Genomic DNA, 55,811 nt, shown 5'->3' with positions numbered 1-55,811 from the left:
GTGCGTGCCCACCGCCACCAGTTTGCCCTGATCCATCACCGCTATTCGATCGGCATTCTTGACGGTCGCCAGACGGTGAGCGATCACCAGCGTGGTTCTTCCTTGCATCAATTGCGGCAGCGCTTGCTGGATCAGGTGCTCACTCTGCGCGTCGAGGGCGCTGGTGGCTTCGTCCAGCAGCAGGATCGGCGCGTCGACCAACAAGGCGCGGGCGATGGCCAGGCGTTGGCGCTGGCCGCCAGAGAGGCCCATGCCACCGTCGCCGAGGTGGGTCTGGTAGCCGTCGGGCATCTGCAGGATGAAATCGTGGGCGTGGGCGATGCGCGCAGCGGCTTCGACCTGGGACATGGTGGCGGACGGGTTGCCGTAGCGAATGTTGTCCTCGACGCTGCCGAAAAACAGCGCCGGGCTCTGGGACACCAGTGCAAAGTGGCGACGCAGGTCCAGGGGGTCCAGCTCGGTCAGCGGGCGGCCTTCGAGCAGGATGCGCCCTTGCTGGGGATCGTAGAAGCGCAGCAGCAGGTCGAAGATTGTCGATTTACCCGCGCCTGATGGGCCTACCAGCGCCAGGGTTTCGCCGGGATTGATGGTCAGGTTCAAGCCATCAATGGCGTAACTGTCCGGCCGTGAGGGGTAGCAAAAGCGCAGATCTTGCAGCTCCATGCGGCCACTGACCCGCTGCGGCAAGCGTTCGCTGCCATCGGCCGGCGCCTGGATGTCGTTGCTCGACTGCAACAGCTCACCGATACGCTCGGCCGCACCGGCAGCGCGCTGCAACTCGCCGAGCACTTCGCTCAGAGTGCCAACCGCACTGCCGACTATCAGGCTATAGAACACAAACGCCGCCAGCTCACCGCCGGAAATGCGCCCGCTGATCACGTCCATGCCACCTACCCATAGCATCACGCCCACGGCGCCGAGCACCAGCATGATCACCAGGGTTATCAGCCAGGAGCGTTGCAGGATGCGTTTACGTGCGGTGGTGAACGCGTCCTCCACGGTAACAGCGAAACGCTGTTCGTCCTGCACCTGGTGGTTGTAGGCCTGCACCGTTTTGATCTGGCCCAAGGTCTCGGCGACATAGCTGCCGACGTCGGCAATACGATCCTGGCTCAGACGCGACAGGCTGCGCACCCGGCGCCCGAAGATCAGGATCGGCGCCAGTACCAGCGGCAGCGCCACCACCACGATGCTGGTGAGCTTGGGGTTGGTGATGAACAGCAACACGATGCCGCCGATGACCATCAGGGCGTTGCGCAGGAACAGCGACAGCGATGAGCCGATCACCGATTGCAGCAACGTGGTATCGGTGGTCAGCCGCGACTGGATCTCCGAGCTGCGGTTGTTCTCATAGAAGCCTGGGTGCAGGTAGATCAAGTGATTGAACACTTGCCGGCGAATATCGGCCACCACGCGCTCGCCAATCCACGACACCAGGTAAAACCGCGTGAACGTACCCACAGCCAGGCCCAGTACCAGCACCATGAACAAGCCGATGGACTGGTTGAGCAAGTGCGGTGACTGGGTCATGAAACCCTGGTCGACCAGAAGGCGAATGCCCTGCCCCATGGACAAGGTGATGCCGGCGGTGACGATCAGCGCCAGCAAGGCGCCCAGGGCCTGCCAGCGGTAGGGCGCAATAAAGCGGCTGGCCAGGCGGATCGCACGGCGTTGACGGGTTGAGAGCATGGAAGGCACCACCAATGAGGAATCTGTACTTCAACATTGGGGGAACTTGCGCAAATAACAATGAGTCAGGTTAATTATGCCCGCCGATACAGGCCGCTAGAGGCTATCGGTCTAAGACTCATCTGGAAATATGTACCGGTTTCTGGTGGACTGGGTGTTCGAACCGATGAGCGTGCAAGGAGTTGTAACAGCGCGTTCATGCGGGGGATTTAAGATAGGTACACAACCTGATGAGGAGACAGGCCATGACCTTGCAAGATAGCAGCAACGCCAAGATTGAAGTGATCCGCCAGCAGCAGGTGTTGCCTTGCTCGTATATCGATGCCAAGGGCCACGAAGTGCAGATTACCGAAGAGATGATCCAGCAAGCCTGCAGCGAGCTGGAACAGCGACTGGTCAAACCTGCCCAGCAAGGCTGAAGTGCCCACGCTCTTTCAAACCCGGCCCAGGTGGCCGGGTTTTTTATGGGTGTTTACAGCGTTTCAGCGCCCAGAGCCGAAACGATAGCCGACAGCGCCGTCGACTCGCCCTTGATGCGCACTTTCAGGCCATCTATCTCACGGCGCTGCGGGTAGTGCTTGCGCAGCAAATCGAAGGACTGGCGCTGCTCCTGCACGGTCCCCACCAGGCTGCGACGAAAATCTGCATCATCACGGCGCGGGTCGTACACGCTGCGGCACAGGGCCGCCAGTGCCCAGGCCGGATCGGTTGAAGCGTTCAGGTGGACTTCGGCCAGCCACGGTGCCGGCAATAAATCACTGAGCTGAACAGTCGGCTCCTGGCCCAGGTGCGCGCAGAACGCCTGGTAGATCTGCGCGGTGCCGCGCTGCTTGCCATCGAGGCTGTAGCCGGCGATATGCGGCGTGGCCAGCACGCACAGGTCAGCCAGGTCGACGTCCACTTGCGGCTCGCCTTCCCACACATCCAGCACCGCTTGCAGGTCTTCACGGGCCAGCAGCACCTCGCGCAGCGCGGCGTTGTCCACCACCGCGCCACGGCTGGCGTTGATCAGCCAGGTGCCGGGCTTGAGTTGCTCCAGGCGCTGGCGGTCGAATAAATGCCAGGTGGCGCCATTGCCGGACTTGATCAGCGGCGTGTGCAAGCTGATTACATCGCACTGCTCGATGATCTGTTGCAGGCTGACGTAGTCGCCTTCCTCGGCGATCTGGCGCGGCGGGTCGCACACCAGCACGTTCCAACCCAGGCCCTTGAGGACCTTGACCAGTCGCCCGCCCACCTCACCGGCACCAACGACACCGTAGGTGCGCGAGCCCAACTCGACGCCTTCGATTTCGGCCAGGGTGTGCAAGCTGCCGAGTACGTAATCCACAACCCCCCGCGCATTGCAGCCAGGCGCGCTGGCCCACTGGATCCCTGCCCGCTTGAAAAAGTCCAGGTCCAGATGGTCGGTGCCGATGGTGCAGGTGCCGACAAAGCGTACGTTGCTGCCTTCGAGCAGGGCACGGTTGACGTTGGTCACCGAGCGCACCAGCAGCACGTCGGCCTGCTCGACGGTCGCGCGGTCGATGGACCGCCCAGGCACGCGGCGAATCTCGCCAAACCCCTGGAAAAAGTCATCAAGCAGCGGAATATTCTCGTCGGCAACAATCAGCATGGCAGGCTCCTTTGGCGGATCAGCAGTGTACAGGCATGGGATTCAACTAACACAACAGATCCCTGTGGGACTGCATTACAAATCAGCAACACAGGTTTTTTCCTGACCACTGCGTCAAAGCGTAGAATCCGCCGTCCTTGCGACTGCTTTTTTATTGGACACCTGTACGTGAACACTGCCACCGCTACCCTTTCCCGCCCCGCCCGCATCAGCCGGGAAGTGCGCGGCCTGCTGACGCTGGCCTTGCCGATCATGATCGGCCAATTGGCAACTACTGCGATGAGTTTTGTCGATGCGGTGATGGCCGGGCGTGTCAGCCCCCAGGACCTTGCGGCGGTCGGCCTGGGTAACTCGATCTGGATCCCGGTGTACCTGCTGATGACCGGCACCTTGCTGGCCACCACGCCGAAAGTGGCCGAGCGCTATGGCGCGGGCAAACTCACCGAGATCGGGCCGTTGGTGCGCCAATCGTTGTGGTTGGCCGTGGTGGTCGGCCTCTGCGGTGCAGTGCTGTTGCTGTGTGCCGAGCCCATCCTGCATGCGATGAAGGTCGAGCCAGACCTGATCGAGCCGTCCATGGGTTACCTGCATGGCATCGCCGCGGGGATGCCGGCAATTGCGCTGTATTACGTGCTGCGCTGCTTCAGTGATGGCCTGGGCCGTACGCGGCCGAGCATGGTCATGGGCCTGTGCGGCCTGGCGTTGAATATTCCGCTGAACTACATCTTCATCTACGGCCACTTCGGCGTACCGGCCATGGGCGGCGTGGGTTGCGGCTGGGCCACGGCCATTGCGATGTGGGTGATGATGCTCGGCCTGGCGGGCTGGACGCGCTGGGGCCCGGTGTACCAGAGCAGCGAACTGTTCAAGCGCTTTGACTGGCCGAAATGGGCGGTGATCAAGCGCATCCTGGGCATCGGCCTGCCGATTGGCGTAGCGATCTTCGCCGAGTCGAGCATATTCGCGGTGATTGCCCTGTTGCTTGGCAGCCTGGGCGCCACCGTGGTTTCCGGCCATCAGATCGCGTTGAATGTCAGTTCTTTGGTATTCATGATCCCCTACTCCCTGAGCATGGCCGTGACCGTGCGCGTCGGCCAGGCCCTGGGGCGTGGCCAACCGCGTGAAGCGCGCTTCGCCGCCGGGGTCGGCATGGGCACTGCACTGGCCTATGCGTGCCTGTCGTGCAGCCTGATGCTGGTGTTTCGTGAGCAGATCGCGGCGATCTACACGCCCGACCCGGTGGTCATCCACCTGGCGTCGATGCTGATTGTGTTCTCGGCGCTGTTCCAGTTCTCCGACTCGATTCAGGTCACTGCCGCCGGTGCTTTGCGCGGCTACCAGGACACCCGGGTGACCATGGTGCTGACCTTGTTCGCCTATTGGGGCGTGGGGCTGCCGGTGGGTTATGCCCTAGGGCTGACCGACTGGCTCGGCGAACCCAGCGGCCCAAGCGGTTTATGGCAAGGGCTGATCGTGGGTTTGAGCTGTGCGGCGGGGATGTTGCTGGTGCGCCTGGCGCGCAGTGCACGCCGGCGCATTCGTGCCGAAAAGGCGCTGGCTTAATCGGCTTTCTTGCGGATCCAGTACAGGTAGGTGCCAGCATCTTCCTGTTGATCCACCAGTTCGTGGTCAAGAAACACGCAGAATTTGGGAATATCACGACGGGTCGACGGGTCGGTGGCGATCACCTTGAGCAAGCCGCCCGCCGGCAGGTCACGGATGTGCTGGTGCAGCATCATCACCGGCTCCGGGCAGTTGAGGCCGGTGGCGTCGAGGGTGCCGTCGACAGGTTGTTCAAGACTCATACTTCACTCCTAAAACTGGCACCGCTCAACAATGTGGGAGCGGGCTTGCCCGCGATGACGGGGGCACATTCAACATACATTTCGACTGTTATACCGCTTTCGCAGGCAAGCCAGCTCCCACAATTATTATCAGCGGCTTTTGGATTTCTTTATGTCTATCAGACGACGCAAGTGGCACGTCACTTCCTCTCGGTCGTGATACAGCTGCTTGCAACCGATTTCCACCCGTATGCCACGCGCCTTGAAGCCCTCTTCGATGCGTTCGAGCAGGCGCTTCACTTCGGCGTATCGCTGCTTCATCGGCAACTTCAGGTTGACCACCGCCTCACGGCAATGCCCCTCGCCGATCCAGGTTTCCAGCAGCGCCGCGTTGCGCGCAGGCTTCTCGACGATATCGCAGACCATCCAGTCCACCGGCTGCTTGGGCACAAAGGTGAAGCCGTCAGCCATCAAGTGTTGCACCAGGCCGGTGTCCATCAGGCTTTCGGCCATGGGGCCGTTGTCGATGGCGGTGACCAGCATGCCACGGTTGACCAGTTGCCAGGTCCAACCGCCCGGCGCTGCGCCGAGGTCGACGCCGGTCATATCACCGTGCAGGCGCTCGTCCCACTGGTCACGGGGGATAAAGTGATGCCAGGCCTCTTCCAGCTTCAAGGTCGAGCGGCTGGGCGCGTCACGCGGGAACTTGAGGCGCGGGATGCCCATCGGCCACATTGCCGAGTTGTTCGACTCGGCCAGCCCCATGAACACTTCGCGGCCGCTCTTGAAGGTCAGCAACAGGCGCGGCTTGCTCGGGTCGTCCACCAGTCGGCCAGCGCCCAGCAGGGCTTTGCGCAGGTGCACTTCGAATTTTTTGCAAAAGTTGGAGAGTTCCTTGCCGTCATTGGTGTCGACCATTTCCAACCACAGGCTGCCGCACACCGGAAAGTCGCGCAGGTGGGTAAGGATCACACTGATGCGGTCGGTTTCCGGCAGGTCGATAAACACCCCGCGCGCCCACTGCCTTGGGAAGATCAGCTCGGCGAAGCGCTGGCCGTGCATCAAGCGCTGGGCGCCGTCTTCTTCCGTGCAGACAAATTCGGCGCAGGCGCTGCCGGTCTTGGCCTTGGCGTAGCCGGACACGTTCAGGCGCGCGGCGTGTTCCGCGATCTCGGAACAGACTTCGCCTTCAAAACCCGGGCGGCAGTGTATAAAAAGGGTGTTCATCTACTCTCCTGGTGAATCAACTGACCTTGCGCTATCGCAATGCCTGTCATGAAAACGCGCGCATGATAGCCGAGTTCGGAACCTTGGGCTCGGCGATAGAGTCCAGTTATTAGCCTGCTAATGAAAACAGCGCTAACGTGTTAGCTCTGTTCGTCCCGCCAGGTCCGTGGCCGTGCGGACCATAAGGAGTCATGTAATGTCATCCCTTGATAGCCTGAGAACCCTTAAGACACTGCAAATAGACAGCAAGACCTACCACTACTTCAGCCTGCCCGAAGCCGCCAAGAGCCTGGGTGATCTGGACAAGCTGCCGATGTCGCTCAAGGTACTGCTGGAAAACCTGCTGCGCTGGGAAGATGCCAAGACCGTTACCGGCACCGACCTCAAAGCCATCGCCGCCTGGCTCAAAGAGCGCCAGTCGGACCGCGAGATCCAGTATCGCCCCGCCCGCGTGCTGATGCAGGACTTTACCGGGGTGCCCGCGGTGGTCGACCTGGCCGCCATGCGCGCCGCCGTGGCCAAGGCCGGCGGTGACCCGCAGCGCATCAACCCGCTGTCGCCGGTGGACCTGGTGATCGACCACTCGGTGATGGTCGACAAGTTTGGTACCACCAGCGCCTTTGAGCAGAACGTCGATATCGAAATGCAGCGCAACGGCGAACGCTACGCCTTCCTGCGCTGGGGCCAGAGCGCCTTCGACAACTTCAGCGTCGTGCCACCGGGCACCGGCATCTGTCACCAGGTGAACCTGGAATACCTGGGCCGCACCGTGTGGACCAAGGACGAAGACGGCCGCACGTACGCCTTCCCCGACACCCTGGTCGGCACCGACTCCCATACCACCATGATCAACGGCCTCGGCGTACTCGGCTGGGGCGTGGGTGGGATCGAAGCCGAAGCGGCCATGCTCGGCCAGCCGGTGTCGATGCTGATTCCGGAGGTCATCGGCTTCAAGCTCACCGGCAAGCTCAAGGAAGGCATCACCGCCACCGACCTGGTGCTCACCGTTACACAAATGCTGCGCAAGAAAGGCGTAGTGGGCAAGTTCGTCGAGTTCTACGGCGACGGCCTGGCCGACCTGCCCCTGGCCGACCGCGCCACCATCGCCAACATGGCGCCGGAGTACGGCGCTACCTGCGGCTTTTTCCCAGTGGATGAGGTGACGCTGGACTACCTGCGCCTGTCCGGCCGCCCGGCTGAGACGGTCAAACTGGTGGAGGCCTACACCAAGGCCCAGGGCCTGTGGCGCAACGCCGGCCAGGAACCGGTGTTCACCGACACCCTGGCCCTGGACATGGGCAGCGTCGAAGCCAGCCTCGCCGGGCCCAAGCGCCCCCAAGACCGGGTATCCCTGCCGAATGTCGGCCAAGCGTTCAGCGACTTCCTCGACCTGCAATTCAAACCCACCAGCAAGGAAGAAGGCCGCCTGGAAAGTGAAGGCGGTGGCGGCGTGGCCGTGGGCAACGCCGATCTGGTCGGCGAGGCTGATTATGAATACGAAGGCAACACCTATCGCCTGAAAAACGGCGCGGTGGTGATCGCCGCCATCACCTCCTGCACCAACACCTCCAACCCCAGCGTAATGATGGCGGCCGGGTTGGTGGCGAAAAAGGCCGTGGAAAAGGGCCTGACCCGCAAACCTTGGGTCAAGACCTCGCTGGCCCCAGGCTCCAAGGTGGTCACCGATTATTACAAAGCCGCGGGCCTCACCCAGTACCTCGACAAGCTCGGTTTTGACCTGGTGGGCTACGGCTGCACCACCTGTATCGGTAACTCCGGGCCGTTGCCCGAGCCTATCGAAAAAGCCATCCAGAAGGCCGACCTCGCCGTGGCCTCGGTGTTGTCGGGTAACCGCAACTTCGAAGGCCGCGTGCACCCGCTGGTGAAAACCAACTGGCTGGCTTCGCCGCCCCTGGTAGTCGCCTATGCGTTGGCCGGCACCGTGCGCATCGACATCAGCAGCGAACCGCTGGGTAACGATCAGAGCGGAAACCCGGTGTACCTGAAAGATATCTGGCCCAGCAGCCAGGAAATCGCCGACGCAGTGGCCCAGGTCAGCACCAGCATGTTCCACAAGGAATACGCCGAGGTGTTCGCCGGTGACGAGCAATGGCAGGCGATTGAAGTGCCGCAGGCAGCGACCTACGTGTGGCAAAAGGACTCCACCTACATCCAGCACCCACCGTTCTTCGATGACATTGCCGGCCCGCTGCCGGTGATCAAGGACGTCAAGGGCGCCAACATCCTGGCCCTGCTCGGTGATTCGGTGACCACCGACCACATCTCCCCTGCCGGCAATATCAAGACCGACAGCCCGGCCGGACGCTACCTGCGCGAGCAAGGGGTGGAACCGCGTGACTTCAACTCCTACGGCTCGCGCCGGGGCAACCATGAAGTGATGATGCGCGGCACCTTTGCCAACATCCGTATCCGCAATGAAATGCTGGGCGGCGAGGAAGGCGGCAATACGCTGTATATCCCCACCGGCGAGAAGATGGCGATCTACGATGCGTCGATGAAGTACCAGGCCTCAGGCACGCCGCTGGTGGTGATTGCCGGCCAGGAATACGGCACCGGCTCCAGCCGTGACTGGGCGGCCAAGGGTACCAACCTGCTGGGGGTCAAGGCGGTGATCGCCGAGAGTTTCGAGCGTATCCACCGCTCCAACCTGGTGGGCATGGGCGTGTTGCCGTTACAGTTCAAGCTGGACCAGAACCGCAAGACGCTCAAGCTCACCGGCAAGGAGAAGATCGACATCCTCGGGCTGACCCATGCCGAGGTCGAACCGCGCATGAACCTGACGTTGGTGATCACTCGGGAAGATGGCAGCAGCGAGAAGGTTGAGGTGCTGTGCCGGATTGATACCTTGAATGAAGTGGAGTACTTCAAAGCGGGTGGGATCTTGCACTACGTGCTGCGCCAGTTGATCGCCAGCTAAAGATCACTGGAGATCAAATGTGGGAGGGGGCTTGCTCCCGATGGCGGTGTATCAGCTAGGCATTTGCTGACTGATCCACAGCTATCGGGAGCAAGCCCCCTCCCACATTTGGCTGCATTTCAAGTTAAGAAATCACAATCAGCCGAACAACCACTTCCACAACAGCACCAACACCACCACCGCCAGCACCGGCCGCGCAATGCGGTACGCCTTGGGATGCTTGCGCTTCCACTGCTTGACCTGGCCACTGAACTTGTCGCTGAAGGTCTTGCTCCAGGCATAGGCCTGGTTGATGCCGCCCACGCGTTCGTCGTCGAGGTTCTGCGGCGCAGTAGCACGGCCCAGCTGCTTGCTGACCCAGCGGTTGACGCGGGTCATCACACGGTTGCTCAACGGCCGTTCGATGTCGCAGAACAGGATGACGCGGGTCTGCTCGGTTTCGTTCTTCACCCAGTGCACGTAGGTTTCGTCGAACATCACGTCTTCACCGTCGCGCCAGGCGTAGACCTGGCCGTCGACGAAGATGCGGCAGTCGTCAGAGTTCGGCGTGGACAGCCCCAGGTGATAACGCAACGAACCGGCGAAGGGGTCGCGGTGCGGGTTCAGGTGGCTGCCGCCCGGCAACAGCGCGAACATCGCGCCCTTGACGTTGGGGATGCTGCTGACCAGGGCCACGGTTTTGGGGCACAGGGCCTCGGCCGATGGCAGGGGTTTGTCGTACCACTTGAGGTAGAAGCGCTTCCAGCCTTTCTTGAAGAACGAACCGAAACCGGCGTCGTTGTTCTTTTCAGCGGCGCGGATGTAGCCCTCGTCGAACAGGTGCATGGCCTCTTCGCGAATCACTTCCCAGTTGTCCTTGAGCACGTCCAGTTCCGGGAACTTGCTGCGGTCCAGGTACGGCTTGGACGGCACCGCGGAAAACAGGTACATCAAGGCGTTATACGGGGCGAACAGCGCCGAATGGTTGACGAACTGGCGCAGCATCGGCAAACGGGCCTTGCCACGCAGGTGCACATACAGCGTGCTGCCGATAAACAGCAGCAACACCGACAGTTTGGCGGCCAAAGAAAAGGTCATGCAGCAACTCCTGGAAATAAGCGCCTGGCCGGCAAACTTGCGTCAACGGGAAACCAGACGTAACAGCCGGCCATGATAAACACTTGAGCCATTATGCAGAAGGCCCACGCCGACCGGATGACTTACATCAACCTTGTGGGACCGCTTTGAAGATCAGGCCTGGTTTTCCTGGTCGGTAAACACATCGCTGAACAACATGCTCGACAGGTAGCGCTCGCCGGAGTCCGGCAAAATCACCACGATGGTCTTGCCTTGCATTTCCGGCTTCTCGGCCAGGCGTACTGCCACAGCCATGGCGGCACCGCAGGAGATACCGCACAAGATACCCTCTTCCTGCATCAGGCGCAGGGCCATGGCCTTGGACTCTTCGTCGGTCGCCAACTCCACGCGGTCGACCATCGACAGATCGAGGTTTTTTGGCACAAACCCGGCGCCGATACCCTGGATCTTGTGGGGGCTGGGCTTGATTTCTTCCCCCGCCAAGGCCTGGGTGATCACCGGTGAAACCATGGGTTCCACGGCCACCGACAGGATCGGCTTGCCCGCAGTGTTCTTGATATAGCGTGACACCCCGGTGATGGTGCCGCCGGTCCCCACGCCCGCCACCAGCACATCCACGGCGCCGTCGGTGTCGTTCCAGATTTCCGGGCCGGTGGTTTTCTCGTGGATCGCAGGGTTGGCCGGGTTTTCGAACTGGGCCGGCATAAAGTAGGTGGTCGGGTCGCCGGCGAGGATTTCACCGGCCTTTTCGATGGCGCCCTTCATGCCCTTGGCCGGCTCGGTCAGCACCAGCTCGGCGCCCAGGGCCTTGAGCACTTTGCGGCGCTCAAGGCTCATGGACGCCGGCATGGTCAGCAGCAATTTATAGCCACGGGCCGCCGCGACAAACGCCAGGCCGATACCGGTATTGCCGGAAGTCGGCTCGACAATGGTCATGCCTGGCTTGAGCTTGCCGCTGCTTTCGGCATCCCAGATCATGCTTGCGCCAATGCGGCACTTCACTGAATAACTCGGGTTACGCCCTTCGATCTTGGCCAGAATCGTCACGCCACGCGGTGCGATGCGGTTGATCTGAACCAGGGGCGTGTTACCGATGGAATGCGCGTTGTCTGCAAAGATACGGCTCATGAGGGATCCTGTTGGCGACTTTGAAGAAGGTCCCAAGGGTATGCCTCGTTCTCCAGGGCGTCCAGACGGGGGAACGTTGCGTTCATCAGAACAGTCAATCTCCTACAAGCAAGGAGAACTGCCCCATGAAACGTCGTTACAGTTGGCCGTTAGGGACAATCGCCGCTCTGGTGCTGGTCCTGATTGCCTTGAATATCGCGCTGCCCTACCTGGTGCGCAATTACCTGAACGAGAAACTCGCCAACATGGGCGATTACCGCGGCGAAATCGCCGATGTGGACCTGGCCCTGTGGCGCGGCGCCTACCGGATCAACGGCTTGCAAATCGTCAAGGTGGACGGCAAGGTCCCGGTGCCGTTCGTGAAGGCGCCGCTGATCGAGTTCGCCGTGAGCTGGCATTCACTCTGGTACGACCACGCCGTCGTGGCCGAGGGGCATTTTGTGCGTCCGCAGATCAACTTCGTCGATGGCGGTGCCAACAAGCAGGCGTCCCAGACGGGTAAAGGCACCGACTGGCAGGAACAACTGCGCAAGTTGCTGCCGATCACCCTCAATGAAGTGCGCATCGAAGACGGCGAGATTGCCTTCCATAACTTCAGCTCCAAGCCCCGGGTCAATATCAACGCCACTGGGGTCAACGCCAGCTTCTACAACCTGACCAATGTGGTGGATGTCAAAGGCAAGCGCGACGCCCGCTTCGAAGGCAAGGCACTGCTGCAAGGCCAGGCGCCGCTGGAGGCCAATGCCACCTTTGATCCGCTGAGCGATTTCGAAGAATTCGAGTTCCGCTTCCGCGCCCGCGACCTGCAACTCAAGCGCATGAACGACTTTGCATCGGCCTATGGCAAGTTCGACTTCAAGGCCGGCACGGGCGACGTGGTGATCGAAGCCCAGGCTGAAAATGGCCGACTCACCGGCTACATCAAGCCGCTGCTGCGTGACGTAGAGGTGTTTGACTGGCAACAAGATGTTGAAAACAAGGACAAGAATATCTTCCGCTCAATCTGGGAGGCCGTGGTCGGAGCCAGCGAAACGGTGCTGAAAAACCAGCGTAAAAACCAGTTCGCCACCCGCGTGGAACTCAGCGGCAGCGTGCACCAGCAGAATGTCAGTGCGTTTTCTGCGGTGATCGCAATTCTGCGCAATGGGTTTATCCAGGCGTTCAATGCCCGGTATGAACAACCCAAGCCCAGCGCTGATTAACCCTGTGGGAGGGGGCTTGCTCCCGATAGCGGTGTGTCAGGTTTATATCTGTACCTGATCCACCGCTATCGGGAGCAAGCCCCCTCCCACATGTCCCTCATTGCTCAGGATATTGATGTGACCCGCCATTCAGAGACTGGACAAGGGATATTGCTGAAAGCCTTGTAAACCGGGGCTCTCAGCGGTGAACCGCTCCAATGACACATACGTGTGGCCGGACCGTGTGCCCCATTCCATGTCGGATTTGTGCCCGCACATTGCTGCCACACCACCTACCTGATGCTAAATTGCCATAGAAAATTTCAAGCGGCATACTCCCGTCCAGGGAATGCTGACCTATAACAGTGAAAATCAAACCCTGCGCATTTAATCTATAGCTTTAAACGCAACTAGGATTCCGTATGGACATTGGAAGAATTGAAATAAAGCTAGATAAACGATGGGAACTACAAGACCTATCGGTAGTTACAAAAGAATACGTACAACTATACAGTTTTTTCTATGTTTTAAAATGCGTTAATGAAGGGCTATATGTAGGTCTGAATTTCTCTACTTACCCATGGGGTGGTGGCTTCAGCGTTGTAAACTTCTTCAAGAGCTCCTATTCCCTGACGCCCGAAGCGTATCGCCTCCAAGTAAGCAGAATACAGTACGCCTCACCCGAATTTATTGAACTGACTGGTGTTATAGCAGTAGCTACAGATGTTAGCATTTTAGTCACCTCACTCTGCGCGTCAGCCTTGGCGATCAATAAGACATTTGACACTATAGTCAGCAGCTATCACAAGCGGCGGCTAGGTCAAATCAAAGTTCATGAAGCGGAATCAAAACTAAGGCAAGAGGACATTATATTCATTCAACAGTCAATTAAGCGACTATCCTCTGAATTCAACCTACGTCAAGACCAAGTACAAGCCATACAAAAGATCACAAATGGTAATGAGCTTGTGCAATTAAAAATGCTTCTTGCGCTCTATCGAAGGGCCGAGCCAATTCAAGAGCAGCAGTCTTCAGGAAAGGCGCAGCTATAATTACCTCACAATGAACTCAAATTTCGCGCACTCGCCCACCGAAATGCGAGCAGCCTAAAATTTGCCATATCTATGCGCGAGGGTCTCTCTGATCCCATCACGTCCCTTTCCCCCGTGGCCCTCTGTAGCACGCCAGTGGCTCCAAGAGCCGGGGGTTCCCTGCGTCTCCAGCGATATCGACTACCTTGAGAGGTGTCGCAATGTGGCGATGAGCTAACAAGGAGTAGTTATGCCTACGAGATATCGTGATGCGGTAACTGGGGAATACATTACTGAGGGTGAAGCGAAGCGCAATCCTAGGGAGTCCGTGAAAGAAACTGATAAGCCCAAGCCTAAGTCTCCTCCACCTAAGAAGAAGAGGAAGTAAGGCGCGTGGCGCGGCTAGATGGCTAGCCGCGTTCGTCACCATGTAGCGAATTAGGTATACCTCAAGCACTACCGTTTGTCGGGTCGAATGATCCGTAGCGTTATTGTAGCTTGACCACTTCAATCGCTACACTCATCATCGCTACACCTAAACCGCTACAGAGACTTCGCCATGATGATCCGTGCCTACCTCCGCGCTTCCACCAACGAGCAAGATGCCAGCCGTGCCCGAGCGGACATCAAGGCATTCGCTGACAAACACGGCCAACGCATCGCTGGCTATTACACGGAGAATGAGAGCGGTGCCACCCTGAAACGGCCTGAGCTTATGCGCCTGCTGGCTGACTGCGAGCCGGGTGACGTGCTTCTGACTGAACAGGTTGACCGGCTATCGCGACTAACCGAGGCGGACTGGCAAGCCTTACGCGCCGAGTTGACCGCTAAGGGCGTACTCGTGGTTGCCCTGGACCTACCAACAAGTCACGGCGCTATGGCTGCCGATGCAAGTACCGACGCCTTCACAGCCCGGATGCTGGGCGCGGTGAATGCAATGCTGCTGGACATGCTCGCCGCTGTCGCTCGCAAGGACTACGAGGACCGCCGCCGCCGTCAAGCACAGGGCATCGAGAAGGCCAAGGCCGATGGCGCCTACAAGGGGCGCGCAACTGACGAGGCGCTGCACTCGCGCATCGCTGCGCTTTTGGAGGCAGGTATGTCGATTCGCAAAGTCGCGGACCTGCTGAAGTGCAGCACGAACACTGTGCAGCGGGTTCGCCAGATGCAAGCAGTGGTGCCCGCAGAAGCATAAGCAGCGCACTTGCGTGGGAGGTGCAATGCCTCCTGACGCGAAACACGATAGCTGCACGTTAGCAGCACGTTCGACGATGTATTTATTGTCACATACTTCAGGGGTAGGAGACCCAGGAACTAGCATACCGTTCGACGAAGTTCTATTTCGTCAGGGCACCCAGCATTGATCCAGGCTCCAAGTATTGAAGCGTAGCGCAGACTCAAGCGCACCCGGACGCAAATCCTCACTCCTGATACACGCTCCAGCAACCACGCTGTGAGCCCGTGAGACGCTGCCTGAGCCGCCTTAATCCTCTCGACAAGCAACCTCAATGATCCGTAGAACCCGCAGCCCACAGGGCTATGCGGGGTTTCTGTGCATCTTGAGATTAGCTATCTCATCCTGGAGATTTACCAATGACCAGACCGACCTTCGGAACTGATCCAACCTGGCATCGCCAGGAGAAATACAAGCGCTATCACGGCGACAACGGTGCCAAGCCACGGGCCAAGATGGCTGTCGTGCAGGCGTTAAGGACACTTAACAGCACGCACGGATTCGTCCCGGTTGGGATGATCCTCAAGCAAGACCCCGCGCTGACCCGGCCATCCGTCCATCGTGTGCTATTGGAGCTGGAGCGCGAAGCCTGCCTTGTCACCCGGGGTCAGCCATTCCAGCAACACATTCGCCAGTACTGCCTCGGGACTATTGCCCATAACCAGCGCCTCGTAGTGCTGCCACCCGATGACCTGCGATCAGCTACCGAAGCGGAACGCCGACTGCATTACCTGCACCTGGAACTCCAGGGCTGAGGTCGCTGCACTCGCAACTTAAACGCACCCGTTTTACATGGATGAACATCAATGACCAGCAAGTTAGAACAATTGCGGGCTATGCCTGCGCAGGATATGACAACAGAACCGAAGGTCTACGCATGGGAACAACAAGACGGCATGACCGTTAGTGTTGTGTGCCGCGCTCTCGGAATAGCTGTAAGCACACCTGTACTTGATAAGGCCGAAGCATTTAAAAAGAAACACGGCACCCTGGAAGGCTGGAGCCCAGCACAGGCAACTAATGTCGGAGTGCTCATCAAGAAGGCGGTAACAGCCGCAATGAAAGAGGCGGGTGTAGAGCCGCACAAGTTACCACAGCGCGTAGTTGAACTCATCTACAGCGACAGCCTGGACCGTATCGGACAAGGCGCCCGCCCTTCGGTAAGCCAACAGATCAATGCGCACAGTGCATTTATGCCGCGCTCCGCACAGTGGGCATCCGCTATCCGTGGTCGCAAGACTGACTCCCGGAACAAAGCTGCCTTGTCCAAACTAGAGGATCATCCAGTTATGCAAACCATCACCCGCGCAGGGACCGACGTTGCTGGCATCCACAACGGCACCATGTCCCACAGCATCAAGAAGATTGGCGAAGCCTTCACCCTGGCGCAGCGTGTGGCCCAGCTTGAGGACGCTCTTGCAGCCGTTGTACAGCATCAGCAGCAGCAAGACGCTCGACTGGCAAGGCTGGAGGCAGGCGACACCTGGAAGGCTGTAGCGGAGCGCATGCGCAGTGAGGGCGCTGGCTATGGCGCTATCGCCAAACTGACGGGCCGTAGCAAGTCCACGATCAGCTCCTACCTGACTAGAAAGAAAGATTGATAGGTATTTATACCTCTAGCAAAAGGGTACGCAGATGGGTACGCGTACCCCACGGCTTGGTCAATAACAAACAATGAGAAGCCCTATGCAACTGACACTAAACGAGCTGCTGATTGCCTGCGAGCTGCCACCATCCGAGCAACACAACACCGACGACCACGAAGCACGCCGCGCCCTGGATGCTGAGCCTGGGGCCATGTACAAAGCAGCGGTTGCCCTGGCCAATGGAGGCGATGGTGGGGCGGCAGGCCAGCGGCTCGCCCTGCGCGCTAACGCCCGTTACCGTGACGCAACCGCCCTAGGCCAGCGGCGTGGATTGAACGTGGCTGAGAGAGCCTCACAAGACCTCACAGGGCGCAAGGCCCGTGGCCGTTTGCGGGACTGATTAACGCTGCACTCCCGGCCTGATCCTGGGCCACACGTTTAAACGCACTCTACAACTTCCGGCATCGCTGGAGGATTAACCCTGCCTTTAGGAAATATGACCCCAATGTCTGACCAAACTACCGCACCAACTAGCCGTCGCCGTAAACGTAAACCTCTGGATGTCCACGCCGAGGGGCTGGCGCTGCTGGCTGAGACACTGGCCGCGTCCCGCAAGAAGCTGGAGTGGTGCGCTGAGAACGACGTGCCTGTCGATGCTGCCCAGGTATCCGCCAACGTTTCATTGCTGAAACTGCTGGAGACGATGCGCCACGTCGATGACGACGACAAGGACAAAGAGACCGCCGCTCTGGTAGCTGGCTTTCATGCGAAGACCGCCGAGCGTGCGGCCCGCCCCACCGCTGCCCCGACCAAGAAAGACCTGCTATCGGAGTACGGCCTTGCTTGATGATCGCAGTACCCCACAACTCAACGTCGAGCGCATCTACGCCGACATGCAGGCGAAAGCCGCGAAGGCCACGGACGACGCCCGGCTGGGTCGGCTGGCCGCGCTAGCCACCAGCGCCTCAATGCAGTCCCTGGACAGCCCACCTGCTTCAGGCTTCCTCAACTTCCGCACTGACACGGACGTGGTCCCCACTTCTAGCGGCATCAAAGTCCCTTAGCCAACCGACCCAAACAATCCCTTTTTATATAGAGAGAAACCCCATGACTCGTAAATTCGCTGCTGCCCGCAAATCCGCTAACGCCGTCGCATTGTTCGATGCGCTCAAGGCTGCCGTCCCCTTGAATCTGGTCGAAGTCCCAACCACTAAATACCCGACCGCCCCGGCCAACCTGCAAGAGCTGCGCAAAGGCATCACCACGATGACGGACCTGTTCACATCTGATGAACGTGCTGACTCCAAGAAGACCAGCCGCGATGATGTCGAGCATGAGTTCATGTCTGTGCTGACCACCATGAGCAACCGTGGCTTCGCCTTCAGTGACCTCCCCCAGCTGTTCGCCTTTGAGCAAGATCGTAACCAGCACCTCGACACCGTGACTCGATACACCCGAGCGACCAACGCGAACACCGAGGCACTGTCGGCCAAGGTGGCCGAATGGTTCTCTGACATCACCGCCGTCCTGTCGGTATCGAAGGTCGTAGGCGCTGAAGTAATGGCCGAGGCTGCTGCTGCTCCGAACAAGACCATGGCGGCGCTGGGTATCGACCTGCACGTCCGCGAGAAGCTGAACGCATCGGCTCAAGCGGGAGTGCCTGTTATGGCAGCAGGCCGTGGTCTGATGGTTCTCAAAGCTGCCAAGATCGACGCCTTGTCTCTGGACCTGGGCGACGTTGAGCTGGCTGCCGCCATGGCTTTATACAGCTACTTCCCGGACGCTATCGAAGGCGCGTCCATGCAGGAAGCTGGGCTGCGCTTCGGCTCCGTCGTCCTGGGTGCCAATGCTGATGGCGTCGTGGTCTACCGCGAGGCGGTCCAATCGAATGCATCGGGCCTGCTGCCGCACACTGCCCTTGTGGCTGCTGATGGCAAAGCCTTGGCCGCACTGCAATCGAAGATCGACGTTCGCCTGGGTGCCGTAGACCACGCCTTCACCGGCACCGTGGAGAACGGCGGTATGACTGTTGCGGAGCGCCGTCTACGTGACTTCGGCAAGTCCGCTGTGACCACGTACTAAACCCTACCCCGCTTGCCTAATTGGCTTGTGGGGTATTTTGCTTGTCGAGCCGCTCCCGGACTCCGGCCAGCAGTTCCCGCTGTCGTGTGAGTGGAGCCGTTCCACCATAAACACCAGTGTGTTTGTTCCCGGCCTGGGTGTGCCCAAGGATACCGCCCACCTCTGCCTCACTCGCACCTGCTGCCCTGAGCAAATCCGCTGCCGTATGCCTTGCGCTGTACAGACTGAGCTGTCCCTTGAGGTTTGGTATCTTGAGCAAGGCCGCACTAACCGCACGACTCAACCGCGTAACGCGCCGTCTTCCTCTCTCCGCTGTGCTGCCATCACCGAAGCCTGACAGCACCAGTTTGAACAGCGGAACGTCCTCCGCAGCCACAGGCAAATCCCTACGACTGGCTGCGTTCTTGGCACCAGATAGGCCAGCCTGGAATACCTGTTCCCTGTTGCCCACGATGTCCTCCCGCATGGTCAATGCCGCTGGGCCTTCGCTCAACAGCTCCAGGGGTCGCACACCGTACCGGACAAGCAGACGCATTGCTGCCGCGTCTACAGCATCCCCACGGGCGTCCAGGGCGGCCTGCACCTGGGCCACCACGGCTAACGGCATTGGGTCGCGGGCGTTCTTCTGGAGTGCACCACCTGCACGGATGGCCCTAGCTACTGCGCCCTGCTTCGGTAGGCTGATCCCTTCCCATCCTGGCACCTCCCGTAGAATCGTTATCATCCCCGCTGCCTGAGTGTGGACTGACGACGCCTTGCCACCGCCAGCTAGCTTGCCCTCGGCGTAGACCATGATCCGTTGCACCTGCTGCGCCGGGGTGCTGGGCCAGCGTAGAACGTCATTGCAGAGCTTGCGCATGATCCCCACTCGGCCTGCGCTGACACGCTCGCAATAGCCGTCCAGAGCCACGGCGAACTGTTGGGCGGTACGCCTATCGCCATGCTGGCTGACCTGCTCCACAGGCGTATCCACCGGGCCAGGAATGCCAGTGCCAAGGGTTGGCGGCTCACCGCGCTCCAGAGCTTCCAGCGCCCGCACAGCGGCCATTGATTCGAGTGGGTGAACGGCTTCCATCCCAGGCGGCGGCATCCCCTGCGCGGCCATTGTGTACGCCCGCTTCTGCCAATCCAGTTCGGTCTGCCAGTTCCGCGTTACCAGCTTCGCCCCTGGCGCCATGTCTGTAACAGCACGGAGTGTTACCCGCTCGACCACGGCCTGTAGGCTTGCCAGGACGGCACGGGGATCAACCGGGACCGACGCACTGCGCTCGGCTGGATCGTTAGCCACAGGCGCCAGGGCTTCGCTACAGATGCGGTCAAACTCTACTGACACCTGCCGGGCAAGGCGCAGGGCTTCTGCGCGGTCGGCGGTGCCTAGGGCTTTGCGGTATTCAGAGCGGCCCAGCAGTTCAGCAACTGGTAGCGGGAAGCGGCGGCGATAGTGATAACGCCCCTCACGGCGGGACAAATAGGACATTCAGAATTCTCCGGGGCACGTGGTACGGTCATGTGGTGGTGTCGCGGGGCACATACAAGCGCTGAATACACCGCCATGTGTCACACGACCGAACCGCTGCAAGCCTTATTCTACCTGGCCTGCCGACGACTCGACAGTTTGAAAGTGTACCAACGAGTCAGAGACTGAATGCCCCGTCTGCGTTCACAGTCGCCGGGGCTGCGGGGTATAGTCGGGGCATTGATGAATCCGAGGAATGACCGATGAAGTTCGAAGGCACCCAGGCCTATGTGGCTACCGATGACCTGAAACTGGCCGTCAACGCCGCCATCACCCTGGAGCGGCCATTGCTGGTCAAGGGCGAACCGGGCACTGGCAAGACCATGCTTGCCGAGCAACTGGCCGAATCCTTCGGTGCCAAGTTGATCACCTGGCACATCAAGTCCACCACCAAGGCGCATCAGGGCCTCTACGAGTACGACGCAGTGAGCCGCCTGCGCGACTCGCAGTTGGGCGTGGACAAGGTTCACGACGTGCGCAATTACCTAAAAAAGGGCAAGCTCTGGGAAGCCTTCGAGTCCGAGGAGCGGGTGATCCTGCTGATCGACGAAATCGACAAGGCCGACATCGAGTTCCCCAACGACCTGTTGCAGGAACTCGACAAAATGGAGTTCTACGTCTACGAAATCGACGAGACCATCAAGGCCAAGAAGCGCCCGATCATCATCATTACCTCCAACAACGAAAAAGAGCTGCCGGATGCATTCCTGCGCCGCTGCTTCTTCCACTACATCGCCTTCCCCGACCGCACCACCCTGCAAAAAATCGTGGATGTGCACTACCCGGACATCAAGAAAGACCTGGTCAGCGAAGCGCTGGACGTGTTCTTCGATGTGCGCAAGGTTCCGGGCCTGAAGAAGAAACCTTCCACGTCCGAACTGGTCGACTGGCTCAAGCTGCTGATGGCCGACAATATTGGCGAAGCGGTGCTGCGCGAGCGCGACCCGACCAAGGCCATCCCGCCGCTGGCCGGCGCTTTGGTGAAAAACGAGCAGGATGTGCAATTGCTGGAACGGCTGGCGTTCATGAGCCGCCGCGGTAATCGCTGATGCTGCTCAACCTGTTCAATGAAATGCGTGCGGCCAAGGTGCCGGTGTCGGTACGCGAGCTGCTGGACCTGATCAACGCGCTGAAACAGCGCGTGACCTTCGCTGACATGGACGAGTTCTACTACTTGGCCCGGGCGATACTGGTCAAGGACGAGCGGCATTTCGACAAGTTCGACCGTGCCTTCGGTGCCTATTTCAATGGCCTGGAAAAACTCGATGACCATTTGCAGGCGCTGATCCCCGAAGAGTGGCTGCGCAAGGAATTCGAACGTTCGCTGAGCGATGAAGAACGCGCGCAGATCCAGTCCCTCGGCGGCCTCGACAAGCTGATCGAGGAATTCAAGAAACGCCTGGAAGAACAGAAAGAACGCCATGCCGGCGGCAACAAATGGATCGGCACTGGCGGCACCAGCCCGTTCGGTTCAGGTGGCTACAACCCCGAAGGCATTCGCGTCGGTGACGCCGGCAAGCGCCAGGGCAAGGCGGTGAAAGTCTGGGATCAGCGCGAGTACAAGAACCTCGACGATCAGGTGGAACTGGGCACGCGCAACATCAAGATCGCCCTGCGCCGCCTGCGCAAGTTTGCACGTCAGGGTGCGGCCGAAGAGCTGGATATCGACGGCACCATCGACCACACCGCACGCGATGCCGGGCTGCTGAATATCCAGATGCGCCCCGAGCGGCGCAACACCATCAAGCTGTTGTTGCTGTTCGACATTGGTGGTTCGATGGATGCCCACGTGAAAATCTGCGAAGAGCTGTTCTCGGCGTGCAAGACCGAGTTCAAGCACCTGGAGTACTTCTACTTCCATAACTTTGTGTACGAGTCAGTGTGGAAGAACAACCAGCGTCGCACTTCGGAGCGCACGTCCACCCAGGACCTGCTGCACAAGTACGGCGCCGACTACAAAGTGATCTTCATCGGCGATGCGGCCATGGCGCCCTATGAAATCACCCAGGCCGGCGGCAGCGTCGAGCATTGGAACGAGGAGCCGGGGTATGTGTGGATGCAGCGCTTCATGGCCAAGTACAAGAAGCTGATATGGATTAACCCCTACCCGAAAGATACCTGGGGCTATACGGCCTCGACGGGGATTGTGCGGGAGCTGGTGGAGGATCAGATGTACCCGCTGACGTTGCGCGGGTTGGAAGAAGGTATGCGTTTTCTCTCGAAATAGGCGGTGTTTTGACCGGCCTCATCGCAGGCAAGCCAGCTCCCACATGTTGACTGCATTTCAAGGTTGGAATGCATTCCTCTGTGGGAGCTGGCTTGCCTGCGATGCTTTTAGCGATCGGCAAACCGCTGCAAAAACTTGGTGTGCTGCCGATGCGCCGCCTCCTGCACCACCGGTGCCAACCGCACCTTCTCCCCCGGCAAACACTGCGCCAGCCGCGCCAAGGATAAAGGCGTCAACGCGCCCAGCCGCGGATAACCGCCGATGGTCTGCCGGTCATTGAGCAACACAATCGGCTGCCCATCCGGGGGCACCTGGATCGCGCCCAACGGAATCCCTTCGGAAATCAACGACGGCCCCTGGTACTGCAACGGCGTGCCGAGCAAGCGCATCCCCATGCGGTCGGCGCGGCTGTCCAGCGCCCATTCGGTGTTGAAGGCGTCGAATAAACTCTGCCCGCTGAACTGGCCGATCTGCGCGCCGATAATCACGTCCAGTGAGGCACCGGATTGCAACTCCGGCTTGGCCAGCACCTTCATTGCACCGCCCGTACCGGAATAAGCCAACCGCCCGCCTTCGGCCAATGCCTTGCCGAAACCGTCCACCCCGCCCAACGCTTCGCGCACGACCGTGGCACAACTGCCAAGTACAGTCGGGGCATCGAACCCACCGGGCGCCGCCAGATAAGCGCGTGCCCCATTGAACGGCTGGGTGAAGCGCAGTCGCTGGCCCTTTTGCAGGATAAAACTGCGACCGGGGCTTATGGCGCGCTCATCGATATAGGCGCCCAGGTCTGCACCGGCCAGTGCCAACAGGCAATAATCCTCGGCCTGCACGGTAAAACCACCCAGGGTGATCTCCACCACCGGCGCATCCAGGGCATTGCCCAGGAGCCAGTTGGCCCAGGACATTGACACCCAATCCAGTGCGCCGCCCTGGGTTACACCCAGGTGGCGCACGCCAAAACGCCCGGCGTCCTGCAACAGGCACAGCGGCGTGCTGGCCTCGATCATCAAGCGGCTCATGCCTGCGCCTCCAACGGCGTGTCATCGCCACCCAGGTTGACGAATTCGGTGTGGCTGACCGGGGCGAAGCGCACCGTGTCGCCGGGCTGCATCAGGCTGTAGCCGTCGCGCTCACGGTCGAAGAGTTTGGCCGGGGTGCGGCCGATCAGGTTCCAGCCGCCCGGCGACACCACCGGGTACGCAGCAGTTTGCCGTTCAGCAATGCCGACGCTGCCAGCGGTCACGCGTTTGCGCGGCGTGTTGAGCCGTGGGGTGGCGAGGCTTTCATCCACCAAGCCCATAAAGGCAAAACCTGGGGCGAAACCGAGGGCGAACACCTGGTATTCATGGGCGCTGTGGCGGCGGATCACGTCCTCTACCGTCTGCCCGCTGCGCTGGGACAACAGGGTCAACTCCGGGCCGACGCTCAGGTCGTACCACACCGGCAGCACATGGCACTGGCCGCTGCCCTGGGCCTGGGGTTGCAGGTCCGTGAGCGCAAGGTCGATCAGCTCCCGAGCCTGTGTCGGGGTCAGCTCCCTGAGGTCGTAATGCACCATCAAGGTGGTGTAGGACGGCACCAGATCCACCAGCGCCGTGCCGAACTCTGCGCGCAAACGCTGCGTGGCAGCGAGCATCCACGGCATGTTGGCCTCGGCAATCACCTCAAACAGACGCACCATCAGGCAGTCGATGGCCACCACTTCAATGCGTGGCTTCATGCTGTCTGCAACGCTTGGCGGATACGCTGCACCGCGGCCACCGAGCTGGCGTTGTCGCCATGCACGCACAAGGTATCGGCCTGCAAGGCCAACGGGCTGCCGTCGCTGGCGACCAATGCCGCGCCACGGGAAATGGTCAGGGCCTGCTGCACGATAGTGTCGCTGTCGTGGTGCACCGCGCCGGGCAACTGGCGGGAAACCAGATGGCCCTTGCTGTCGTAGGCGCGATCGGCAAAGGCTTCGAACCACAGGGTCACACCGTATTCGTCACCCACAGCTTGGGCGGCGCTGTTGTCACGGGTAGCCAGCAGCATCAGCGGCAGGTCGCCGTAGGCGGCCACGGCCTGGATCACCGCACGCAACTGCGCGGGGTTGGCCATCATGTCGTTGTACATCGCACCGTGGGGTTTCACGTAGCTGACGCGTCCGCCCTGGACCCGGCAGATGCCGTCCAGCGCACCGATCTGGTAATGCAACAGATCCTGGATTTCCTGCGGCGTGTAGTTCATTGACCGTCGGCCAAAGCCTTGCAGGTCTTGATAGGCCGGGTGAGCGCCCACTTGCACGCCATGCTTGAACGCCAGGCTGACGGTCTTGCGCATGATGCTCGGGTCGCCGGCATGGAAGCCGCAGGCCACGTTGGCGCAATCAATGAACGGCATGACTTCGGCGTCCAGACCCATGGTCCAGTTGCCAAAGCTTTCGCCAATGTCGCAGTTCAGTAGCAGGCGGCTCACGGTGGTCGCTCCTGTAGGTTTTGTTTTTTTGTAGTGTGGGATTTATTACACAGAACTCGCAACTTGTCCTGGCACCCCAACGACGCTTATCGTGGAACGGCTCGATTTTTGGCGCTTGCCCGGTGCGACGTCCAACTAATAAAAACCGATCCATGCATAAGAAAAAGTTGATCCCATGAATTTGAAGTTCCTCGAAACCTTCGTCTGGGTGGCCAAGCTCAAGAGCTTTCGCCTGACTGCCGAAAAGCTGTTCACCACCCAGGCCTCGATTTCCAGCCGCATCGCCGTGCTCGAAAGCGAGCTGGGGGTGAAGCTGTTCCTGCGTGACTCCCGGGGTGTGAGCCTGACACCGGAAGGCTTGAAGGTGCTCGATTATGCCGAGCAAATGATGGTGACCATGCAGGGTTTGAAACAGTCCCTGGAGACCACCAGCAGCAAGGTCGGGCGCATTCGGATCGGCGCGATGGACACGGTGATCCACACCTGGCTCAGCCCGCTGGTGGCAGAACTGATGAAGCTGTTCCCGCTGGTGGAAATCGAGCTGGTCGCCGATACCGCGCTGAACCTCAGCGATCAGTTGCAAAAAGGTTTTCTCGACCTGATCCTGCAAACCGACCTGCTGCGCCTGGAAACCGTGCGCAGCCTGGAACTGGCCAGCCATCCCATGGCCTGGATCGTCGCCAGCCACTCGATTTACAACCGTGACTACGCCTCCCTCGCCGAACTGGCCCAGGAGCGCATCATCACCTACTCGAAAAACTCCCACCCGCATCAGGACGTGCTGAGCCTGATGCAGGCCAATGGCGTGGCCGCGCCCAGAATGAACTGTGTGAACTCGGTGTCGGCAATTACGCGATTGTTGCGTGACGGCTTCGGCATCGGTGCCCTGCCGCCGGTGCTGGTCAGTGAAGAGCTGGCGCGGGGGGAATTGGTGATGCTGCCGATGGCACAGCGCCTGCCGAACTTGCAGGTGGTGGTGTCATGGCGCGTGGGGGTGGAGTTGGTGGAGGAAATTGTGGGGCTGTGCCAGAAGGTGGTGGCGCGCTATGCCGAGGAAGTCGGTGCAGAACGCATGCAACTGCATAAACCCGATTAAAACTGTGGGAGCAGGCAAGCCAGCTCCCACATTGGACCGAGTCGGCCCTGACTTATAGGCCCTTCAAGTCCCGCTCTTCGATCGGCCGGCTCTGGCGCAAGCGCCGGCCACCCAGCACTACCCAGTCGATCAGGCGATACAGGCACTCGATGCCGAACGACAACAGCATCGCCCCGCCCAAGCCCCAGCCCATGGCTTCGGGCGTCAGCAGAATCTGGTAGCTGTAGCCATTCCAGGTTTCCAGGCGGATATCCGGGTCGGCGGCTACGGCCACTTGCAGGGCGCGGATGTACCACGGGCCTTGCATGGCCTGGAATTGCTTGTCCAACTCAAGCTGGCGATCAAGCATCGCGCCCAGGCTGCTGGCGTCGCTCTGGAACACCGGGTCATCGCTGGCGCGGTAATGCGCCACCAGCGCTTGCATGTCCCCGTTGAAGAACTGCTGCGCGGTGGACTCAAAGCCGCGCAAGCCAGTCTGCGCCTCGATCAGGTGGGCTTCGACGCGCTTGGCGTAATCGTTGATAAACCCCGGCACTTGCACGCCGACCAACAAGCCAATGGCAAACAGCACCAACCGCAGATAGCTGAGCAACATGGTCGATTCCTTATTCGGTAACGCCCTGGCTGACGCATTCACCGCGTCGCCACAGGCTCCATTGGCCCGGTTCGTAGCGGGTCCAGTTTTCGTTGTCGGTCAAAGGTTCAGTGGCGATGACGGTTACCACGTCATTGGGCGTCGTTTCGGCCTGAAAATCGACGATCACGTCGACATCTTTCAAGCGAGCGGGGCCAAACGGCGCGCGCCGGGTAATCTGCGCCAGCTTGGTCGAGCAGTAGCAAAACAGCCAGTCACCGTCGCTGAGCAAGCAGTTGAACACGCCCTTGCTGCGGTATTCGGCACAGGCGGCGATCAGGTCCGGCAGCACTTGCTCGATGTCCACAGGCTCAGGGAAGGCTTCGCGCACGCGGTTGAGCAGGTCACAGAAGGCCGCTTCGCTGTCGGTATCGCCGACCGGGCGGTAGAACGTGGCGCGCGGGTGGAAGTCGGCCAACTGGCCGTTATGGGCAAAACACCAGTTGCGGCCCCACAGCTCGCGCACGAACGGATGGGTATTGGCCAGGCTGACCTTGCCCACATTGGCCTGGCGGATATGGCCGATTACCACTTCGCTCTTGATCGGGTAGCGCTGCACCAGCAGCGCCACTTCAGACTCACTGCTCGCGGCCGGGTCCTGGAACAGGCGCAGGCCACGGCCTTCATAGAAGGCGATGCCCCAACCGTCGCGGTGCGGGCCGGTACGCCCACCGCGCTGCATCAGCCCGGTAAAGCTGAATACGATATCGGTGGGGACGTTGGCACTCATGCCCAATAATTCACACATGCCAGGGCTCTCGCTGCAGGGGCAGTCAACGTTTAAAGGCGCGGCTCGACCCGCATGCCACCGGCAGGTGCCGGGCGACGGAACGGTTCGTCGTCTTCCGGCTCGGCGGCCAAGGCGGCATCTGCAGCAGCCTTGCGCTCACGGCGAGCGCCGGCGGCGCGTTCGATGGGCCAGCGGATCAGCACAAACACGATGTACAGGGCAAACACGATCATCGTGTACATGAACAGATCGGAGATCGCCCGCCAGGCGTTGTTGCCGACCTTGAGCACCAGGTCCAGGGCAGTAATGGCCACGGCCGGCGCAAACTGGGTCTTGACCGGGTCGACGATGGTCGGGCTCAGTAACAGCACCGCCATCAGCAATTGCAGCGGCTCGCGCAGCCAGCGCCAGACCCAGCGGGTCATGCGCCACCACACTAACAGGCAGCCCAAAGCGGCGAAGGCGTAGAGGCCCCAAGCGGTCAGATAGTCGTTCTCGGTCATGGTGTCCATGGCAAGGCTGGCAAAGAGGCGGCTATGATAACGGCTTTTGCGTGTCGCGGCTGCAATGCCGGCCACCGTCCGCCAGATAGGGAATTATCCATGCCTATTTCCACCGCTCCGATTGCCCGCAAGGCCCCAGGCGCAGACCCCTACGCCTGGCTGCAGGAGCGCGACACCCCTGAAGTGCTCGATTACCTCAAGGCGGAAAACGCCTGGCAGGAAGCCCAACTCGCCGACCAGCAGGCTTTGCGCGAAACGCTGTTCGAAGAGATCAAGGGCCGCATCCTCGAAACCGATCTGTCCCTGCCCTCCCCCTGGGGCCCGTACCTGTACTACACCCGCACCACCGCCGGTGACGAATACGCACGCCACTATCGCTGCCGCCGCCCGGCCGATGACAGCAACCAGGTGGACGAGAGCAGCGAAGAACTGCTGCTGGACCCGAACGTCTTGGCCAATGGCGGCTTTTTCTCCCTCGGCGCGTTCAGCATCAGCCCCGACCATCAGCGCCTGGCCTACAGCCTCGACACCAGCGGTGAAGAGATCTACACCCTGTACGTGAAGGAATTGGCCACCGACAAGGTCAGCGAACTGGCGTTCGACAACTGCGACGGCAGCATGACCTGGGCCAATGACAGCCTGACGCTGTTCTTCGGCGAACTGGACGACACCCATCGCCCGCACAAGCTGTATCGCTACCGTCTGGACGGTACGGCGGCGCAGGAAGTGTTCCACGAGCCCGATGGCCGTTTCTTCCTGCACTGCTACCGTTCCAGCTCCGAGCGCCAACTGCTACTGGCCCTGGGCAGCAAGACCACCAGTGAAATCTGGGCGCTGGATGCCGATCAGCCGCACCTGGCCTTCACCTGCCTGGCGCCGCGCGTCGAGGACCACGAATACGATGTCGACCACGGCAAGCGTAACGGCGAGTGGGCCTGGTTTATTCGCAGCAACCGCGACGGCATCAACTACGCGCTCTACCTCGCCGCCGATACCGGTACGCCGCCTACCGAGGCCGACTGGCAGAACCTGATCCCTCACAGCGACGAAGTCATGCTCGACGGCGTGAGCCTGAACGCCAGCGCCATGACATTGAGCCTGCGCATCGGCGGCCTGCCGGTCATCGAGGTGCACCCCGAGGGTGTACCGGCTTATCGCGTGGAATTACCCGACGCCGCCTACAGCCTCTACGTACAAAACAGCCTGGAATTTCCAAGCGACAACATCCGCCTACGCTATGAGGCCCTGAACCGTCCCGCCCAGGTGCGTCAGCTAGAGCTGGCAAGCGGCGCGCAGGTGGTGCTCAAGGAAACCCCGGTACTCGGCACATTCAACGCCGACGACTACGTCAGCCAGCGCCTGTGGGCCACCTCTGCCGACGGCACCCAAGTGCCCATCAGCCTGGTGGTCAAGCGTGATCAACTGGGTAAACCCACCCCGCTGTATCTGTACGGCTACGGTGCCTACGGCTCAAGCCTGGACCCATGGTTCTCCCACGCACGCCTGAGCTTGCTGGACCGAGGGGTCGCGTTTGCCATCGCCCATGTGCGCGGCGGCGGTGAGCTGGGTGAAGCCTGGTACCGCAACGGCAAGCAGGAACACAAACAGAATACCTTCAGCGATTTTATCGCCTGCGCCGAACACCTGATCACCGAGGGGCTGACCACTTCCAGGCAACTGGCGATCAGTGGCGGCAGTGCCGGCGGCCTGTTGATTGGCGCGGTGCTCAACCAGCGCCCGGAACTGTTCCAGGCGGCGATTGCCGAAGTGCCGTTTGTCGATGTGCTCAACACCATGCTCGATCCGGAGCTACCGCTGACCATCACCGAGTACGACGAATGGGGCAACCCCGAGGAACCCGAAGTGTATGCGCGCATCAAGGCTTACGCGCCATACGAAAACGTCAGCGCCCAGGCGTACCCGGCCATGCTGGTGATTGCCGGCTACAACGACAGCCGCGTGCAGTATTGGGAGGCCGCCAAGTGGGTGGCCAAGCTGCGCGATACCGCCACTTCAGACAACCTGTTACTGCTCAAGACCGAGCTGGGCGCCGGCCATGGCGGCATGAGCGGGCGCTACCAGGGATTGCGTGACGTAGCGCTCGAATATGCGTTCGTGTTCAAGGCGCTCGGGCTGATCTAAGCACTTGATGGAGCGGTCCTGTCTGAACGCAGGACCGCCTTGACTGTTTTAACCGCCGGGCGTCTTCGGCTTGCTGTCGTTCTGCTGCAAGCCGGGGACAGTCTGGTCCTTGGGCGGCGTGGGCAACACGATGGGCACCAACGGTGGCGTACCGTTCGTCTTGGGCGTGGCGGGCGGGCTGACTTGAGGGTACAACGTCGGGGTCGGCGTGCCCGGCGCGCCTGGGGTTGGTGCGGGCGCGACCGGTACGGTTTGCAACTCCTGAGCCTGCGCCGCAGCGGATATGAGCGCGCTCAATACAATGACCGTTAGAATGCTGCACTTCATCGATGGCTCCATGGCCTGACCGGAATCCCTTAAGGCTACTCCCAACTGCGCAAGAATGCCCTTCCCAATGAGATTTCCATGAAACGTTTCGTTCTGCTGGACACTACTCCGATCCCCGACAACGGCGGCGCCTTGTGCCTGTTCGAGTATGGCGAGGACTTCGTCATCAAGATCCAGGGCGGTGACGGCGGCCAGTTGATGAACACGCGCATGCACGGTTCCGAAGACGCCCTGGCGGAGATTCCCTGCCGCAAGGTCGCCGGTCGCCCGAACTCACGCGTGCTGATCGGCGGCTTGGGCATGGGCTTTACCTTGGCCGCAGCACTCAAGCATTTGGGCAAGACTGCCGAAGTGGTGGTGGCCGAACTGGTGCCGGGCGTCGTGGAATGGAACCGTGGGCCACTGGGAGAAAAATCCGGGTGCCCCTTGCAGGACCCGCGCACGGTGATTCGTCTGGAAGATGTGGCCAAGGTGCTACAGGCCGAGCCCCAGGGCTTCGACGCGATCATGCTTGACGTCGACAACGGTCCCGAGGGGCTTACGCAAAAGGCCAACAGCTGGCTGTATTCCGCCGGTGGCCTGGCCGCCTGCGCCAAAGCCCTGCGGCCCAAGGGCGTGCTCGCCGTGTGGTCGGCCAGTGCCGATAAGCTGTTCAGCGACAAACTGCGCAAGGCCGGCTTCAAGGCTGAAGAGGTTCAGGTGTTCGCCCATGGCAATAAAGGCACGCGGCATACCATCTGGATTGCAGAAAAGCTCAAGGGCTGAATCACCATCGGTCAAATGTGGGAGGGGGCTTGCTCCCGATAGTGGTGTGTCAGCTTGCCTATCCTTAACAGACACACTGCTATCGGGAGCAAGCCCCCTCCCACATTTGGTACTGCTTCAGTCTCTGGATTTGCGGTAATCGATCACGTACGGCACTTTTTTATCGAAGGTCTTTTCCAACTCCTTTTGATCCAGCTGGGTCATACCGCCCAACTGCCGGGCAGTGAAACCGCTGTCGCCGACCATTGCCCCCGGCGCCAGGCTGACCATGCGCTTGGCGACAGCCTCGATGGCATCCTTGTAGCCGCCCTTCTTGTTCAGGTTGTACTGGCCCAGATCAATCTGCGTGCGCAGCCAGTTGCCCCAGTAGAACTCCAGAAATTCCGGCGCAATCGCACCCTCGTTTGGCTTGCCGTACGCGGCCTTACGGGTGAAATACACCAGGCTGCGGAACGTGTCGTCCTGCAGGTTCTTGAAGCCCAGGTGCGCCGGCAGTTGCTCCGCTGGCAACGCCTGGCCCAGATTGTCCTTGAGCCAGACCTTGCGGGCCGCTTCCATCCGCTGCCAGAACGTGGCGAGATTGGGGCTGGCACTGAAGTCGTCGGTGACCTTGACCCACATTTTCAAACGCGGGCCGGCGCCGGGCGTTTCCCACAGGGTGGTGAAGCTGTGATGACCATCGGTCAGGTAAAGCTGGCCGCCGGGGCCGACCACCACGGTTTTCATCTCCTCGGGGTAGGTGCCCACCGGGTGCTTGCAGGTAAAGCTGTCGGGCCTTAGCAGCTCGGCGTTTTTTGGCACCTGGTCGGCTTCGCCCTGACCGTTGGTTTCGCAGTATTCATCGAAAGCCTTGGCCGGCTTGTCGGCGAACAGCCCAAGGCTATAGTAGATCTGGTCGAAACCCACCACGGCCTGGGTGGGGTGCAATTGCTCAAGGGCCACCTTGATCACCTGCCCGGGTTGTGGCGTCGACAACGCCTGGGCTTGAGCGGCAACCACACACAGCACAAGCCCGAGAGTCCATGAATACAGACGCATAAATTTCAAATCCTTATCAGTCAGTGAAGCAATCCCTAGGGGTGATTTTCAGCGTAAGCGGCTAGAATCAACCTTATCCGTGAACCACCAAATAGCCAGGAGCCATGATGAGCTCGACCAACCCGCCCTCCCACACCGCCAAGCTGGACCGCATCCTCGCCGACGCCCAGCGCGACCGCGAAATGGGCTACCGCGACAAAGCCTTGAAGATGTACCCCCACGTGTGCGGCCGCTGCGCCCGTGAATTCGCCGGCAAGCGTTTGAGTGAACTGACCGTACACCACCGCAACCATAATCATGATGACAATCCCCAGGACGGCTCCAACTGGGAATTGCTGTGCCTGTACTGCCACGACAACGAACACTCGCGCTACACCGACCAGCAGTATTTCGGCGAAGGCTCCACCAGCAGCCCGAGCATTGCCAAGGCGACGCACAATCCGTTTGCGGCGCTGGCGGGGTTGATGAAGAAAGACGACTGAAGATCGTCCTTGTCTGTACTGGCCTCATCGCAGGCAAGCCAGCTCCCACATTTGGAATGCATTCCCCTGTGGGAGCCGGGCTTGCCTGCGATGACGATCGCCCAAGCACCGCATACCCCCAGGCCGTATAATCGCCGTTTTTCTCCAAGGCACCCTTCCCCGTGGGCAATAAACGCTACAGCTGCATCGGTCTGTATAACCCAAAATCCCCCGAAAACGTCGGCTCGGTGATGCGTGCCGCCGGTTGCTACGGCGTGGCCTCGGTGTTCTACACCGGCGTGCGCTACGAGCGCGCCCGGGATTTCATCACCGACACCAAGAAGGTCCACCACGACATTCCGCTGATCGGCATCGACGACCTGAAGAAGATCCTGCCCCTGGGCTGCATCCCGGTTGCCGTGGAACTGGTGGAAGGCGCCCGCCCGCTGCCTGAATACACCCACCCCGACCGCGCGCTGTATATCTTCGGCCCCGAGGACGGTTCCCTGGACAAGGAGATCCGCGACTGGTGCGAAGATGTGGTGTACATCCCCACCACGGGCTGCATGAACCTGGCAGCCACCGTCAATGTGGTGCTCTACGACCGCCTGGCCAAGGGCAACAACACCCGTTCGGGCCCCAAGTACTGATTCTGCGGGAACATCCGGCACCTGCGCGCAGTCAGCTAGTAACACTAGCCCTTGTTGGAGACAGATCATGAGCGACAGCAAAATCTTGCAACCTATCATCGAAGCCACACCGTTGAAGCCTCAGCCTACCCAGAACGTGCATGGCTGGGAGCGCATCGGCTCGGTGGCGGGCGGCGTGATGATGGTCGGCAAAGGCCTGCGCCGCGGCGGGATTTTCGGGCTGATCCAGGTGGCGATTGGCGGCGTGGCACTGGCCCGTGGCTTTACCGGGCACAGTTCGCTCAAAGACAAGCTGGAGCAGGGTCGCCAGGAAATGAACAGCGTGCGCACGAAGATCGAGCGGGCCGGAGAAGAATTGAAGAATTTGAAGACCAAGGCGGAAGTGGCGGCTGAGAAGGCTGTAAAATCCAAAGCCTGACCTAAGTCTTGGACATGCTGGAGATTCAAATGTGGGAGGGGGCTTGCCCCCTCCCACATTTTGAATTGCACAGGGCTTGGGATCAGCGCAGCAGCTTGCTATCCAGTACCACCGACGATTCGCCGATTACGCTTTCAGCCAACTGAACGAACTCTTTGGTGTTGATGCTGTTCACCCGCATCACCGCCTGCGCCAGATCATCCAGGGAGCGCTTGTTGTGGGTCTTCACGCGGATCTCGCGGTCCAGGTCCTGCAACACCAATACTGCCCGCGCTACACCAGCGCTGCCGATTTGCTCGCCCCTCAGCGTGGTGACCGCCTTGCTTTCTTTGGCCAGGCGCGCCTGGATCGCCGCATAACGCTCATCGGTGAGGCCCCCCGCACGTCGCACCAGTTCAATCGCGTAATACTCCCCCAGGCCCTCGCTGATCCAGTCACTGCTGTCGTGGTCGTTGAAGCGCCCGATGGCCTGCACCACCTCGCGCAGCAACGGGCTGCTGCCATTTTCGCTGACCAGTGGCGTACGGCTGTTGAGGTAGATCGAATCGTGCGACGCCCAGGCTCCGCGGCGCATCGGGTCACTCGCGCCGACGATCAATAATTTGGCGGGATGGCGTGGGAACGCAGCGTCCACCTGCGGCCAGACGAACGTCAGCAGCGTCAGCACGTCCATGCGGCGCATGCCCTGCCCCTTTGGCGAGGCCACGGTGACCTCGGTTTCACCCAGGCGCAGGCGACGGCTGCCGAGGTTACCGGCGAGCATCCAGCCGGTGGGGCGATCGAACAGGCGGGACACGTTGTCGATGCGGAATTTGTTTTTGCCAATGCGCGGCCAGGCGGTTTCGACGCTCTTCCAGCCCGCGGGCAGTTCGAACATCAGGCGCGAGACCAATTCAATGCCATCTTGCTGGTCCAGGCGCGCAGCGGGCACCAGGTCTTCACCACGCAGTAATGCCCAATTGGGCGTGGCCCGCGTGTCAAAGGTGCCCGGCTTGCGCGCGTGGGTCAGACGCACGCGGTAGGTCAGGCTGGCCTTGTCGGCGCTGGGCTGCCACACACCACGGCTGCCCGTGACTTGCCATTGGCCGTCGGCCTTGAAGTCGCTGTAATCACCACTGCGGCCCAGGTCAAAGTCCAGGCTGCGCACCGCCGAGCCTTGGGACAGGCTGACGCGCACCTCGGCCTGCTCGCTCTGGGGCAGCAGCTTGACGTGATAATCCAGGTCAACCTTCTTAGCGCACCAGCCTGGCCCGCTCAGCGCCAGCAATACCAGGGCCGCTGCCAACTTGGCTGCCACCTTCATACACACTCCTTTGTTCAGCCTGCACGGAAGATCAGGTAATCCTCCCAGTCGTCCTCTGGCACGCTGCCTTCGCTGAGCATGCGCCCGGACTGGGAAATGCGTTCATGGTGCACGGCGTCGCGATCGCCGCAGACCAGGTGGTGCCAGAGCGGCAAATCCTTGCGCTCGCTGACCAGACGATAGCCGCAGGTTGGCGGCAGCCATTTGAACTGATCGGCCTGGCCGGGCGTGAGCTGGATACAGTCCGGCACCGAAGCGCGGCGATTGGGGTAATCGGTGCACTGGCAGGTTTTCAGGTCGAGCAGTTTGCAGGCGATACGCGTGTAATAGACGCTGTTGTCGTCTTCATCCTCAAGCTTTTGCAGACAGCACAGGCCGCAGCCGTCGCACAACGACTCCCACTCCTCCTGGTCGAGGTGCTCAAGGGTTTTGCGTATCCAGAAAGGTTCGACTTTGGCGGCCATGGCTCTACATCAGTATCAGAAGGTGAAAAGGCCGCCAGTCTAGTGCCCAAGCCCGTTACGGCCAAGCGCTTACGACTGACGGTGGTGCAAGACTTGTCAGGCCTGGGTTGGCGCAGTAGTTTTGAACCCCGGCTTTTTTCATCAGGATCTGTCCATGAGCGATAACCCACGCGTTGCCGATTACCCGATCCATACCCAATTCACCGAACGCTGGTCGCCCCGCGCCTTTACTGGCGAAAGCATCCCGCAAGAGACGTTGCTGAGTTTCTTCGAAGCCGCACGCTGGGCACCCTCGGCGTACAACTCGCAGCCGTGGCGGTTTCTCTACGCCCGCCGGGACACGCCGGACTGGGAGCGTTTCCTGGGCCTGCTGAATGAGTTCAACCGCAATTGGGCGCAGCATGCGTCGGCCCTGGTCATCATCGCGTCGAAAACCGACTTCATCGCCCCCGGCGCTACAGAAGAAACCCCGGCGCTGTGGCACACCTTCGACACCGGCTCGGCCTGGGGCCACCTGGCGCTGCAAGCCAGCCTCAGCGGCTGGCACACCCACGGCATGGCCGGTTTCGATCAGGAGCTGACCCGCAAAGAGCTGAAGATTCCACAAGGCTATGCGCTGCACGCGGCCGTAGCGGTGGGTAAGCTGGGGGACAAGTCGAACCTGCCGCAATACCTGCAAGGCCGTGAAGCGCCGAGCCCGCGCAAGCCGTTGACTGAACTGGTGTCCGAGGGCGACTTCAGCCTGTAAGCCTAGTGCAACTTCAATGTGGGAGGGGGCTTGCTCCCTCCCACATTTTAGATTGATGCATGGCCAAGGATCAGTAGCCCCGGTCGAAGTCCACTTCGCCGCGCAGCGCTTGCTTGGCCTGGTAGGCGCGCACGTTTTGCACAAACAACGCCACCATCATCGACGGCGAAGTCGGTGCCGAGCTGTGCCCAGTCAACAGCAAACCCCACGCGGTCCAGAACGGGTGGCGTTGCGGCAACGGCTCCTGACGGCACACGTCGATCACCGCGCCGGCCAGATGCCCTTCTTTCAGGGCCTCGACCAGGTCGGCATCCACCACCGCCACGCCGCGCCCGACGTTGATAAACAGCGCCGTCGACTTGAATTGCTTGAACAACGCCGCGTTGTACACGTCATGGGTGTCCGGGGTATTGGGCAGCAGGTTGATCACGTAATCGACCTCGCCCACCAAGCGGCCCAACTGATCGAGCCCGGCCACTTCAATAAAGGGTGCCTGTTCCCGCGCCGTACTGGCGATGCCGTACAGCTTGACGCCAAAGGGCACCAGGAAATCAGCCACGCTTTTGCCAATATCACCCGTGCCGACAATCAGCGCCTTGCGCCCCGCCAGGCTCTGGCCCATGCGGTTGTCCCACTTGCGCTCGACCTGGCTGACCAGGCGCGCCAGCACTTCGCGCTCATGGCCCAGCATATAGGTGAGGACAAACTCGGCCATGACCTGGCCAAAGATGCCGACTGCACGGGTGAGGCGATAGTCGCGGGGCAAGCCATCGGCCAGCAGCGGCGTGATACCGGCCCAGGTCGATTGCAACCACTGCGGTTGATGGCCCTGGCGCAGCAGCGTCGCCAGCAGATCGGGCTGGCCCAGCCACACCGGGCAATCGGCGGCCAGGCGCGAGAGTTCGGCCGAGTCACCGCTGGTCAGCACGTCAAGGTCCGGGGCGGCCTCCTTGAGCAGTTGGGCGTAGAGCGGGTGATCCTGTTCAGCAATCAGAACACGCATGGTTCAAACCTTTCAAAAACAATGCAGACGGCCGCCCGCATCCTTACGGCCACCGTCGTCTAATACGATTCCATTTAAAGCCTGTGCCCTGACACGGGCACTGATCGATCACATCGGGTCGTTGCGGCGCAGCAACTCTTCGGGCAAGTGCTCGATGTACTCGTCTTCGGCCGGCGGCATTTGCAGGTGGTAGCCCTGTTTGTCGAGGTTTTCCAGCACCACGGTGATGTCTTCGCGCGACAGCTTGCGCTCCGGCGTCAGCACCATGTCAAACGCGTGATGCGCCTTGCCGAAGGCCTCCATCAACGGCTCGGGCACGCGCTCGAGGGCATCGCTTTTGAGCACGTAGAGGTACATGCCGTCTTTTTTCTTGCTGCGGTAGATGGAACAAATACGTTTCAAGGCTGTTCTCCGGCATTGGCCAGGCTGTCGAGCAGCGCCTGGCCCATCAACTCGCGGCGCCAGCCACGCAGCGAGTCTGGCAATTGGTAAGGCCCATCGGGGTAGCCGCTTTTGACCAGGGCTTCGAGGGTTTTCTTGCGCAGCATCAGTTCCGGCGCCATCTCCAGGCGCTCGGCGAACGTCTGGCCCAGGGCGCGCAGTTGCTTGATCAGCGCGGCGGCGTCCACCGGCAACGGTTCGGCCACGGCGGGAGGCCATTGGTCCATCGGCACGCTACCGGCACGTTTGATCAGGTCCAGCAGGAACTGGCCGTCCTGACGCACGGTACGCGGGTGCATGTCTTCGATCTTGCCCAGCGCGGCCAGGTTATCCGGCTGGGATTTGGCCAACGGCCAGAGCGAATGCTCGCGGATGATGCGGTTGCGCGGCAGGTCCCGGGCGCGGGCCTGCTGCTCGCGCCAGGCGCACAATTCACGCAGCACGGCAAGTTGGGCACGGGACAGTTTCCACGCCAGCTTGGCGTCGCGGTACACCTCGAAAGGGTCGATTTCGCGGCGCAGGTTGGCCACCAGTTCGGCACCGTCTTCCAGGACCCAGGCGTACTTGTCATCCGATAGCTGCGGGCGCAGGCGAATATAGACCTCGGCCAGGTGCACCGCGTCTTCGGCGGCGTAGCTGACCTGCGTCTCGGACAATGGCCGCTGCAGCCAGTCCGAACGGGTTTCGCCCTTGGGCAGCTCGATATCCAGCACGGCTTGCACCAGGCGCGAATAGCCCATGGAAAAGCCGAGGTTGAGGTAAGCCGCGGCCAACTGGGTGTCGAACAACGGTGCCGGCAGGCTGCCGGTCAGGCGCAACAGCACTTCCAGGTCTTCGCTGCAGGCGTGCACCACCTTGATCACCGCCGGGTTCTCCAGCAAAGCGGCCAAGGGTTGCCAGTTGTCGATGGTCAGGGGGTCGATCAGGTAAGCGCGTACGCCATCACCGATCTGGATCAGCCCGGCAATAGGGTAAAAGGTGTCGACCCGCATGAATTCGGTGTCGAGGGCGACGAATGGCAACTGCTGCCATTGGGCGCAATGCTGGCCGAGGCTATCGTTGTCGCAGATCCAGTGAATATCGATGGCCACACGGCTCTCCCTTGAAGAATGGCGCGCAGTATATATCGCGAAAGGGGCTTGCGAGCATCCGTAGTGCACACACCATCATGAAAACTCCGACAGGAGATGAAGAATAGTCCGACATATGGGAGTTATCCTCTCTTACGCAGGACGTACACACACCACAGTTTGGAGCCCGGCAGGAACTCCTGGTAATTCAGAACCTTGAAGCCCGCCTGACGAAACTCATCCTCTACCGGTGTACCCGCGCTTACGGAAACAATCACCGTGTCGCGGCTGACGCGGTGAAACTCGCGCAACAACATTAATCGCACATCGCTGCTGGGCACATGGCGAAACAACTCCAGGCAGAAAATACAGTCCACCGCGTTCGCCGAAAGGCCAATCGAAAACGCCGAGCCCTGGAAGGTTTTGACACGTTTGAGCAACGTGCCCGGGTGATGGGTGCGCGCGTGGTCGAGCATGGCCTGGGAGTTGTCAGAGGCGAGGATCACCCGGTTGACGTGCTCGGCCAGCACCGGCCAGAACCGCCCCGAACCACAGGCCAGGTCAAGGATAAGCCCTGGCTCACCCGCGACCTTCAGCGCATGGCGTACCAGCCGCGCATCCCGCCACGCGGCCAAGCGCTGCAACAGCCTTGGCGGACGCGGATCACCGCACACCCTGGCATGCTCACGGTCACAGCGCTCGGTGAATTCAGTCTCGATGGGGGATGGAGGTTGTGGCGACATCACGGGCTCATGTGGGTAAAACGGTAGTGAACGACCTTGATTCCCAGCTTAACCACTGCAACGTGAAAAAAAGGTCGAAAGCCGCCACCGTACACTCCGTCACGCCTGATGCAGGTACCAGCGCCAATCCTGCTCGCCGACCTCGCCCATGAACTGGCGATATTCGGCACGTTTGACTGCCAGGTAAACACCAAGGAATTCACTGCCAAACGCATCCTTTGCCCATCGTGAAGCCTCAAGCGCACGCAGGGTGGTCAGCCAGTCAGTGGGCAACAGCTCCTTGGCCTGGGCATAACCGTTTCCTTCCACCGGGGCGCCAGGGTCGCGTTGCTCGCGAATGCCGCGATGGATGCCGGCCAGGATCGCGGCGGCCGCCAGATAAGGGTTGGCATCGGCGCCGCAGATGCGGTGCTCGATATGCCGGGAACTGGCCGGGCCACCGGGCACGCGCAGGCTGACGGTGCGGTTGTCCACGCCCCAGGTGGCAGCCAGGGGTGCATAGCTGTTGGTTTGGAAACGCCGATAGGAGTTGGCGTTGGGGCAGAACATCAGCAGCGAATCGAGCAACGTACTCAGCATCCCGCCCACCGCCTGGCGCAGCAGCGGCGTGCCATCAGCCGCCTCGCTGGCGAACAGGTTATTGCCCTGGGCATCGGCCAGGCTGACGTGCATATGCATACCGGTGCCGGCCAGGTCGTCGAACGGCTTGGCCATAAAACATGCGGCCATCCCGTGCTTGTGGGCCACGCCCTTGACCAGGCGTTTGTAGCGCACCGCTTCGTCCATCGCCTGTAAAGCATCAGTGCGATGTTCAAGGGTAATTTCCACCTGGCCCGGGGCGTACTCGGAGATGGCCGTTCGCGCCGGAATACCTTGCAGCTTGCAGGCGCTATAAAGGTCGGCGAGAAACGGCTCGATCTGCTCCAGTTCGCGCAGGCCATAGACCTGGGTCGAACGCGGGCGATTACCGTCCTTATCCCGCGCCGGTTGCGGACGACCGTTGCCGTCGGGCTTCTGGTCGAGCAGGTAGAACTCCAGCTCTGCCGCCATCACTGGGTAATAGCCATCGGCTTTGAGTGCATCGATGACCTTGGCGAGCAAATGCCGAGGGTCGGCCACGGTGGCGGGCAAGCCTTGTGTGGGGTGCATGCTGACTTGCACCGCCGCGGTGGGGATCAAACGCCAGGGCATACGCTGCAAACTGCCACTGATCGGGTAGGCGCGGCAGTCGATATCGCCGACTTCCCACACCAGCCCTGAGTTTTCTACGTCATCGCCATTGATGGTCAGGCCGAGAATGGTGCTGGGCAGTGGCCGACCGGTTTCGTACACCGCCAGCAGTTCGTCGCGGTGCAGCAGCTTGCCGCGGGGTACGCCGTTGTTGTCGAGGATAAACAGCTCGAACATCTCAATGTCGGGGTTCTGCTCAAGGAAGGTTCGGGCTTCGTGCAGGCGGGCAAAGACACTCATGGTAATTCTCATACGTTTGGGCCGGGCAGGTGCAGATGGGCACAGGTGCGCGTCATCCGTGGGGATGGATCAACGTAGAAGAGAGGTGTCTGGCGGGCGCGCGTGTCGACAATGGAACAAGGCCCAGAACGCAAGTGCAGAAGGCAGTGTCGCAGTGTGAGTGTCGGGGCAACCGTCCATGTGCGGATCACAGAAATAGAGAACCCCGAGCGTCACACGCCTGGATAGGCGGTTAAATTCAGGCTTGATGGAGTTTGGGTACAGTTTGGCTAAACATTCCCCACGCCTTGCCACCCTGCCCGGCGCTGGAAATAATGGGCGCCCCGACCGTGCCCCAAGGACTCGCCCCCATGAAAGCTCCTCTGGCCCTCTGTGTGCTGGCAAGCCTGGTAAACATCGCCCAGGCCGACACTGTCCCGTCACGTCTTGACGAGGTGATCCAGCGCGGCACCCTGACCGTTTGCACAACGGGCGACTATAAGCCCTACACCTCATTGCGCGCCGATGGCCATTATGAAGGTATCGACATTGCCATGGCCGAGTCCCTGGCCAAGAGCCTCAACACCACGATCAAGTGGGTGCCCACCACGTGGAAAACCCTGATGCCGGACTTCCTCGCCCAACGGTGCGACATCGCCGTGGGTGGGATTTCGGTGTCGTTGGAGCGGCAGAAAAAGGCGTTCTTCAGCCAATCGCTGGGGGTTGACGGCAAGATCCCACTGGTGCGCTGCGCCGATGTGCAGCGCTACCAAACGGTTGAGCAGATCAACCAGCCACAGGTGCGGGTGATCGAGCCGGCAGGTGGCACCAATGAAGTGTTTGCCCGTGCCCACCTGGGCCAGACGCAGATTCGCCTGCATGACAATGTGACGATTTTTGATGAGCTGCTGGCGGGCAAGGCCGATGTGATGATTACCGATGCCAGCGAGGCGCGGTATCAGCAGAAGCTCAAGCCGGGGTTGTGTGCGGTCAATCCTGAGCGGCCGATGCAGTACAGTGAAAAAGCCTTCCTGCTACCTCGCGATGATGTGGCCTGGAAGAGTTATGTGGATCAGTGGTTGCACTTGAGCGTGGCGACGGGTGTGTATGGGGGGGTTGTCAGCCAGTGGTTGGCTGCGCCTTGAATTTGCTGCCATGACGGCCTGTCTGGCACACCGAGATCCAAATGTGGGAGGGGGCTTGCTCTCGATATAGGTGGATCAGCCAAAAAATTGTTAACTGACACTCCGCTATCGGGAGCAAGCCCCCTCCCACATCAGCTCGACGAACGCCCTGCACGCGGCGCTGCGGTAGGCGCCCTTGCGGCTCAATAGTGCGGCAGTACGCTGCGGCAGCGGTGGGTCGATGGTCACGGCGTGCAGCCCCGTCTGCGCCTCGGCCAGTGCTTGGGGCAGGACGGTTGCCAGTGACGTGTTGCGGACGATTTCGATGATTGCGCTGATGGAGTTGGCTTCCATGGCGATAAATGGTTTCACACCTTGCCCGCGGCAGTAGTCATCGATATGGCGGCGGGTAGCGAAGCTCGTGTTCAGCAGCACCAGGGGTTGTTCAAGCCAAACGAGTCGGCTCAATTGGGGATGGCTGGCACTGACCACTACGCTCAGTTGTTCGACAAACAGCCCCTCGCACTCAATGTCCGGTCCATGTTCGCCGGTAAATCCGATACCGATATCCAGCAGGTCTTCGCCCAGTGCAGCTTCGATACGGTCCTGGGTCAACTCCTCGACGCTGAGGGTGATGCCCGGGTACAGCGTATTGAATCGCGCCAGCAACGGGCCGATCAGGTAGGCGGTGAAGGTCGGCGTCATGGCCAGGCGCAAATGCCCGCGGCTGAGGTCCTGCACATCGTGTATGGCGCGGCTGCCGGCCTGCAGGTCCTGCAAGGCCAGCCTGGCAAAGCGCACATAGGCTTGCCCCGCATCGGTCAGGCTGATACTGCGCCCGGAGCGGTCGAGCAACGGCGCGCCGAGGCTTTCTTCCAGCTGTTTAATCTGTTGTGAGAGGGTCGGCTGCGATACATGCAGCGCTTCGGCGGCGCGGGTGAAGTTGCGATGCTCGGCAACGGCGAGCAAGTAACGGATATGACGCAGCAGCATCGACAGCGCTCCAGCTATAGGCATGACTTATAGACAGCATCATAAACCGGTCTTGGACGCTATAGCCGAAAACTTCCATCCTTGCCCCATCAGCGACGCAAGGAGAACCACCATGCAGCATCTCATCGATGGCTTCCGCAAATTTCAACGTGAAGCCTTTTCCCAACGCAGCGACTTGTTCAAGCACCTGGCCACCACACAGAACCCCGGCACCTTGTTCGTGTCCTGCTCCGACAGCCGTGTCGTACCGGAGCTTCTGACCCAGCAGGAACCCGGCGATCTGTTCGTGATCCGCAATGCCGGCAACATCGTGCCGTCCTACGGCCCCGAGCCGGGTGGTGTATCGGCCACGGTCGAATATGCGGTGGCGGTACTCGGGGTCAGCGACATTGTGATTTGCGGGCATTCGGACTGCGGCGCCATGACTGCGATTTCCACCTGCAAGTGCCTGGACCATCTGCCGGCCGTGGCCAACTGGTTGCGTCATGCCGAGTCAGCCAAGGTGATCAATGCATCCCGTACGCATGTCTCGGACGCTGCGCGCCTGGATTCATTGGTGCGTGAAAACGTGGTCGCCCAACTGGCTAATCTCAAGACTCACCCCAGCGTTGCGCTGGCCCTGGAACAAGGCCGGATGAACCTGCATGGCTGGGTGTATGACATCGAAACCGGTGGCATCGACGCGCTGGACGGTCGCACCGGACGCTTCGTCTCCCTGCTCGACCATCCAACCACCCGCGCCCACGCTGCCTGAACCTTAACCACCCAAGAGGACATCACCATGTTGCAATCTCAATTCGCCCAAACCCCACGCCTGGCCCTGGCCGATACCGTTATCGACCTCAAGGCGCGCAAGAATCTGTCATGGCAGGACCTCACCGATGGCACCGGCCTGAGCCTGGCGTTCGTCACCGCCGCCCTGCTCGGCCAGCACCCGCTGCCCAAGGAGGCGGCCGACATCGTGTGCGACAAACTCGGCCTCGACCAGGACGCCAGCCGCCTGCTGCAAAGCGTCCCACTGCGCGGCAGTTTCCCCAGCGGTGTGCCGACCGATCCGACGATGTACCGTTTCTACGAAATGCTGCAGGTCTACGGCTCTACCTTGAAGGCCCTGGTGCATGAACAATTCGGCGACGGCATCATCAGCGCCATCAACTTCAAGCTGGACATCAAGAAAGTCGAAGACCCGGACGGCGGCTCCCGTGCGGTCATCACCCTGGACGGCAAATACCTGCCCACTAAACCCTTCTGATTTGCCGCCAACCGTCTACGCTCTTGGCACACCAACAAGAACGAGGGACGGGTAAATGAAGAGACTGCTCCGATTCACCTGGCTGCTGCTGTTGTGTTGCAGCCAGGTGCATGCCGCCACGGCACAGGAAGCGGATGCCCAAGCCGCCAAGGCCCTGCTGGAAAAGGCCTTGGCGTACTACCACAAGCAAGGTGACAAGGCGTTCGCCGCCTTCAGCCGTCAGGGCGAATTCATCGACCAGGACCGTTATGTGTTTGTGGTCAATACCCAAGGCGTACTGTTGGCCAGTGGCGGGCCCTCCTCCGCACTGATCGGTCGCGACGTGTCCGAGGTACTCGGGCCCGACCTGCAAGCCTCGTTCAAACAAGCCTTGAGCGTGCCGGAAAGCCAGGGTATCCAGCAGGCTGACTATCGCTGGCAGAACTGGAACGACGGCAAGGTCGAACATAAGCATGTGTTTTATCAGCGGGTGGGCGAACGCATCCTGGCGGTCGGTTATTACTTGCCGCGCGCCACGCCAGGACAGGCACGGGCGCTGCGCAACAAGGCGGTGGAAGCGCTGGTCAAGGATGAAACCGGCACGCTCAAGGCGATCAACTCCTTGCAGGGCGGCTTCTTGCAAGATGACCTGTACGTGTTCGTGGTAGACCTGAACACGCGACGCTACGTCGCCCACGGCACCAACCTGCGCCTGATCAACACCGACTTTGCCAAGATCAAGGACCCGGATGGCAAACCGGTGGGTGTGCCGATCCTCAAGATGATGGCCGAGCAGGACCAGGGCGAATACAAATACCGCTGGAAAAACCCGGTGACGGGTAAGGTCGAGAACAAGCACGCTTATGTGCGCAAAAGCGGGCATTTCATGGTTGCGGTGGGATATTACAGCCCCTGACCTGACTTGAAATGCAATCAAACTGTGGGAGCAAGTCGAATCGTCGCGCCGCCCCTCCCACATTTGGTTTCCTACATTCAGTTGGACCTAGCGGGCTTTGTCTTCCCGACCACGCAGCACCCGGTTCGGCATCACGATCGCAGCCGCCAACCCCAGCAGCGACACTGCCGCACTCACCATCAGCAAATGCCGGAACGTCACCGCCAACTCCCCGCGCAACGCATCCTGCGCCGGGCCGGGTGCGGCGTTGAGGCCGTCAAGCAGCACGTTGCCAGAACTGCCTTCGGCCACCAGTGCGGCGCTCGTCAAATGGGCGAAACTGGAGTCGTGCAACAGCGCCAGCAGCAACGCCGACATGCAAGCCACCCCCACTGCCCCGCCCAGGGAGCGGAACAGGTTGGTGGTGCTGGTGGCCACACCGATATCCCGTTGCTCTACCGAGTTCTGCGTACCCACCAACGAGGTCGGGAACTGCATACCGGCGGCAATGCCGCACAACAGCATGAATACGCTGGTGAGCACCACCGCCTGGGGCGCGCTGTAGGCCATGCCGAGAATCGCCAGCGGGCTCAACACCGCGCCGCTCAGGATCATCGGTTTATAGCGGCCAGTCACCGACGTCATGCGCCCGGCAAAATACGCGCCCATCGGCAAGCCCATCGCCAAGGGCAGCAAGTGCAGGGCCGCACTGTCGGCACCGGCGCCGGTCACGGTCTGGTAACGCAGGGGCATCAGCACGGTCAGGGAAATCGCCTGGAAGCTGGTGACAAAAATCGTGCACCAACACAACACCGCACTGCGGTTGGCAAACAAGTGCATGGGCAGCAGCGGTTCGCGCGCGCGGCGTTCGTGCCACACAAACACGCTCAACGCCAACAGTGCGCAGGCCAGCAACCCCAGCACTTGATCGTCACGCCACGAATGGCCCTGGCCGATTTCGGTGATACCCAGCAACAAGGCGGTGAGGCCGATGATCATCACCACCGTGCCGAGGTAATCGATGATCGGCTTGCGCTGTGGCACCGGCAGTCCCACCAACGTGCGATGGGCCACGTACCAGGCGCCTGCGCCCAGCGGCAGGTTGATCAAAAACACCCAGCGCCACGACAAGTACTCGGTCATATAGCCGCCCAGCACCGGCCCCGCCACGCTGGCCACCGCGTACATGCTGCTGAAATAGCCCTGGTAACGGCCGCGTTCGCGAGGGGGAATAATGTCGCCGATGATTGCCTGGCTCACTGAAATCATCCCGCCGGCACCGATGCCCTGGAGAATCCGCGCCAGCACCAATTGCTCCATGCTTTGCGCCATGCCACAAAACAGCGACGCCAGGGTAAACACGCCCATGCCGATCAGCATCATGGGCCGACGCCCATACAGATCGCCAAGCTTGCCGTAGATCGGCACCGCCACGGTCATCGCCACCATATAGCCGGAAATCACCCAGGCCAGCAGGTTGACGTCATGAAACTGCGCGGAAATGGCCGGCATGGACACCGCCACAATGGTCTGGTCCAGGGCGCCGAGGAAGATCGCCATCATCAGCGCAGCAAGAATACTGCGCACGGCGGGAACGGTTGGGGCGGGCTGATTGAGGTGAGTCACGGCAGAACCTTCGAACAAGGCCCGCAGGACAAGATCGCCCGCGGGAATGCTCAATACGATAGCAGGCTATTCGATAGGCTCGTAAGCAAGCCCGACGTAATTTTCTGCAATGGTTTTGCGCCCGGCATCCGAGTGGATGAAATAATCCAGCTCACTCTCGGCAATGCGCTGGCTGAAGGCGTCCGCCTGGGGAAACTCATGCAGCATCGAGGTCATCCACCAGGAAAACCGCTCGGCTTTCCATACCCGGCGCAGGCAGATCGCCGAGTACTTTTGCAGCAAGTCCAGGCGCCCTTCACGGTACACCTTGAGCAAGATCCGGAACAACGTGCTCACGTCACTGGCCGCCAGGTTCAACCCCTTGGCGCCGGTGGGCGGGACAATATGCGCAGCATCGCCAAGCAGGAACAGGCGCCCGTACTGCATGGGTTCCACCACGAAGCTGCGCAGCGGCGCGATACTTTTTTCAATCGATGGGCCGGTCACCAACTGCTGCGCCAATGAACCGGGCAAGCGGGTTTTCAGCTCATCCCAGAAACGCTCATCCGACCAATCCTCCACAGCCTCGTCCTGCGGCACTTGCAGGTAATAACGGCTGCGCGTCGGTGAGCGCATGCTGCACAGGGCAAAACCCCGTGGGTGTTTGGCATACACCAGCTCGGCGTGTACCGGCGGCGTATCGGCGAGCACCCCCAGCCAACCGAAGGGATAGACCCGCTCGAATACCTTCAACGCCTGCGCCGGAATCGACTGGCGGGCGACGCCATGGAAGCCATCGCAACCGGCGATGTAATCGCACTCCAGGCGATAGGCTTGGCCTTGGTGATTGAACGTCAGCCAGGGTCGATCACTTTTCAGATCATGGGGCTGTACGTCGCACGCCTCGTACAGCGTGGTAGCGCCGGCGGCTGCGCGGGCGGCCATCAGGTCGCGGGTGACTTCGGTCTGGCCGTAGATCATCACCGATTGGCCACCGGTCAATGCCTTCAGATCGATTGGGATAAGTTGGTCATTAAGGGCAATGTCAAAACCTGTGTGCACCAACCCTTCAACATCCATGCGTTGGCTCACCCCGGCTTCGCGCAACAGGTCAACCATGCCCTGCTCCAACACTCCGGCACGGATGCGCCCCTGCACGTAATCGGCGCTCTGGCGCTCTAGAACAAGGGTTTGAATACCAGCGTTGTGCAGCAGCTGGCCGAGCAGCAATCCAGACGGACCGGCGCCAATAATGGCGACTTGGGTTTTCAGGGTTTTCATTATTTTTATGGCCTTCACGCTTTACCCGAACGTATCGAGTGAAAGAGTTGTCAGTGGAACTGTGGCTGACATTTTTCACTTGAGCGAACCGCATAAGAAGGTGAAAACTGCGTCAAAACCTGCGCTTTTCGCCAATCGGGGCGATTACCGAACCATTATCCTGAGTATCGGATTGAAACCATGACCAAAACCGCGATTCCGGTCTTCAAGCTTTACGGGGAAAGCCAGCAGTGGCCGACGCCCGATTTGTTGCACTGCGAAACCATTTCCCGGCGCAGTCGGGAATACCAGTGGGAAATCCAGCCCCACCGGCACGCGGATCTGTGCCAACTGCTGTATGTGCACAAAGGCCAGGCACAACTGGAAATCGAAGGCCAGCGCACCACCCTCAATGAAGCGAGCCTGCAAGTGCTGCCGCCACTGTGCGTGCATGGCTTTCGTTTTTCCGAAGATGTGCAGGGTTATGTGGTGACCCTTTCGGCGCCGCTGGTCAGCCATTTGCAGGCGCAATTGGGTGACACCGTCGATGGCCTGCAAACCCTCGGCAGTTATCCTGCGGGCAAGGACAGCGACTACTTGAACAACCTGTTCGTGCGCTTGCAGGACGAATACGCCGATGATCAACCGGCACGGGACATGATGTTGCACGCCTTGGTCAGCGTGCTGCTGGTGTGGGTCAGCCGCCAGGCGATCCAGCGTCGTCATCCACGCGCCCCACGTGGTCGTGAGTATTTTCGGCGTTTCACCCAACTGGTCGAACAGCATTACCGTGAGCACCCCAAGATTGAAGATTTGGCCCACAAGCTGGGCATCTCGGTCTCACACTTGAACGGGACTTGTCGGGAGTTGGGCGGGCAACCAGCGTTGCAGATCATGCATGACCGCCAATTGCTGGAAGCCAAGCGCTTGTTGACCTACACCAGCATGACCATCAATGAGATGTCTGAGGTGCTGGGCTTTTCCGATCCGACCAACTTCTCACGACTGTTTCGCCGCAGGGTCGGGTTTTCACCCAAGGCGTTTCGCGAGCAATTGAAGGCCGAGCAGCCTACCTGAGCGCGCTGAAGCTGCCGGTGCGCGGCACGCATTGGTCCTGATGGCAACTGATGGCGAACGCCGCCGGTTGCATGCGCGTTTGCTCAACGCGATAGGCGGCTGTCCCGTACAACGCAGTCGCCAATGCACAGAGGGTGAAAATCGTCAGGTATTTTCTGGTTTTGATACTCATGGCACAGACCTCTGAACGGATCTACACGGTGCTGTTTAAAGCATAGGTCAGTCAGCGCAAGTTGCCATGATTGGCTGCCATTCAGCGCGTTTATATCGCCTCAGAGGCCGACGTCCCACGCAGGCGCCTCCGGAAACCGCAGCACCAGAAAATCCAGCAGGCTGCGCAGTGCCGAGGGCATGTGCTTGCGCGAGGCGTACACCGCATAGATGTTCATCTGCCGTGGCTCTGCTGCAGGCAGCAAGCGCACCAGTTCACCACTGCGGATCAGGTCACCGGCCTGATAACTGGGGAGCATCGCCACCCCTGCCCCGGCCAGAGTTATACGCAATAACGTGCTGGCCTCGTTGGCGGTGATATTGCCGTGCACCGGCACCGACACGTGTTCGCCCTGCTCTTCGAAATGCCACAGGCTCTTGCCGAAATAGGAGTGGGTCAGGCAGTTGTGCCGGGCCAGGTCTTCGACTTTCTGCGGCGCCGGATGCTCACGCAGATAGGCCGGTGTGGCACACACCACCGAGCGGCACACAGTCAAGCGCCGGGCGATCAGGTTCGGGTCCAGGTCATTGCTGGTGCGGATCGCCAGGTCGATGCGCTCATCCACCAGATTCACCGTGCGGTCGAGCATCTGCAAGTCCACCGTCACCAGCGGGTAGCGCTTGACGTACTCGGCAATGGCCGCGCCCAACTGCGCCTGGCCGAACGAGGTACTGACGCTCAGGCGCAACAAGCCCCGAGGCGCGTCATCGGGCTCGCTGACGGCGGCCTGCATATCGGCGCACAGCTCCAGCAATTGCCGGCAGCGCGGCAGGGTTTCGCTCCCGGCAGCAGTGAGGCTGAGCTTGCGCGTGGTGCGGTGCAGCAGGCGCGCGCCGACCCAATCCTCCAGCTCAGCCAGGTAACGCGAAACCACCGGGCGCGACAGGTCCAGATGATCGGCGGCGGCAGACTGGCTGCCCAGGTCCACCACGGTGACAAACACGCGCATTGCTTGAAGACGATCCATGATCTGCCCGATTTCAGAAACAAACTATGTCCAAGCATCGCATTTTTTGTGGTGTTTTATGCAACTAAGCTCTACCCACCCCTCACCAATGGCAGGAGCTGCCCGATGTTCTCGACCTTCAAACGCTTGACCTTGGCCACTGCCGCCCTGGCGTTCGCCGCCCACGCCGCAGCCGCTGAGCTGAAACTGGACGTGTACAACCCCGGCGAAGCGGCGATCTTTCCCGTCAGCTCGGTGCTGGTCAGCGGTGCCAAAGACGCGATCCTGGTGGACGCCCAATTCGGCAAAGGCCAGGCCGAGCAATTGGTGCAGAAGATCCGCGCCAGCGGCAAGCACCTGACCACCATCTACATCAGCCATGGCGACCCGGACTACTACTTCGGCCTCGACACCCTGACCGCCGCCTTCCCCGACGCCAAGGTGCTGGCGCCGCAACCGGTGGTCGACCATATCAACGCCACCGTCGCTGGCAAGCTGGAATATTGGGGCCCGAAAATGGGCGCCGACAAACCGACCAAGACGATTGTGCCGCAAGTGTTGCAAGGCCACAGCCTGACCCTTGAAGGGCAACAGCTTGAAGTGGTCGGCCTGGACGGTCCGCAGCCGGATCGCAGCTTTGTGTGGATCCCGTCGATCAAGGCTGTAGTCGGTGGCGTGGTTGTCGCCGAAAACATTCACCTGTGGATGGCTGACACTCAGGGCGCGCAATCCCATAAAGACTGGCTGAGCACCCTTGAGCGCATTGAAGGCTTGAAGCCAAAAACAGTGATCCCTGGTCACTACCTGGGCACCCCATCGCTGGCCTCGGTGAAATTCACCGCCGACTACATCCAGGCCTTCGACATCGAAACCGCCAAGGCCAAGGATTCCGCCGCCCTGATTGCGGCCATGAAACAGCGTTACCCCACCCTCGCCGACGAAAGCTCGCTGGAATTGAGCGCCAAAGTCGCCAAGGGCGAAATGAAGTGGTGATCGGCTTTAAACCCTAACCCTGATGGAGAACGTCATGAGCAAAATCGCAATCATTGGTGCCACCGGCCGTGCCGGTAGCCAACTGCTGGAAGAAGCCCTGCGCCGCGGGCATACCGTCACCGCCATCGCTCGCAACACCGAGAAGCTGGGCGTACGCCCAGGCGTCACGACCAAGCAGGTGGATGCGCTGGATGCCGAGGCTTTGCAACACGCCATAAGCGGCAGCGACGTGGTGATCAGCGCCGCGCACTTTGCCACCTTGCCCGCCAGCGCCGTGATCGGCCCGGTGAAAAAGGCCGGGGTCAAACGCCTGCTGGTGGTGGGTGGTGCAGGTTCGTTGCTGCTACCGGACGGCAGTCGCGTCATCGATAGCCCGGGTTTCCCTGCGGAGTACAAGGCCGAAGCCAGTGCCGGGGCTGATTTCCTGGAAACGCTGCGCCAGGAAACGGAATTGGATTGGACGTTCCTCTCGCCATCGGCGCTGTTCGACGGGACCGAGCGCACCGGCAAATTCCGCCTGGGCCAGGATGACCTGTTGGTGAGCAGTGACGGTAACAGCTCGATCAGCTTTGCCGACTACGCCATCGCCATGATCGACGAGGTTGAAACACCCAAGCACTCGCGTAAGCGCTTCACCGTTGGCTACTGACACCACGCGGTAAAAAATGTGGGAGGGGGCAAGCCCCTCCTACATTTGTGCCTGGCTGGTCAGCCAATCCATCAGGGCCAACAACCCGGCAGAAGGCACTGTCTGCGGCGGATACACCAGGAAGTAGCCCATGCCCGTCGGCACCCGCAGTTCAAACGGCATCACCAGGCGCCCCGCCTTCAGGTCCTCGCCAATCAGCGCACGATCACCGATCGCCACGCCCGAGCCTTGTGCCGCCACCGTCATCGCCAGGTCCAGCGTTTCGAAATGATGCCCCTGGCTCAGACTGCTCAGGCGCGTACCCGCCGCTTTTAACCACAATGCCCAATCCCGCTGATCCCGTGTGGGGTGCAGCAGCACTTGGTGTTGCAGATCCGCTGGCGTGTGCAAGTTGTCCAGCAAGGCCGGAGCACAGACCGGTGTGAGTTGTTCATCGAACAAATGCCGAGCCTCCTCGGACTGCTCGGCGATGGGCGCATAGATCACCGCCGCATCAAATGGCTCGCGACGAAAATCCACGGTGTAGGCCACGGTGGTGGTGAGCTCCACCGGTACATCCGGGCGCTCCCTTTGCCATTGCAGCACGCGTGGCAGTAGCCAGCGCATCACACAGGTGGACGCCTTGAGCTGCAAAACCTCGCGGCGATTGCCGATCTGCTCCACGGCCTCACCGATCACGCCGAACACCTGCTGCACCCGCAGCGCCCACTCGCGACCTTCCTCGGTGAGGCTCAAGCCCCGCGCCTGGCGCACAAACAACCCATAGCCAAAATGCCGTTCCAACCCCGCGATCTGGCGGCTCACCGCCCCCTGGGTGATGTGCAGTTGCTCGGCGGCGCGGGTGAAGTTGCAGCATTGGGCCGTGACCCAGAAGGTGTGCAATGCGGGCAACGGTGGAAGGCGTTTCATTAGGGCGCAGCCATGACGTGAGGACATGGCGAGTATGACTTTTTATCGATTGTTGCCGCTACCGGCCAGCCGGTCCAATAGCGCCTTCAATCCATAACAAGAGCGACCGGCATGGCAACCTGCGGCGAAGTATTGGTCCACCTCCTGAAAGGCTACGGTGTCGATCATGTGTTCGGCATCCCCGGTGTGCATACCGTGGAGCTGTACCGTGGTTTGGCGCGCTCCGGCATCCGTCACGTCACCCCGCGCCACGAACAGGGCGCCGGGTTTATGGCCGACGGCTACGCGCGCACCTGCGGCAAGCCTGGTGTGTGTTTCATCATTACCGGCCCGGGCATGACCAATATCACCACGGCCATGGGCCAGGCCTATGCCGATTCGATCCCGATGCTGGTGATTTCCAGTGTGCAGGCGCGCAGCCAGTTGGGCGGCGGGCGTGGCAAGTTGCATGAGTTGCCGAATCAGAGCGCACTGGTGGCCGGCGTGGCGGCGTTTTCCCATACCTTGATGTCGGCCCACGAGTTGCCCGGCGTGCTGGCGCGGGCGTTTGCACTGTTTCAGGCCGGGCGGCCGCGCCCGGTGCATATCGAGATTCCGTTGGATGTGCTGGTGGAGAATGCCGACGCTCTGCTGGGCAGCCAGCCGGTCAGCGTGGCCCGCGCCGGAGCGGCACCGGCGGCGATCGAGCACATGAGCCGCTTGCTCGCCACCGCCCAACGCCCGCTGATTCTGGCCGGTGGCGGCGCCATCGATGCGGCGCCCGAGTTGACCCGCCTGGCCGAAACCCTCGGCGCGCCCGTGGCCCTGACCATCAATGCCAAAGGCCTGCTGCCTGCCGCACACTCGTTGTTGATCGGCTCGACCCAGACCCTGGCGGCCACCCGCGCCCTGGTCGCCGAGGCCGATGTGGTACTGGCCATCGGCACGGAACTGGCGGAAACCGATTACGACGTGACCTTCGCTGGCGGCTTCAAGATTCCCGGTACGTTGCTGCGCATCGATATCGACCCGGATCAGACCGTACGCAACTACCCACCCGAGGTGGCCCTGGTGGCCGACGCGAAAATCGCCGCCCGGGCGCTGCTCACCGAACTGGACCGCCAGTCACTGGCGCCGCGCAATACCGATTGGGGCGCAGTTCGCGTCGCACGTTTGTGGGCCGAGCTGGAGCCCACTTGGGACGCTGCCACCCGTGCACACACGCGGCTTCTCAACACCGTATTGGAAGAACTGCCCGGCGCCGTGCTGGTGGGCGACTCCACCCAACCGGTGTACAGCGCCAACCTGACCCTGAACCTCGACCGACCACGTCACTGGTTCAATTCATCCACCGGCTACGGCACCCTGGGCTATGCCCTGCCCGCCGCCATCGGCGCCTGGCTGGCGCGCGGCGATGAGCAACCGGTGGTGTGCCTGATCGGCGACGGTGGCCTGCAATTCACCCTGCCGGAACTGGCCAGCGCCGTGGAAGCCCGCACACCGGTGATCGTACTGTTGTGGAATAACCAGGGCTATGAGGAGATCAAGAAATACATGCTCAATCGGGCCATCGAGCCTGTGGGTGTGGACATTTACACCCCGGACTTTATTGGCGTGGCCAAGGCCCTGGGCTGCGCGGCAGAGAGCATCGAAGGCATCGAGCATCTGCGCTCGGCACTGCGCGCCGCAGCTGATCGCCAGGGGCCGACGCTGATTGAAATCGACCAAGGGCGGTGGGAGTCGACCAAGCCTGGAACTCGCTCTATGTGACTCTGGTTTTCCCCTGTGAGAGGGGCGATCTGTCAGTTATCCGCAATTTTTAGATAGCCCCAGTGACTTTCTGATTTGCCCCACTTGCCCCTGCATGGCCTGATTCGCCCTTGTTCGAACAAGGCAGGCCCATGGAAAACGTTCACGCAAAACCCACCACCGCCGTATGGCTGATGATCAGCGTGGTGCTGGTCGCCCTTAACCTGCGACCGTCGATGGCGGCTGTGGGGCCGTTGTTATCGTCGATTCGCGTGGATGTGCCGTTGAGTTTCAGCAGCGCCGCGTTACTGACCATGTTGCCGGTCATGGCCATGGGCCTGGCGATGTTTGTTGGCATGGGCCTGGCCAAGCGCCTGGGCGAACATCGCAGCATTATGCTGTCGCTGCTGGTGATTGGGCTGGCGACCTTATCGCGGCTGTTGCTGGATTCGGCGCTGGAGCTGATCGTCAGCGCGATTGCCGCAGGGGTCGGCATCGCGCTGATTCAGGCATTGATGCCGACGCTGATCAAGTCGCGATTCAGCGCTGACGTTTCGCTGTTCATGGGCCTGTATGTGACTGCGATCATGGGCGGCGCTGCGCTGGCGGCATCACTCTCACCCTTGGTGCAAGTGCGCACCGGCAGTTGGCGCATCGGCCTGGCGATCTGGGCGGTACTGGCGCTGTTGGCGCTGGTGTTCTGGTATACCCAGCGTTCGGCTCTGCCACCCTTGCCTCAAGCAGAATCGAGCACTCAGGAATCATTATTCAGCAATCGCCGTGCCTGGTTGCTGGCGATCTTTTTTGGCCTGGGCACGGCGTCCTATACCTGTGTATTGGCGTGGCTGGCGCCGTACTACGTCGAACAGGGCTGGAGCGAGCAGAATGCCGGCTTGCTGCTGGGCTTGCTGACCGCCATGGAGGTGATCTCCGGCCTGGTCACCCCGGCCATCGCCAACCGACGCCAGGATAAACGCGGAGTGATCGCGGTGCTGCTGGCGCTGATCATCCTCGGGTTCTGCGGCCTGATCCTAAGCCCGCAACACTGGAGCCTGCTATGGCCTTGCCTGCTCGGCCTGGGTATCGGCGGGTTGTTTCCCATGAGCCTGATTGTGTCCCTCGACCACCTCGACAACCCACGGCGCGCCGGTAGCCTTACCGCATTTGTACAGGGCATCGGTTACCTGATTGCCGGCGTGTCGCCCTTGATTGCCGGAGTGATCCGCGATCAATTGGGCAGCTTTGAAGGAGCCTGGTGGTCGCTGACCGCGGTGACTGTGGTGATGCTGCTGATGGTCCTGCGCTTCAACCCCCGGCATTACGTACGACATATCCGCTGACGTCGTATTACAAACAGTATTTGTCCCACACGAAACATTGAATAGTCCTACAGAGCTTTCTATTGGTACGAGCGTTCCGTTAACATTTTG

Annotated in this window: 58 protein-coding genes (1 of these 58 cut by a window edge); 30 read left to right on the top strand and 28 right to left on the bottom strand. The window is 60.8% G+C overall.

Annotated features, from left to right (window positions below):
* A protein-coding gene (locus tag FW800_RS01625) for an ABC transporter transmembrane domain-containing protein (RefSeq protein ID WP_223018569.1) crosses the window boundary here: on the bottom strand, positions 1–1,698 show its 5' portion. It extends 69 nt beyond the left edge of the window; only the first 1,698 of its 1,767 coding nucleotides appear in the window; the start codon lies at positions 1,696–1,698; the stop codon falls past the left edge of the window.
* Positions 1,699–1,934: 236 nt separating this feature from the next.
* On the opposite strand from FW800_RS01625, the gene FW800_RS01620 reads away from it, so the two are divergent.
* Positions 1,935–2,108, top strand: coding sequence for a PA1571 family protein (locus FW800_RS01620; RefSeq protein WP_005786139.1), 174 nt, complete (start codon positions 1,935–1,937; stop codon positions 2,106–2,108).
* Between the two features lie 53 nt (positions 2,109–2,161).
* Here FW800_RS01620 and pdxB read toward each other — a convergent pair whose 3' ends face one another.
* Entirely contained in the window at positions 2,162–3,304 is a 1,143-nt protein-coding gene (pdxB, locus tag FW800_RS01615) for a 4-phosphoerythronate dehydrogenase PdxB (RefSeq protein WP_446436833.1), read from the bottom strand.
* A 168-nt stretch (positions 3,305–3,472) separates the two neighbouring features.
* Between pdxB and FW800_RS01610 the strand changes: the two genes are divergently transcribed.
* Positions 3,473–4,867 carry an MATE family efflux transporter gene (locus tag FW800_RS01610; protein ID WP_446436832.1) on the top strand — a complete coding sequence of 465 codons (1,395 nt, stop codon included), beginning with the start codon at positions 3,473–3,475 and terminating at the stop codon, positions 4,865–4,867.
* On the opposite strand, the gene tusA is transcribed toward FW800_RS01610, so the two are convergent.
* Together tusA and rlmM are read right to left on the bottom strand one after the other, a co-directional pair.
* Positions 4,864–5,109, bottom strand: a complete 246-nt coding sequence (gene tusA, locus FW800_RS01605) for a sulfurtransferase TusA (protein ID WP_020302891.1) — start codon at positions 5,107–5,109, stop codon at positions 4,864–4,866. The genes FW800_RS01610 and tusA overlap by 4 nt on opposite strands.
* A gap of 129 nt (positions 5,110–5,238) precedes the next feature.
* Positions 5,239–6,315, bottom strand: coding sequence for a 23S rRNA (cytidine(2498)-2'-O)-methyltransferase RlmM (rlmM, locus tag FW800_RS01600; RefSeq protein ID WP_446436831.1), 1,077 nt, complete (start codon positions 6,313–6,315; stop codon positions 5,239–5,241).
* A 196-nt stretch (positions 6,316–6,511) separates the two neighbouring features.
* Between rlmM and acnA the strand changes: the two genes are divergently transcribed.
* Positions 6,512–9,253 carry an aconitate hydratase AcnA gene (gene acnA, locus FW800_RS01595; RefSeq protein ID WP_446436830.1) on the top strand — a complete coding sequence of 914 codons (2,742 nt, stop codon included), beginning with the start codon at positions 6,512–6,514 and terminating at the stop codon, positions 9,251–9,253.
* A 138-nt stretch (positions 9,254–9,391) separates the two neighbouring features.
* On the opposite strand, the gene FW800_RS01590 is transcribed toward acnA, so the two are convergent.
* Both FW800_RS01590 and cysK read right to left on the bottom strand, forming a co-directional pair.
* Complete coding sequence (locus FW800_RS01590; RefSeq protein WP_032877227.1) at positions 9,392–10,330, bottom strand: aspartyl/asparaginyl beta-hydroxylase domain-containing protein; 939 nt, start codon at positions 10,328–10,330, stop codon at positions 9,392–9,394.
* A gap of 153 nt (positions 10,331–10,483) precedes the next feature.
* The gene (cysK, locus tag FW800_RS01585; RefSeq protein WP_032877228.1) at positions 10,484–11,458 is read right to left on the bottom strand and encodes a cysteine synthase A; all 975 of its coding nucleotides are present in this window, start codon (positions 11,456–11,458) and stop codon (positions 10,484–10,486) included.
* A 125-nt stretch (positions 11,459–11,583) separates the two neighbouring features.
* On the opposite strand from cysK, the gene FW800_RS01580 reads away from it, so the two are divergent.
* The 9 genes from FW800_RS01580 to FW800_RS01540 all read left to right on the top strand — a co-directional run bounded on the left by FW800_RS01580 (position 11,584) and on the right by FW800_RS01540 (position 18,572).
* The gene (locus tag FW800_RS01580; RefSeq protein WP_043046513.1) at positions 11,584–12,660 is read left to right on the top strand and encodes a DUF748 domain-containing protein; all 1,077 of its coding nucleotides are present in this window, start codon (positions 11,584–11,586) and stop codon (positions 12,658–12,660) included.
* 401 nt (positions 12,661–13,061) lie between these two features.
* Positions 13,062–13,691: a hypothetical protein gene (locus FW800_RS01575; RefSeq protein ID WP_446436829.1), complete on the top strand. Its 630-nt coding sequence runs from the start codon at positions 13,062–13,064 to the stop codon at positions 13,689–13,691.
* 538 nt (positions 13,692–14,229) lie between these two features.
* The gene (locus tag FW800_RS01570; RefSeq protein ID WP_446436828.1) at positions 14,230–14,865 is read left to right on the top strand and encodes a recombinase family protein; all 636 of its coding nucleotides are present in this window, start codon (positions 14,230–14,232) and stop codon (positions 14,863–14,865) included.
* A gap of 398 nt (positions 14,866–15,263) precedes the next feature.
* Positions 15,264–15,659 carry a hypothetical protein gene (locus FW800_RS01565; protein WP_446436827.1) on the top strand — a complete coding sequence of 132 codons (396 nt, stop codon included), beginning with the start codon at positions 15,264–15,266 and terminating at the stop codon, positions 15,657–15,659.
* Between the two features lie 51 nt (positions 15,660–15,710).
* The gene (locus FW800_RS01560) at positions 15,711–16,505 is read left to right on the top strand and encodes a helix-turn-helix domain-containing protein (protein WP_446436826.1); all 795 of its coding nucleotides are present in this window, start codon (positions 15,711–15,713) and stop codon (positions 16,503–16,505) included.
* 85 nt (positions 16,506–16,590) lie between these two features.
* Positions 16,591–16,890 (top strand): hypothetical protein, encoded by a 300-nt coding sequence (locus FW800_RS01555; protein ID WP_169960392.1) that lies wholly within the window; start codon positions 16,591–16,593, stop codon positions 16,888–16,890.
* Between the two features lie 105 nt (positions 16,891–16,995).
* Positions 16,996–17,337 (top strand): hypothetical protein, encoded by a 342-nt coding sequence (locus tag FW800_RS01550; RefSeq protein WP_446436825.1) that lies wholly within the window; start codon positions 16,996–16,998, stop codon positions 17,335–17,337.
* Positions 17,330–17,554: a hypothetical protein gene (locus FW800_RS01545; protein ID WP_446436824.1), complete on the top strand. Its 225-nt coding sequence runs from the start codon at positions 17,330–17,332 to the stop codon at positions 17,552–17,554. The genes FW800_RS01550 and FW800_RS01545 overlap by 8 nt, the downstream gene beginning before the upstream one ends.
* A gap of 43 nt (positions 17,555–17,597) precedes the next feature.
* Positions 17,598–18,572, top strand: coding sequence for a hypothetical protein (locus FW800_RS01540; protein WP_446436823.1), 975 nt, complete (start codon positions 17,598–17,600; stop codon positions 18,570–18,572).
* A 16-nt stretch (positions 18,573–18,588) separates the two neighbouring features.
* Here FW800_RS01540 and FW800_RS01535 read toward each other — a convergent pair whose 3' ends face one another.
* Entirely contained in the window at positions 18,589–20,049 is a 1,461-nt protein-coding gene (locus FW800_RS01535; RefSeq protein ID WP_446436822.1) for a DUF6538 domain-containing protein, read from the bottom strand.
* A 242-nt stretch (positions 20,050–20,291) separates the two neighbouring features.
* Between FW800_RS01535 and FW800_RS01530 the strand changes: the two genes are divergently transcribed.
* On the top strand, positions 20,292–21,137 hold the full coding sequence (locus FW800_RS01530) for an AAA family ATPase (protein WP_003210690.1): 846 nt from the start codon (positions 20,292–20,294) through the stop codon (positions 21,135–21,137).
* Positions 21,137–22,315: a vWA domain-containing protein gene (locus tag FW800_RS01525; RefSeq protein ID WP_003189625.1), complete on the top strand. Its 1,179-nt coding sequence runs from the start codon at positions 21,137–21,139 to the stop codon at positions 22,313–22,315. The genes FW800_RS01530 and FW800_RS01525 overlap by 1 nt, the downstream gene beginning before the upstream one ends.
* 107 nt (positions 22,316–22,422) lie before the next feature.
* Here FW800_RS01525 and FW800_RS01520 read toward each other — a convergent pair whose 3' ends face one another.
* The 3 genes from FW800_RS01520 to FW800_RS01510 are packed head-to-tail and all read right to left on the bottom strand — an operon-like array spanning position 22,423 to position 24,775.
* Positions 22,423–23,337 (bottom strand): 5-oxoprolinase subunit C family protein, encoded by a 915-nt coding sequence (locus FW800_RS01520; protein WP_005786119.1) that lies wholly within the window; start codon positions 23,335–23,337, stop codon positions 22,423–22,425.
* On the bottom strand, positions 23,334–24,038 hold the full coding sequence (gene pxpB / locus FW800_RS01515) for a 5-oxoprolinase subunit PxpB (RefSeq protein WP_446436821.1): 705 nt from the start codon (positions 24,036–24,038) through the stop codon (positions 23,334–23,336). The genes FW800_RS01520 and pxpB overlap by 4 nt, the downstream gene beginning before the upstream one ends.
* A complete protein-coding gene (locus tag FW800_RS01510) occupies positions 24,035–24,775 on the bottom strand; it encodes a 5-oxoprolinase subunit PxpA (RefSeq protein WP_005786116.1) in 741 nt (246 codons plus the stop codon). The genes pxpB and FW800_RS01510 overlap by 4 nt, the downstream gene beginning before the upstream one ends.
* 175 nt (positions 24,776–24,950) lie before the next feature.
* Between FW800_RS01510 and FW800_RS01505 the strand changes: the two genes are divergently transcribed.
* Entirely contained in the window at positions 24,951–25,871 is a 921-nt protein-coding gene (locus tag FW800_RS01505; RefSeq protein ID WP_005786115.1) for a LysR family transcriptional regulator, read from the top strand.
* Between the two features lie 52 nt (positions 25,872–25,923).
* Here FW800_RS01505 and FW800_RS01500 read toward each other — a convergent pair whose 3' ends face one another.
* The 3 genes from FW800_RS01500 to FW800_RS01490 are packed head-to-tail and all read right to left on the bottom strand — an operon-like array spanning position 25,924 to position 27,813.
* Entirely contained in the window at positions 25,924–26,466 is a 543-nt protein-coding gene (locus FW800_RS01500) for a DUF2937 family protein (RefSeq protein WP_005786113.1), read from the bottom strand.
* Between the two features lie 10 nt (positions 26,467–26,476).
* Entirely contained in the window at positions 26,477–27,253 is a 777-nt protein-coding gene (locus FW800_RS01495) for a class II glutamine amidotransferase (RefSeq protein ID WP_032877233.1), read from the bottom strand.
* 32 nt (positions 27,254–27,285) lie between these two features.
* On the bottom strand, positions 27,286–27,813 hold the full coding sequence (locus tag FW800_RS01490; RefSeq protein ID WP_446436820.1) for an MFS transporter: 528 nt from the start codon (positions 27,811–27,813) through the stop codon (positions 27,286–27,288).
* Positions 27,814–27,837: 24 nt separating this feature from the next.
* On the opposite strand from FW800_RS01490, the gene FW800_RS01485 reads away from it, so the two are divergent.
* Complete coding sequence (locus FW800_RS01485; RefSeq protein ID WP_248128173.1) at positions 27,838–29,880, top strand: S9 family peptidase; 2,043 nt, start codon at positions 27,838–27,840, stop codon at positions 29,878–29,880.
* Between the two features lie 48 nt (positions 29,881–29,928).
* On the opposite strand, the gene FW800_RS01480 is transcribed toward FW800_RS01485, so the two are convergent.
* Positions 29,929–30,207 carry a hypothetical protein gene (locus FW800_RS01480; protein ID WP_005786107.1) on the bottom strand — a complete coding sequence of 93 codons (279 nt, stop codon included), beginning with the start codon at positions 30,205–30,207 and terminating at the stop codon, positions 29,929–29,931.
* Between the two features lie 78 nt (positions 30,208–30,285).
* Between FW800_RS01480 and FW800_RS01475 the strand changes: the two genes are divergently transcribed.
* The gene (locus FW800_RS01475; RefSeq protein WP_032877236.1) at positions 30,286–30,972 is read left to right on the top strand and encodes a spermidine synthase; all 687 of its coding nucleotides are present in this window, start codon (positions 30,286–30,288) and stop codon (positions 30,970–30,972) included.
* Between the two features lie 117 nt (positions 30,973–31,089).
* Here FW800_RS01475 and FW800_RS01470 read toward each other — a convergent pair whose 3' ends face one another.
* Complete coding sequence (locus FW800_RS01470; RefSeq protein WP_446436819.1) at positions 31,090–32,010, bottom strand: ParB/Srx family N-terminal domain-containing protein; 921 nt, start codon at positions 32,008–32,010, stop codon at positions 31,090–31,092.
* A 107-nt stretch (positions 32,011–32,117) separates the two neighbouring features.
* On the opposite strand from FW800_RS01470, the gene FW800_RS01465 reads away from it, so the two are divergent.
* The 3 genes from FW800_RS01465 to FW800_RS01455 all read left to right on the top strand — a co-directional run bounded on the left by FW800_RS01465 (position 32,118) and on the right by FW800_RS01455 (position 33,539).
* Positions 32,118–32,492, top strand: coding sequence for a YajD family HNH nuclease (locus FW800_RS01465; protein ID WP_005786102.1), 375 nt, complete (start codon positions 32,118–32,120; stop codon positions 32,490–32,492).
* Between the two features lie 161 nt (positions 32,493–32,653).
* On the top strand, positions 32,654–33,121 hold the full coding sequence (locus FW800_RS01460) for an RNA methyltransferase (protein ID WP_003189607.1): 468 nt from the start codon (positions 32,654–32,656) through the stop codon (positions 33,119–33,121).
* Between the two features lie 67 nt (positions 33,122–33,188).
* Positions 33,189–33,539, top strand: coding sequence for a YgaP family membrane protein (locus FW800_RS01455; protein WP_446436818.1), 351 nt, complete (start codon positions 33,189–33,191; stop codon positions 33,537–33,539).
* An 82-nt stretch (positions 33,540–33,621) separates the two neighbouring features.
* Here FW800_RS01455 and FW800_RS01450 read toward each other — a convergent pair whose 3' ends face one another.
* Positions 33,622–34,842, bottom strand: a complete 1,221-nt coding sequence (locus FW800_RS01450) for a hypothetical protein (RefSeq protein ID WP_005786096.1) — start codon at positions 34,840–34,842, stop codon at positions 33,622–33,624.
* 14 nt (positions 34,843–34,856) lie between these two features.
* Positions 34,857–35,306, bottom strand: coding sequence for a YcgN family cysteine cluster protein (locus tag FW800_RS01445; protein WP_003172524.1), 450 nt, complete (start codon positions 35,304–35,306; stop codon positions 34,857–34,859).
* Between the two features lie 154 nt (positions 35,307–35,460).
* Between FW800_RS01445 and FW800_RS01440 the strand changes: the two genes are divergently transcribed.
* A complete protein-coding gene (locus FW800_RS01440) occupies positions 35,461–36,054 on the top strand; it encodes a nitroreductase family protein (protein ID WP_078820608.1) in 594 nt (197 codons plus the stop codon).
* A 70-nt stretch (positions 36,055–36,124) separates the two neighbouring features.
* Here the strand turns inward: FW800_RS01440 and FW800_RS01435 are convergent, their stop codons facing one another.
* From FW800_RS01435 to FW800_RS01415, 5 genes are all read right to left on the bottom strand, one after another.
* Entirely contained in the window at positions 36,125–37,057 is a 933-nt protein-coding gene (locus tag FW800_RS01435; RefSeq protein ID WP_078820607.1) for a D-2-hydroxyacid dehydrogenase, read from the bottom strand.
* Positions 37,058–37,165: 108 nt separating this feature from the next.
* The gene (locus FW800_RS01430) at positions 37,166–37,459 is read right to left on the bottom strand and encodes a YcgL domain-containing protein (protein ID WP_014717482.1); all 294 of its coding nucleotides are present in this window, start codon (positions 37,457–37,459) and stop codon (positions 37,166–37,168) included.
* The gene (rnd, locus tag FW800_RS01425) at positions 37,456–38,589 is read right to left on the bottom strand and encodes a ribonuclease D (RefSeq protein WP_032877242.1); all 1,134 of its coding nucleotides are present in this window, start codon (positions 38,587–38,589) and stop codon (positions 37,456–37,458) included. The genes FW800_RS01430 and rnd overlap by 4 nt, the downstream gene beginning before the upstream one ends.
* Positions 38,590–38,711: 122 nt before the next feature.
* On the bottom strand, positions 38,712–39,311 hold the full coding sequence (locus tag FW800_RS01420; RefSeq protein WP_005786086.1) for a class I SAM-dependent methyltransferase: 600 nt from the start codon (positions 39,309–39,311) through the stop codon (positions 38,712–38,714).
* A gap of 99 nt (positions 39,312–39,410) precedes the next feature.
* Entirely contained in the window at positions 39,411–40,781 is a 1,371-nt protein-coding gene (locus FW800_RS01415) for a glutamine synthetase family protein (RefSeq protein ID WP_446436817.1), read from the bottom strand.
* Positions 40,782–41,131: 350 nt separating this feature from the next.
* Here FW800_RS01415 and FW800_RS01410 point away from each other — a divergent pair, with 350 nt between their 5' ends.
* A complete protein-coding gene (locus FW800_RS01410) occupies positions 41,132–41,905 on the top strand; it encodes a transporter substrate-binding domain-containing protein (RefSeq protein ID WP_078820605.1) in 774 nt (257 codons plus the stop codon).
* Positions 41,906–42,010: 105 nt separating this feature from the next.
* Here FW800_RS01410 and cynR read toward each other — a convergent pair whose 3' ends face one another.
* A complete protein-coding gene (gene cynR / locus FW800_RS01405; RefSeq protein ID WP_148852362.1) occupies positions 42,011–42,877 on the bottom strand; it encodes a transcriptional regulator CynR in 867 nt (288 codons plus the stop codon).
* A gap of 112 nt (positions 42,878–42,989) precedes the next feature.
* Between cynR and FW800_RS01400 the strand changes: the two genes are divergently transcribed.
* Genes FW800_RS01400 through FW800_RS01390 form a run of 3 tightly spaced genes read left to right on the top strand, consistent with a single transcriptional unit; the run spans position 42,990 to position 45,024 of the window.
* The gene (locus tag FW800_RS01400; RefSeq protein WP_005786082.1) at positions 42,990–43,631 is read left to right on the top strand and encodes a carbonic anhydrase; all 642 of its coding nucleotides are present in this window, start codon (positions 42,990–42,992) and stop codon (positions 43,629–43,631) included.
* A gap of 27 nt (positions 43,632–43,658) precedes the next feature.
* Positions 43,659–44,129, top strand: a complete 471-nt coding sequence (cynS, locus tag FW800_RS01395) for a cyanase (protein ID WP_005786081.1) — start codon at positions 43,659–43,661, stop codon at positions 44,127–44,129.
* A 55-nt stretch (positions 44,130–44,184) separates the two neighbouring features.
* Complete coding sequence (locus FW800_RS01390; RefSeq protein ID WP_446436816.1) at positions 44,185–45,024, top strand: cache domain-containing protein; 840 nt, start codon at positions 44,185–44,187, stop codon at positions 45,022–45,024.
* Positions 45,025–45,111: 87 nt separating this feature from the next.
* Here the strand turns inward: FW800_RS01390 and FW800_RS01385 are convergent, their stop codons facing one another.
* Together FW800_RS01385 and pobA are read right to left on the bottom strand one after the other, a co-directional pair.
* On the bottom strand, positions 45,112–46,629 hold the full coding sequence (locus FW800_RS01385) for an MDR family MFS transporter (protein WP_446436815.1): 1,518 nt from the start codon (positions 46,627–46,629) through the stop codon (positions 45,112–45,114).
* A gap of 66 nt (positions 46,630–46,695) precedes the next feature.
* Entirely contained in the window at positions 46,696–47,880 is a 1,185-nt protein-coding gene (pobA, locus tag FW800_RS01380) for a 4-hydroxybenzoate 3-monooxygenase (protein ID WP_436976875.1), read from the bottom strand.
* Between the two features lie 189 nt (positions 47,881–48,069).
* On the opposite strand from pobA, the gene FW800_RS01375 reads away from it, so the two are divergent.
* Positions 48,070–48,945, top strand: a complete 876-nt coding sequence (locus FW800_RS01375) for a helix-turn-helix domain-containing protein (RefSeq protein WP_005786075.1) — start codon at positions 48,070–48,072, stop codon at positions 48,943–48,945.
* Here FW800_RS01375 and FW800_RS01370 read toward each other — a convergent pair.
* A complete protein-coding gene (locus FW800_RS01370; RefSeq protein WP_003189580.1) occupies positions 48,938–49,117 on the bottom strand; it encodes a hypothetical protein in 180 nt (59 codons plus the stop codon). The genes FW800_RS01375 and FW800_RS01370 overlap by 8 nt on opposite strands.
* A gap of 100 nt (positions 49,118–49,217) precedes the next feature.
* Positions 49,218–50,123, bottom strand: coding sequence for a LysR family transcriptional regulator (locus FW800_RS01365; RefSeq protein WP_005786071.1), 906 nt, complete (start codon positions 50,121–50,123; stop codon positions 49,218–49,220).
* Positions 50,124–50,228: 105 nt separating this feature from the next.
* Between FW800_RS01365 and FW800_RS01360 the strand changes: the two genes are divergently transcribed.
* Both FW800_RS01360 and FW800_RS01355 read left to right on the top strand, forming a co-directional pair.
* A complete protein-coding gene (locus tag FW800_RS01360) occupies positions 50,229–51,095 on the top strand; it encodes an MBL fold metallo-hydrolase (RefSeq protein WP_032877249.1) in 867 nt (288 codons plus the stop codon).
* A gap of 34 nt (positions 51,096–51,129) precedes the next feature.
* Entirely contained in the window at positions 51,130–51,744 is a 615-nt protein-coding gene (locus tag FW800_RS01355) for an NAD(P)-dependent oxidoreductase (protein ID WP_446436814.1), read from the top strand.
* A 39-nt stretch (positions 51,745–51,783) separates the two neighbouring features.
* On the opposite strand, the gene FW800_RS01350 is transcribed toward FW800_RS01355, so the two are convergent.
* Positions 51,784–52,653, bottom strand: a complete 870-nt coding sequence (locus FW800_RS01350) for a LysR substrate-binding domain-containing protein (protein WP_446436813.1) — start codon at positions 52,651–52,653, stop codon at positions 51,784–51,786.
* Between the two features lie 111 nt (positions 52,654–52,764).
* Here FW800_RS01350 and FW800_RS01345 point away from each other — a divergent pair, with 111 nt between their 5' ends.
* Both FW800_RS01345 and FW800_RS01340 read left to right on the top strand, forming a co-directional pair.
* The gene (locus FW800_RS01345) at positions 52,765–54,402 is read left to right on the top strand and encodes a 5-guanidino-2-oxopentanoate decarboxylase (protein ID WP_446436812.1); all 1,638 of its coding nucleotides are present in this window, start codon (positions 52,765–52,767) and stop codon (positions 54,400–54,402) included.
* Positions 54,403–54,533: 131 nt separating this feature from the next.
* Positions 54,534–55,721 carry a cyanate transporter gene (locus FW800_RS01340; RefSeq protein ID WP_446436811.1) on the top strand — a complete coding sequence of 396 codons (1,188 nt, stop codon included), beginning with the start codon at positions 54,534–54,536 and terminating at the stop codon, positions 55,719–55,721.
* Positions 55,722–55,811: the final 90 nt, after the last annotated feature.

It is taken from the genome of Pseudomonas sp. 910_23, from assembly GCF_052850795.1.
This window is presented reverse-complemented; position numbering and strand designations above follow the sequence as displayed.

Excerpts from the sequence above, each read along its gene's own strand:
- FW800_RS01620 (WP_005786139.1), top strand. The coding sequence starts at position 1,935 with ATGACCTTGCAAGATAGCAGCAACGCCAAGATTGAAGTGATCCGCCAG.
- pdxB (WP_446436833.1), bottom strand. The coding sequence starts at position 3,304 with ATGCTGATTGTTGCCGACGAGAATATTCCGCTGCTTGATGACTTTTTC.
- tusA (WP_020302891.1), bottom strand. The coding sequence starts at position 5,109 with ATGAGTCTTGAACAACCTGTCGACGGCACCCTCGACGCCACCGGCCTC.
- rlmM (WP_446436831.1), bottom strand. The coding sequence starts at position 6,315 with ATGAACACCCTTTTTATACACTGCCGCCCGGGTTTTGAAGGCGAAGTC.
- acnA (WP_446436830.1), top strand. The coding sequence starts at position 6,512 with ATGTCATCCCTTGATAGCCTGAGAACCCTTAAGACACTGCAAATAGAC.
- FW800_RS01590 (WP_032877227.1), bottom strand. The coding sequence starts at position 10,330 with ATGACCTTTTCTTTGGCCGCCAAACTGTCGGTGTTGCTGCTGTTTATC.
- cysK (WP_032877228.1), bottom strand. The coding sequence starts at position 11,458 with ATGAGCCGTATCTTTGCAGACAACGCGCATTCCATCGGTAACACGCCC.
- FW800_RS01580 (WP_043046513.1), top strand. The coding sequence starts at position 11,584 with ATGAAACGTCGTTACAGTTGGCCGTTAGGGACAATCGCCGCTCTGGTG.
- FW800_RS01575 (WP_446436829.1), top strand. The coding sequence starts at position 13,062 with ATGGACATTGGAAGAATTGAAATAAAGCTAGATAAACGATGGGAACTA.
- FW800_RS01570 (WP_446436828.1), top strand. The coding sequence starts at position 14,230 with ATGATGATCCGTGCCTACCTCCGCGCTTCCACCAACGAGCAAGATGCC.
- FW800_RS01565 (WP_446436827.1), top strand. The coding sequence starts at position 15,264 with ATGACCAGACCGACCTTCGGAACTGATCCAACCTGGCATCGCCAGGAG.
- FW800_RS01560 (WP_446436826.1), top strand. The coding sequence starts at position 15,711 with ATGACCAGCAAGTTAGAACAATTGCGGGCTATGCCTGCGCAGGATATG.
- FW800_RS01555 (WP_169960392.1), top strand. The coding sequence starts at position 16,591 with ATGCAACTGACACTAAACGAGCTGCTGATTGCCTGCGAGCTGCCACCA.
- FW800_RS01550 (WP_446436825.1), top strand. The coding sequence starts at position 16,996 with ATGTCTGACCAAACTACCGCACCAACTAGCCGTCGCCGTAAACGTAAA.
- FW800_RS01540 (WP_446436823.1), top strand. The coding sequence starts at position 17,598 with ATGACTCGTAAATTCGCTGCTGCCCGCAAATCCGCTAACGCCGTCGCA.
- FW800_RS01535 (WP_446436822.1), bottom strand. The coding sequence starts at position 20,049 with ATGTCCTATTTGTCCCGCCGTGAGGGGCGTTATCACTATCGCCGCCGC.
- FW800_RS01530 (WP_003210690.1), top strand. The coding sequence starts at position 20,292 with ATGAAGTTCGAAGGCACCCAGGCCTATGTGGCTACCGATGACCTGAAA.
- FW800_RS01525 (WP_003189625.1), top strand. The coding sequence starts at position 21,137 with ATGCTGCTCAACCTGTTCAATGAAATGCGTGCGGCCAAGGTGCCGGTG.
- FW800_RS01520 (WP_005786119.1), bottom strand. The coding sequence starts at position 23,337 with ATGAGCCGCTTGATGATCGAGGCCAGCACGCCGCTGTGCCTGTTGCAG.
- pxpB (WP_446436821.1), bottom strand. The coding sequence starts at position 24,038 with ATGAAGCCACGCATTGAAGTGGTGGCCATCGACTGCCTGATGGTGCGT.
- FW800_RS01505 (WP_005786115.1), top strand. The coding sequence starts at position 24,951 with ATGAATTTGAAGTTCCTCGAAACCTTCGTCTGGGTGGCCAAGCTCAAG.
- FW800_RS01500 (WP_005786113.1), bottom strand. The coding sequence starts at position 26,466 with ATGTTGCTCAGCTATCTGCGGTTGGTGCTGTTTGCCATTGGCTTGTTG.
- FW800_RS01495 (WP_032877233.1), bottom strand. The coding sequence starts at position 27,253 with ATGTGTGAATTATTGGGCATGAGTGCCAACGTCCCCACCGATATCGTA.
- FW800_RS01485 (WP_248128173.1), top strand. The coding sequence starts at position 27,838 with ATGCCTATTTCCACCGCTCCGATTGCCCGCAAGGCCCCAGGCGCAGAC.
- FW800_RS01480 (WP_005786107.1), bottom strand. The coding sequence starts at position 30,207 with ATGAAGTGCAGCATTCTAACGGTCATTGTATTGAGCGCGCTCATATCC.
- FW800_RS01475 (WP_032877236.1), top strand. The coding sequence starts at position 30,286 with ATGAAACGTTTCGTTCTGCTGGACACTACTCCGATCCCCGACAACGGC.
- FW800_RS01470 (WP_446436819.1), bottom strand. The coding sequence starts at position 32,010 with ATGCGTCTGTATTCATGGACTCTCGGGCTTGTGCTGTGTGTGGTTGCC.
- FW800_RS01465 (WP_005786102.1), top strand. The coding sequence starts at position 32,118 with ATGAGCTCGACCAACCCGCCCTCCCACACCGCCAAGCTGGACCGCATC.
- FW800_RS01455 (WP_446436818.1), top strand. The coding sequence starts at position 33,189 with ATGAGCGACAGCAAAATCTTGCAACCTATCATCGAAGCCACACCGTTG.
- FW800_RS01450 (WP_005786096.1), bottom strand. The coding sequence starts at position 34,842 with ATGAAGGTGGCAGCCAAGTTGGCAGCGGCCCTGGTATTGCTGGCGCTG.
- FW800_RS01445 (WP_003172524.1), bottom strand. The coding sequence starts at position 35,306 with ATGGCCGCCAAAGTCGAACCTTTCTGGATACGCAAAACCCTTGAGCAC.
- FW800_RS01440 (WP_078820608.1), top strand. The coding sequence starts at position 35,461 with ATGAGCGATAACCCACGCGTTGCCGATTACCCGATCCATACCCAATTC.
- FW800_RS01435 (WP_078820607.1), bottom strand. The coding sequence starts at position 37,057 with ATGCGTGTTCTGATTGCTGAACAGGATCACCCGCTCTACGCCCAACTG.
- FW800_RS01420 (WP_005786086.1), bottom strand. The coding sequence starts at position 39,311 with ATGTCGCCACAACCTCCATCCCCCATCGAGACTGAATTCACCGAGCGC.
- FW800_RS01415 (WP_446436817.1), bottom strand. The coding sequence starts at position 40,781 with ATGAGTGTCTTTGCCCGCCTGCACGAAGCCCGAACCTTCCTTGAGCAG.
- FW800_RS01410 (WP_078820605.1), top strand. The coding sequence starts at position 41,132 with ATGAAAGCTCCTCTGGCCCTCTGTGTGCTGGCAAGCCTGGTAAACATC.
- cynR (WP_148852362.1), bottom strand. The coding sequence starts at position 42,877 with ATGCTGCTGCGTCATATCCGTTACTTGCTCGCCGTTGCCGAGCATCGC.
- FW800_RS01400 (WP_005786082.1), top strand. The coding sequence starts at position 42,990 with ATGCAGCATCTCATCGATGGCTTCCGCAAATTTCAACGTGAAGCCTTT.
- cynS (WP_005786081.1), top strand. The coding sequence starts at position 43,659 with ATGTTGCAATCTCAATTCGCCCAAACCCCACGCCTGGCCCTGGCCGAT.
- FW800_RS01390 (WP_446436816.1), top strand. The coding sequence starts at position 44,185 with ATGAAGAGACTGCTCCGATTCACCTGGCTGCTGCTGTTGTGTTGCAGC.
- FW800_RS01375 (WP_005786075.1), top strand. The coding sequence starts at position 48,070 with ATGACCAAAACCGCGATTCCGGTCTTCAAGCTTTACGGGGAAAGCCAG.
- FW800_RS01370 (WP_003189580.1), bottom strand. The coding sequence starts at position 49,117 with ATGAGTATCAAAACCAGAAAATACCTGACGATTTTCACCCTCTGTGCA.
- FW800_RS01365 (WP_005786071.1), bottom strand. The coding sequence starts at position 50,123 with ATGGATCGTCTTCAAGCAATGCGCGTGTTTGTCACCGTGGTGGACCTG.
- FW800_RS01360 (WP_032877249.1), top strand. The coding sequence starts at position 50,229 with ATGTTCTCGACCTTCAAACGCTTGACCTTGGCCACTGCCGCCCTGGCG.
- FW800_RS01355 (WP_446436814.1), top strand. The coding sequence starts at position 51,130 with ATGAGCAAAATCGCAATCATTGGTGCCACCGGCCGTGCCGGTAGCCAA.
- FW800_RS01350 (WP_446436813.1), bottom strand. The coding sequence starts at position 52,653 with ATGAAACGCCTTCCACCGTTGCCCGCATTGCACACCTTCTGGGTCACG.
- FW800_RS01345 (WP_446436812.1), top strand. The coding sequence starts at position 52,765 with ATGGCAACCTGCGGCGAAGTATTGGTCCACCTCCTGAAAGGCTACGGT.
- FW800_RS01340 (WP_446436811.1), top strand. The coding sequence starts at position 54,534 with ATGGAAAACGTTCACGCAAAACCCACCACCGCCGTATGGCTGATGATC.